Annotated in this window: 54 protein-coding genes, 1 tRNA gene, 1 other RNA gene, 1 pseudogene and 1 riboswitch (1 of these 58 cut by a window edge); of the genes and pseudogenes, 21 read left to right on the top strand and 36 right to left on the bottom strand. The window is 60.7% G+C overall.

The features are described from left to right. Positions 1-117: 117 nt before the first annotated feature. Complete coding sequence (gene chpT / locus ACXAH0_RS06090; protein WP_475173863.1) at positions 118-762, bottom strand: histidine phosphotransferase ChpT; 645 nt, start codon at positions 760-762, stop codon at positions 118-120. A gap of 182 nt (positions 763-944) precedes the next feature. Next, complete coding sequence (locus ACXAH0_RS06085; RefSeq protein ID WP_475173723.1) at positions 945-1,349, bottom strand: YHS domain-containing (seleno)protein; 405 nt, start codon at positions 1,347-1,349, stop codon at positions 945-947. A gap of 229 nt (positions 1,350-1,578) precedes the next feature. Here ACXAH0_RS06085 and ACXAH0_RS06080 point away from each other — a divergent pair, with 229 nt between their 5' ends. The 3 genes from ACXAH0_RS06080 (at position 1,579) to ACXAH0_RS06070 (ending at position 4,594) form a co-directional block, all read left to right on the top strand. After that, positions 1,579-2,184, top strand: coding sequence for a DUF1134 domain-containing protein (locus ACXAH0_RS06080; RefSeq protein ID WP_475173721.1), 606 nt, complete (start codon positions 1,579-1,581; stop codon positions 2,182-2,184). A 126-nt stretch (positions 2,185-2,310) separates the two neighbouring features. Beyond that, entirely contained in the window at positions 2,311-3,747 is a 1,437-nt protein-coding gene (locus ACXAH0_RS06075) for a hypothetical protein (RefSeq protein ID WP_475189721.1), read from the top strand. Between the two features lie 64 nt (positions 3,748-3,811). Continuing rightward, positions 3,812-4,594: a DeoR/GlpR family DNA-binding transcription regulator gene (locus ACXAH0_RS06070; RefSeq protein ID WP_475173715.1), complete on the top strand. Its 783-nt coding sequence runs from the start codon at positions 3,812-3,814 to the stop codon at positions 4,592-4,594. 64 nt (positions 4,595-4,658) lie between these two features. On the opposite strand, the gene ACXAH0_RS06065 is transcribed toward ACXAH0_RS06070, so the two are convergent. Beyond that, positions 4,659-4,734, bottom strand: a tRNA-Glu gene (locus ACXAH0_RS06065). Positions 4,735-4,990: 256 nt separating this feature from the next. Next, positions 4,991-5,347: a hypothetical protein gene (locus ACXAH0_RS06060; protein WP_475173713.1), complete on the bottom strand. Its 357-nt coding sequence runs from the start codon at positions 5,345-5,347 to the stop codon at positions 4,991-4,993. Here ACXAH0_RS06060 and ACXAH0_RS06055 point away from each other — a divergent pair. Both ACXAH0_RS06055 and rpoH read left to right on the top strand, forming a co-directional pair. After that, a complete protein-coding gene (locus tag ACXAH0_RS06055) occupies positions 5,346-6,371 on the top strand; it encodes an RluA family pseudouridine synthase (protein WP_475173711.1) in 1,026 nt (341 codons plus the stop codon). The two genes, ACXAH0_RS06060 and ACXAH0_RS06055, sit on opposite strands and share 2 nt — an antisense overlap. Positions 6,372-6,552: 181 nt before the next feature. Next, positions 6,553-7,443, top strand: coding sequence for an RNA polymerase sigma factor RpoH (rpoH, locus tag ACXAH0_RS06050; RefSeq protein WP_475173707.1), 891 nt, complete (start codon positions 6,553-6,555; stop codon positions 7,441-7,443). Between the two features lie 129 nt (positions 7,444-7,572). Here the strand turns inward: rpoH and ACXAH0_RS06045 are convergent, their stop codons facing one another. From ACXAH0_RS06045 to ACXAH0_RS06025, 5 genes are all read right to left on the bottom strand, one after another. Beyond that, the gene (locus ACXAH0_RS06045; protein ID WP_475189718.1) at positions 7,573-8,514 is read right to left on the bottom strand and encodes an ABC transporter substrate-binding protein; all 942 of its coding nucleotides are present in this window, start codon (positions 8,512-8,514) and stop codon (positions 7,573-7,575) included. Between the two features lie 23 nt (positions 8,515-8,537). Next, on the bottom strand, positions 8,538-9,293 hold the full coding sequence (locus ACXAH0_RS06040; RefSeq protein ID WP_475189716.1) for an ABC transporter permease: 756 nt from the start codon (positions 9,291-9,293) through the stop codon (positions 8,538-8,540). Positions 9,294-9,537: 244 nt separating this feature from the next. Next, a riboswitch (TPP riboswitch) is annotated at positions 9,538-9,644 on the bottom strand. A gap of 199 nt (positions 9,645-9,843) precedes the next feature. Continuing rightward, positions 9,844-11,838: a hypothetical protein gene (locus ACXAH0_RS06035; RefSeq protein WP_475189713.1), complete on the bottom strand. Its 1,995-nt coding sequence runs from the start codon at positions 11,836-11,838 to the stop codon at positions 9,844-9,846. 255 nt (positions 11,839-12,093) lie between these two features. After that, positions 12,094-13,386: an adenylosuccinate synthase gene (locus ACXAH0_RS06030; RefSeq protein ID WP_475189711.1), complete on the bottom strand. Its 1,293-nt coding sequence runs from the start codon at positions 13,384-13,386 to the stop codon at positions 12,094-12,096. A gap of 236 nt (positions 13,387-13,622) precedes the next feature. After that, the gene (locus ACXAH0_RS06025) at positions 13,623-14,894 is read right to left on the bottom strand and encodes an MFS transporter (RefSeq protein WP_475173697.1); all 1,272 of its coding nucleotides are present in this window, start codon (positions 14,892-14,894) and stop codon (positions 13,623-13,625) included. Positions 14,895-15,168: 274 nt separating this feature from the next. On the opposite strand from ACXAH0_RS06025, the gene ACXAH0_RS06020 reads away from it, so the two are divergent. Next, entirely contained in the window at positions 15,169-16,065 is an 897-nt protein-coding gene (locus ACXAH0_RS06020) for a DMT family transporter (RefSeq protein ID WP_475189710.1), read from the top strand. Positions 16,066-16,195: 130 nt separating this feature from the next. Continuing rightward, positions 16,196-16,696, top strand: coding sequence for a translation initiation factor 2 (locus ACXAH0_RS06015; protein ID WP_475189708.1), 501 nt, complete (start codon positions 16,196-16,198; stop codon positions 16,694-16,696). 101 nt (positions 16,697-16,797) lie between these two features. Here ACXAH0_RS06015 and serA read toward each other — a convergent pair whose 3' ends face one another. The 18 genes and pseudogenes from serA to ruvC all read right to left on the bottom strand — a co-directional run bounded on the left by serA (position 16,798) and on the right by ruvC (position 36,891). Continuing rightward, positions 16,798-18,384 (bottom strand): phosphoglycerate dehydrogenase, encoded by a 1,587-nt coding sequence (serA, locus tag ACXAH0_RS06010; RefSeq protein WP_475189707.1) that lies wholly within the window; start codon positions 18,382-18,384, stop codon positions 16,798-16,800. Between the two features lie 77 nt (positions 18,385-18,461). Then, entirely contained in the window at positions 18,462-19,640 is a 1,179-nt protein-coding gene (locus tag ACXAH0_RS06005) for a phosphoserine transaminase (protein WP_475189706.1), read from the bottom strand. Between the two features lie 174 nt (positions 19,641-19,814). Then, the gene (locus ACXAH0_RS06000; protein ID WP_475173689.1) at positions 19,815-20,630 is read right to left on the bottom strand and encodes an outer membrane protein; all 816 of its coding nucleotides are present in this window, start codon (positions 20,628-20,630) and stop codon (positions 19,815-19,817) included. A gap of 216 nt (positions 20,631-20,846) precedes the next feature. Continuing rightward, complete coding sequence (gene glmM / locus ACXAH0_RS05995; protein WP_475173686.1) at positions 20,847-22,190, bottom strand: phosphoglucosamine mutase; 1,344 nt, start codon at positions 22,188-22,190, stop codon at positions 20,847-20,849. Positions 22,191-22,360: 170 nt separating this feature from the next. Then, the gene (ftsH, locus tag ACXAH0_RS05990; protein ID WP_475189704.1) at positions 22,361-24,280 is read right to left on the bottom strand and encodes an ATP-dependent zinc metalloprotease FtsH; all 1,920 of its coding nucleotides are present in this window, start codon (positions 24,278-24,280) and stop codon (positions 22,361-22,363) included. Between the two features lie 199 nt (positions 24,281-24,479). Next, the gene (tilS, locus tag ACXAH0_RS05985; RefSeq protein WP_475189702.1) at positions 24,480-25,823 is read right to left on the bottom strand and encodes a tRNA lysidine(34) synthetase TilS; all 1,344 of its coding nucleotides are present in this window, start codon (positions 25,821-25,823) and stop codon (positions 24,480-24,482) included. Continuing rightward, a complete protein-coding gene (ybgF, locus tag ACXAH0_RS05980) occupies positions 25,807-26,829 on the bottom strand; it encodes a tol-pal system protein YbgF (protein WP_475173680.1) in 1,023 nt (340 codons plus the stop codon). Before ybgF ends, tilS begins: the two co-directional genes overlap by 17 nt. Positions 26,830-27,139: 310 nt before the next feature. Further along, entirely contained in the window at positions 27,140-27,628 is a 489-nt protein-coding gene (gene pal, locus ACXAH0_RS05975) for a peptidoglycan-associated lipoprotein Pal (protein ID WP_475173677.1), read from the bottom strand. A 155-nt stretch (positions 27,629-27,783) separates the two neighbouring features. Continuing rightward, on the bottom strand, positions 27,784-29,133 hold the full coding sequence (tolB, locus tag ACXAH0_RS05970) for a Tol-Pal system beta propeller repeat protein TolB (protein WP_475173674.1): 1,350 nt from the start codon (positions 29,131-29,133) through the stop codon (positions 27,784-27,786). A gap of 44 nt (positions 29,134-29,177) precedes the next feature. Continuing rightward, positions 29,178-30,170: a TonB C-terminal domain-containing protein gene (locus ACXAH0_RS05965; protein ID WP_475173673.1), complete on the bottom strand. Its 993-nt coding sequence runs from the start codon at positions 30,168-30,170 to the stop codon at positions 29,178-29,180. A 6-nt stretch (positions 30,171-30,176) separates the two neighbouring features. Next, the gene (locus ACXAH0_RS05960) at positions 30,177-30,629 is read right to left on the bottom strand and encodes an ExbD/TolR family protein (protein ID WP_475173670.1); all 453 of its coding nucleotides are present in this window, start codon (positions 30,627-30,629) and stop codon (positions 30,177-30,179) included. A gap of 3 nt (positions 30,630-30,632) precedes the next feature. Beyond that, a complete protein-coding gene (gene tolQ, locus ACXAH0_RS05955) occupies positions 30,633-31,340 on the bottom strand; it encodes a protein TolQ (protein WP_475173669.1) in 708 nt (235 codons plus the stop codon). Positions 31,341-31,606: 266 nt separating this feature from the next. After that, positions 31,607-32,108 (bottom strand): annotated as a pseudogene (ybgC, locus tag ACXAH0_RS05950) (tol-pal system-associated acyl-CoA thioesterase). Positions 32,109-32,258: 150 nt separating this feature from the next. Beyond that, positions 32,259-34,370, bottom strand: a complete 2,112-nt coding sequence (locus ACXAH0_RS05945) for a methyl-accepting chemotaxis protein (protein ID WP_475189700.1) — start codon at positions 34,368-34,370, stop codon at positions 32,259-32,261. Positions 34,371-34,489: 119 nt separating this feature from the next. Then, positions 34,490-35,530: a Holliday junction branch migration DNA helicase RuvB gene (gene ruvB, locus ACXAH0_RS05940; RefSeq protein ID WP_475173663.1), complete on the bottom strand. Its 1,041-nt coding sequence runs from the start codon at positions 35,528-35,530 to the stop codon at positions 34,490-34,492. Further along, complete coding sequence (locus tag ACXAH0_RS05935) at positions 35,520-35,765, bottom strand: endonuclease (RefSeq protein WP_475173661.1); 246 nt, start codon at positions 35,763-35,765, stop codon at positions 35,520-35,522. Before ACXAH0_RS05935 ends, ruvB begins: the two co-directional genes overlap by 11 nt. Next, positions 35,762-36,379 (bottom strand): Holliday junction branch migration protein RuvA, encoded by a 618-nt coding sequence (gene ruvA / locus ACXAH0_RS05930; RefSeq protein WP_475189698.1) that lies wholly within the window; start codon positions 36,377-36,379, stop codon positions 35,762-35,764. Before ruvA ends, ACXAH0_RS05935 begins: the two co-directional genes overlap by 4 nt. Further along, a complete protein-coding gene (gene ruvC, locus ACXAH0_RS05925; RefSeq protein ID WP_475173658.1) occupies positions 36,376-36,891 on the bottom strand; it encodes a crossover junction endodeoxyribonuclease RuvC in 516 nt (171 codons plus the stop codon). The genes ruvA and ruvC overlap by 4 nt, the downstream gene beginning before the upstream one ends. Positions 36,892-37,026: 135 nt before the next feature. On the opposite strand from ruvC, the gene ACXAH0_RS05920 reads away from it, so the two are divergent. Continuing rightward, entirely contained in the window at positions 37,027-37,788 is a 762-nt protein-coding gene (locus ACXAH0_RS05920; RefSeq protein ID WP_475173656.1) for a TSUP family transporter, read from the top strand. Positions 37,789-37,794: 6 nt separating this feature from the next. Here ACXAH0_RS05920 and ACXAH0_RS05915 read toward each other — a convergent pair whose 3' ends face one another. The 7 genes from ACXAH0_RS05915 to ACXAH0_RS05885 form a co-directional block, all read right to left on the bottom strand. Continuing rightward, on the bottom strand, positions 37,795-38,106 hold the full coding sequence (locus ACXAH0_RS05915; RefSeq protein ID WP_475189696.1) for a MazG-like family protein: 312 nt from the start codon (positions 38,104-38,106) through the stop codon (positions 37,795-37,797). Between the two features lie 88 nt (positions 38,107-38,194). Further along, the gene (locus ACXAH0_RS05910; RefSeq protein WP_475173652.1) at positions 38,195-38,941 is read right to left on the bottom strand and encodes a YebC/PmpR family DNA-binding transcriptional regulator; all 747 of its coding nucleotides are present in this window, start codon (positions 38,939-38,941) and stop codon (positions 38,195-38,197) included. A gap of 100 nt (positions 38,942-39,041) precedes the next feature. Then, complete coding sequence (locus ACXAH0_RS05905) at positions 39,042-39,872, bottom strand: TIGR00282 family metallophosphoesterase (RefSeq protein ID WP_475173650.1); 831 nt, start codon at positions 39,870-39,872, stop codon at positions 39,042-39,044. 14 nt (positions 39,873-39,886) lie between these two features. Next, positions 39,887-40,465, bottom strand: a complete 579-nt coding sequence (locus tag ACXAH0_RS05900) for a 5-formyltetrahydrofolate cyclo-ligase (RefSeq protein ID WP_475189694.1) — start codon at positions 40,463-40,465, stop codon at positions 39,887-39,889. A 102-nt stretch (positions 40,466-40,567) separates the two neighbouring features. Then, a non-coding RNA gene (ssrS, locus tag ACXAH0_RS05895) (6S RNA) lies at positions 40,568-40,722 on the bottom strand. Positions 40,723-40,794: 72 nt separating this feature from the next. Further along, complete coding sequence (locus tag ACXAH0_RS05890) at positions 40,795-41,175, bottom strand: cell division protein ZapA (protein ID WP_475173645.1); 381 nt, start codon at positions 41,173-41,175, stop codon at positions 40,795-40,797. A gap of 21 nt (positions 41,176-41,196) precedes the next feature. After that, entirely contained in the window at positions 41,197-41,493 is a 297-nt protein-coding gene (locus tag ACXAH0_RS05885; protein WP_475173643.1) for a DUF4164 domain-containing protein, read from the bottom strand. Between the two features lie 417 nt (positions 41,494-41,910). Between ACXAH0_RS05885 and tkt the strand changes: the two genes are divergently transcribed. The 13 genes from tkt (at position 41,911) to ACXAH0_RS05820 (ending at position 55,430) form a co-directional block, all read left to right on the top strand. Beyond that, positions 41,911-43,899, top strand: a complete 1,989-nt coding sequence (gene tkt, locus ACXAH0_RS05880; RefSeq protein WP_475189693.1) for a transketolase — start codon at positions 41,911-41,913, stop codon at positions 43,897-43,899. Between the two features lie 142 nt (positions 43,900-44,041). After that, complete coding sequence (gene gap / locus ACXAH0_RS05875) at positions 44,042-45,052, top strand: type I glyceraldehyde-3-phosphate dehydrogenase (RefSeq protein ID WP_475173639.1); 1,011 nt, start codon at positions 44,042-44,044, stop codon at positions 45,050-45,052. A 103-nt stretch (positions 45,053-45,155) separates the two neighbouring features. Then, positions 45,156-45,779 (top strand): LysE family translocator, encoded by a 624-nt coding sequence (locus ACXAH0_RS05870; protein WP_475189692.1) that lies wholly within the window; start codon positions 45,156-45,158, stop codon positions 45,777-45,779. Between the two features lie 13 nt (positions 45,780-45,792). After that, positions 45,793-46,986, top strand: coding sequence for a phosphoglycerate kinase (locus tag ACXAH0_RS05865; RefSeq protein ID WP_475173634.1), 1,194 nt, complete (start codon positions 45,793-45,795; stop codon positions 46,984-46,986). A 34-nt stretch (positions 46,987-47,020) separates the two neighbouring features. After that, on the top strand, positions 47,021-47,389 hold the full coding sequence (locus tag ACXAH0_RS05860) for a VOC family protein (protein WP_475173632.1): 369 nt from the start codon (positions 47,021-47,023) through the stop codon (positions 47,387-47,389). A gap of 241 nt (positions 47,390-47,630) precedes the next feature. Then, positions 47,631-48,698 carry a class II fructose-bisphosphate aldolase gene (fba, locus tag ACXAH0_RS05855; RefSeq protein ID WP_475173629.1) on the top strand — a complete coding sequence of 356 codons (1,068 nt, stop codon included), beginning with the start codon at positions 47,631-47,633 and terminating at the stop codon, positions 48,696-48,698. Positions 48,699-48,818: 120 nt separating this feature from the next. Further along, positions 48,819-49,460: a thiamine phosphate synthase gene (locus tag ACXAH0_RS05850; protein WP_475173626.1), complete on the top strand. Its 642-nt coding sequence runs from the start codon at positions 48,819-48,821 to the stop codon at positions 49,458-49,460. 41 nt (positions 49,461-49,501) lie between these two features. Then, positions 49,502-50,692 (top strand): tetratricopeptide repeat protein, encoded by a 1,191-nt coding sequence (locus ACXAH0_RS05845; protein WP_475189690.1) that lies wholly within the window; start codon positions 49,502-49,504, stop codon positions 50,690-50,692. 247 nt (positions 50,693-50,939) lie between these two features. Then, complete coding sequence (gene efp / locus ACXAH0_RS05840; RefSeq protein WP_094074798.1) at positions 50,940-51,503, top strand: elongation factor P; 564 nt, start codon at positions 50,940-50,942, stop codon at positions 51,501-51,503. A 69-nt stretch (positions 51,504-51,572) separates the two neighbouring features. Further along, on the top strand, positions 51,573-52,373 hold the full coding sequence (locus tag ACXAH0_RS05835) for an inositol monophosphatase family protein (protein ID WP_475173620.1): 801 nt from the start codon (positions 51,573-51,575) through the stop codon (positions 52,371-52,373). A 246-nt stretch (positions 52,374-52,619) separates the two neighbouring features. Continuing rightward, entirely contained in the window at positions 52,620-53,609 is a 990-nt protein-coding gene (locus ACXAH0_RS05830) for an OmpH family outer membrane protein (protein WP_475189688.1), read from the top strand. Between the two features lie 34 nt (positions 53,610-53,643). Continuing rightward, on the top strand, positions 53,644-54,678 hold the full coding sequence (locus tag ACXAH0_RS05825; RefSeq protein ID WP_475173615.1) for a peptidoglycan -binding protein: 1,035 nt from the start codon (positions 53,644-53,646) through the stop codon (positions 54,676-54,678). A 68-nt stretch (positions 54,679-54,746) separates the two neighbouring features. Next, complete coding sequence (locus tag ACXAH0_RS05820) at positions 54,747-55,430, top strand: M50 family metallopeptidase (RefSeq protein ID WP_475173613.1); 684 nt, start codon at positions 54,747-54,749, stop codon at positions 55,428-55,430. Between the two features lie 152 nt (positions 55,431-55,582). Here the strand turns inward: ACXAH0_RS05820 and ACXAH0_RS05815 are convergent, their stop codons facing one another. Next, positions 55,583-56,350 carry a DUF1013 domain-containing protein gene (locus tag ACXAH0_RS05815; RefSeq protein WP_475173612.1) on the bottom strand — a complete coding sequence of 256 codons (768 nt, stop codon included), beginning with the start codon at positions 56,348-56,350 and terminating at the stop codon, positions 55,583-55,585. Between the two features lie 186 nt (positions 56,351-56,536). Next, positions 56,537-56,696, bottom strand: the 3' portion of a protein-coding gene (locus tag ACXAH0_RS05810) for an NAD(P)H-quinone oxidoreductase (protein WP_475189686.1). The gene runs 845 nt beyond the window's last position; the window shows 160 of its 1,005 coding nt (coding positions 846-1,005); its start codon lies beyond the right edge, outside the window — the gene reads right to left on this strand; its stop codon occupies positions 56,537-56,539.

Genomic DNA, 56,696 nt, shown 5'->3' with positions numbered 1-56,696 from the left:
GACTTGTTACTGGTTCCGCATCCCGAAAGGGACGTCTGGACCGAAAGTCCATGAGAGTAGGTTGACCTCAAAGAGTTAAGATACGCTGAAACGTTTGCCGACTTTTGTTCCGGTCGACTAGTTCTTGGGCAGGGCCGTAATTTTTACGCAGTCTTCTTGCTTATCTATCGTTAATACCATGCCTGACTCACGGGCGAGAAGCAGTGTATAGATCGGCTGAACCGAGTGAGCATCCACCCGTTCAGGCTCCTGTCCGTCAAGGGTTTCCTTCATTCCGAGCGGAATACGCGGGTTAAGCCCGCTCGCCTGGAGGGTAAAGGACGGCGATTGCGGATCGCCCTCCATCTCGACCTTGATTTCGCCCCCCCGCGGTACGCACTGATTGGCGATAAGAATGAGATTTAAGAGAAGTTTGACATAATTTTTCGGCATTAAGTGCCGGGTTACTTGCCAAACTAGGTCGGATTTTTCGTTTTCCATAAACCCTGTGGCAACTACCTGCGCGTCACCGAGGTCAATCTCCGCACCGGCCGACCCCGCAGCCCCAAAGGCAAGACGGGCGAATTGCAGCTTTGCCGAGGCCTGGCGCGCGCTTTTGCGGATCAGGTCCATCGCAAAGTCGCGCATATCCTCCGAGCCCTCCTCATCGAGAACCTCAAGACCATTGGTAATGGCCCCGACCGGACTGATGATGTCATGGCAGACACGGCTGGCGACCAGAGCGGCGAGATCAAGTGAAGACAGCTCTTGAAGTGCGGACATGGCGTTGCGAGGCTCTTTTGCAGGGTCTAAGCAGAAAAACTGATTCGAGATCGTCTGACCAAGGGTTACACATCCACAAAGCGCCTGCCAAGGCAGCCCCGGACGGCAATTCGGGTCTTCCAGATGAAAGTTGCGGATTTCGCGAATTTCCGGCGATTTTCTGCCGTAGGGGAAGTTAAATTTCACTCCTCTGGAGTGCATCCTACCCTTGCAGCGTTGTCTTGCGCCTCTTTAAGAAGCTGGGTTCCGTTCACGATAAACAGGAACCGGTTCACGATTGAATAGAAGAACACCAGCCGCCCTTCGACCACCGCATAGATGAACGGGCTACCCGCAGCCGCATAGCCTTCTGACAATGCGTAGCCGCCGCACCCGGCAAAAAGCGGCGCATAGGTTTCCGGATTGCGCTTGAACGCCGCCATATTGCCCTGATTGACAAAGAGCCATTCGGCCCCGCCCCATTGCAGCTCAAAGCGCCGGTCTCCCTTGCGCGGCTTGCCGTCGACAAAATAGCTGACCGGATCGTGCCCGCCGATGGCATAGCCGGTGATGGAATCAGGAACAAAAAGCTGGGGACGTGCTGCCACAGTCCCTGCAAATCCCGCCAAAAGGACGGCCATTGCCAGGCAAAGACACATCCATGTCTTTTTTTCAGGCCAGCTTTTCATCGATTCGGCTTATGTAGGTGCAAAGTCATGGGCGAATCAGCATGATTCTGATTCAGTCTAGGCCACAGGGTCTCAAATGAGAACGCACGGCCTGGGGATATTGCGTGACCCGGCAAGGCTTCCGGCCGACAAAAGGAGTGTTTTTAAAATGGAACAAGGGTCCTGGCGCCTGGCGCCCTGGCTACACGCCGCCTTTTTCTGTCTGATCTTGATGGCCGCGCCCGCGCCGTCTCTTGCCCAAACCTCCGGATCTGAGCCGATCCCGTCCAACCAGACCTATGACGAGGACGAGATCCTGAAAACCGGCCATGAGTTTTTCGGCGCCGTCTCCGGCGGGCTGGCCTCGGTTTTCGAAAAGGCCTTTGCCCGGTTCGGTGAGCCCAACGGCTATATTCTCGGGGAAGAAGGCTCCGGCGCCTTTGTGGCAGGCGCCCGCTACGGCGAAGGCCATCTTTACACCCGCAACGCAGGCAACCACAAAATCTTCTGGCAAGGCCCTTCGGTTGGCTGGGATTTCGGCGCGGACGGCGCACGGGTGATGATGCTGGTCTATGGCCTGCCCAATGTGGATGCGATTTACGACCGGTTTACCGGTGTCAACGGTTCTGCCTATCTGGTGGGCGGTGCCGGCATGACGGTTCTTCTCAAGGATGAGGTCGTTCTTGTTCCCGTAAGGGCAGGAGTCGGGGCCCGCCTCGGTGTGAATATGGGCTATCTGAAAATCACACCGAAGCCGACATGGAACCCGTTCTGAGTTAAAAGATTAACGGTCTGCCGGTCTAATGTGCGGGAAGACTGTAGTTTCTAGCAGCCTTGGCGGCAGCACGGCTGTGGTCTAAAGGTAATAGAAGGGGCTTGGGAAAGCGACCGGGAGCCTGATGTGATCGAAGCGGCAATGTATGTGGCACTGGGATTTTGCACGGCCAGTCTGATCGGCCTTTCAATCCTGCCCGCCTTTTACCGCCGGGCGGCCCGCCTGACGGAGGAGGCTCTGCGCGCAGTCAATCCGACCAGCTATGCCGAAGTCCGAGCTGCCCAGGATCAGCAGCGCGCGCGCCACGCGGTCGACCTGCGCCGGGTGGAGCAGCAGCTGGAGGAAGAGCGGGCCAAGGCCGCGAAACACCATCTGGAAACCTCCCGTCTGCGCACCGAAATTGCAGCGCATACCAAGGCCCATGAAGCCGAGACCGCGGACCTGAAACAGCAGTTGGACCTTTTGAAGGGGGACGAAAAGGCGGTCGATCTTCTGACCGCCGAAATAAAGACCCTCAAGGACAAGCTTGCGGACTCGGAAAAAGCCCTCGCCGACAGCTGGAAGGCGGAACCGGAGAAGACAGACGCCCCGCAGCCGGACAAGCCCCGCGACAGCGGCCACGACTGGATGCCGGCCGTCGACACGATGGCGCTTGCCACCATTACCGGTCTGGAGGCAGAGGTTGCCACCTTGAAGGCAAAACTGGCGAAACTGGAGCCGACGGTCACCTCCGAAATCGAAGCGTCTCTGGCAGCCGACTCCAAGAGCCGGCTGGCGGAGCTTGAAACCCAGCTGATCGATACGGAAGCAAAATATGTCGCTGCGCAGGCGGAAGTCACCCGCCTGTCACTGCTGGTGGAGTCCGGCACAAGCGGAGAGACTGATGCCCGCAACGGTTTGACGGCCCAGATCGAGGACCTGACCCGGAAGAACATCCAGCAGCAGGCGGACCTGACCAGCAAGGAACGGGTGCTGGAGCGGATGAAAGGCCAGGTGGAAAAACTTCAGAACGACCTGACCGACAGCCCCGCCCTGAAAGATCTGCGGCGGGATTTCAAAGCTCTGGCCGCCCGGATTGCCGTGGCCGGGGACGCGCCGGTCACCATTGCCAAATCGACTGCCCCGGCAAGCGCTACAAGGGCGGAAGCCGCTGCGGACATTCCTGCCGCCAAACCTGCGGCTGCGGACAGCACCTCCAAGGCCGCGAAAGATCAGGAGCGTGCTCCCTCCTCTTCGCCCACCCTGTCGCCTTTTGAGGTGGCCGTGAAATCGAAACGCGCCGAAAGCCCGGCCCATGCGGCTTCCGGCGCAGGCGCGGCCATTGGTACAGCCTCATCCGCTCCGTCTGCGGACAGCCTGAACTCCGCCGAGATCGCCTCGGCCGCCGAGGCTCTGGTCAGCCGGATTGTGGCCTCGAACCGCCGAAAGGACGGCGCTGCGAAAGCCGACACGTCCAAGAGTGACAAGGCGGGGGGGCCTGTGGCCAAGGCCAAGAGCACAACCCGGGCAGGCAAAGGGGCGAAAAGCAAATCCATAAAACAAAAAAAGATGGATGTGGCTTGATCTTAACGCATGGGACCGGTCATTTAGAGGGTAACCTCAAAAGAGCCTGAAGAGCCTGCTGTCCATGCTGATTGAACGCCACAACGCCATTTTGGAACTTGCCCGGCAGGTGGGCCGTGTCAGCGTCGAGGATCTTGCCAAACGCTTTGAAGTCAGCCCCCAGACAATCCGCAAGGACCTGAACGAGCTGTGTGAACGGCGCCTGCTGGCCCGCACCCATGGCGGTGCCTTGCTCTCCTCAGGGATCGAGAATGTCGGTTATGAAGCCCGCCGGATCATTTCAAGCAAAGAGAAGGCCGATATAGGCGAAAGCGTCGCTGCACTCATTCCGGACAACACCTCCATCTTCATCAATATCGGCACCACCACGGAGGCCGTTGCCCAGGCGCTGCTCCAGCACCGGGGCCTGATGGTGATCACCAACAACATCAATGTCGCCAGCTTAATGCGCGGCTATTCCCAGATTGAAGTGGTGATTGCCGGCGGTGTACTGCGCCATGCCGATGGCGGTATTGTCGGCGAGGCGGCTGTCGATTTCATGCGCCAGTTCAAGGTGGATTTTGCCGTGATCGGCGCCTCCGCCATCGACCCGGACGGATCCCTGCTCGATTATGACTACCGGGAAGTCAAGGTGACCAAGACAATCATGGACAATGCCCGCCATGTCATTCTGGCCGCCGACAGCACGAAATTCGAACGCACCGCACCGGTGCGGGTCGGCCACCTGTCTCAGGTCACCACCTTTGTCACCGACCATTGCCCGGATCCCGGCTTTAAGCAGATCGCCGCCGATGCCGAGGTCAGGCTGATCGAAACCGGACCGGAGCCCTTGCCGGAAGACGGCTGACAACACGGCGGCCCCGAGCTGGGGAAGAGCTGTGGAGATCCTGTGACAAATTTTTGGAAAAGAATGGCACGCCCAACGGGACTCGAACCCGTGTTTCCGCCGTGAAAGGGCGGCGTCCTAGACCGCTAGACGATGGGCGCGCATGACTTGAAGCCATGTCGGTTTCAAGCCGAGGACCGAGCGTATAAGGTGGCTTGCGGATGGACGCAAGCCCCCTTTTCATTTTTTTGTCACATGGCTGTTCATAACCCGGCTCAGGACAGGTGCAACCCTGCCCTCGCCCCTTTTGTCTGCGGTTTGGCGGGCCGCATTTTGCGGTTTCAAACCGGCTTTCCTTTGCGGTGGCCTCTTTGATATCAGGCTGCGCAAGGCGAGTCCGGTGAAACGCAAAATGCGCTAGCGGGCGACAAAATCCGTCCGCCCGATCCGCTTGCCGGAGGCTGGATCAAAGCGCAGCAGGGCTGTCTTGCTGCCTTCCTTGACCAGAACCAGCATCACCCCGTCGGCAAAGCTGACCTGCTGCACCTCAGCCTCGGGGCCCACGGCCACGCTGGACGCAAAGGCGTCCCCGGAGATTTCACCTTCATTGGAGTTGATCTTGTACACAATTGCTGCAAAGACAGCGATCAAACCGGCAAACATGATCAGGGAAGACCCGAACAGAAGGCGCTTCAGCCGCGCCTGCATCCGTTCCGCCGCCGGATCCAGCGGCACCTCCTTCTGGTCTTCATCCCGAAAGTCAGGTTGTGACATGACAAACAATTCCCCCGAAAATCCGGCCGGAGACGGCTCGGACTTCAAATTAACGGTCGATGCAGCCGATGCCGGAAAACGGCTGGATGCAGTGTTGGCAGCGCATTTGGAAACGCTTAGCCGCAATAGGATCCAGTCCCTTGTCAGATCGGGAGATGTCACCGTCGGCGGCGCGAAAATAGTGGAACCGAAATTCCGGGTCAATGAAGGCGACGCCCTGGCCCTCACCCTGCCTGACGCGGAAGATCCCGAGCCAAAGGGCGAGGCTATTGCGATCAGCGTCGTCTATGAGGATGATCACTTGATTGTCGTCGACAAACCCGCCGGTTTGGTGGTGCATCCGGGGGCGGGCAACTGGACCGGCACCCTTGTCAATGCCCTGATCCATCACTGCGGCGACAGCCTGTCCGGGATCGGCGGCGTCAAACGGCCGGGCATTGTCCACCGGATTGACAAAGACACTTCCGGCCTTCTGGTGGTTGCCAAGACGGATCAGGCGCATCAGGGCCTGGCCGCCCAGTTTGCCGATCACGGCCGCACCGGCCCGCTGGAGCGCGCCTATTCCGCCCTTGTTTGGGGCGCTCCTCCAAGCCTGAAAGGCACCATTGACGCCAATCTCGCCCGGTCCCAGGCCAACCGCCAGAAAATGGCGGTGGTGAAAACCAGTGGCCGCCATGCGGTCACCCACTGGCAGGTGAAGGACCGGTTCGGGCCCGCAGACGCACCGGCCCTTGCCGCCTTGATGGAATGCCGGCTGGAAACGGGCCGGACCCATCAGATCCGCGTGCACATGACCCATATCGGCCATCCGCTGATCGGCGATGAAGACTATGGCTCCGGTTTCAAGACCAAGATCAACCGTCTGGAAGAGCCCCTCAAATCAGCCGTAATCGGCTTCAAACGGCAGGCTCTTCATGCAGGATTACTGGCATTCGAGCATCCGGCCAGCGGGGAAACCTTGCGTTTTGAAAGTCCTTACCCGTCTGATTTCGCAAATCTTTTGTCGATATTACAAAAATTTTAGGATCTAAATCCGCTCTTCTGCCATGCAATCGGCAATTTCGAACCTATATTGAGCTTGCGTGTGTGCCATTATGGACACGACAAAGCGTTTTCCGGTCTTCTGACATGGCTTGCTTGCGTATGGAGTGCGGGGCAGCAGGGAAGACAAAGGGGCGCGAACTTTGCGAAAGGGGGCGCATTCAATGGCCCAGAACGTACCTACTCTCACCGCCGGGGAAGGTGGCCTGAGCCGCTACCTGGATGAGATTCGTAAATTTCCGATGCTGCAGCCGCAGGAAGAATACATGCTCGCCAAGCGGTACAAGGAGCATGAAGATCCGCAGGCTGCCGAGCGTCTTGTGAATTCCCACCTGCGTCTTGTTGCGAAAATCGCCATGGGGTATCGCGGCTACGGTCTGCCGATCGGGGAAGTTGTGTCTGAAGGCAATGTCGGCCTCATGCAGGCGGTCAAACGGTTCGAGCCGGACAAGGGCTTCCGGCTGGCGACCTATGCAATGTGGTGGATCAAGGCGGCCATCCAGGAGTACATCCTGCGGTCCTGGTCGCTTGTCAAAATGGGCACCACGGCCAACCAGAAACGCCTCTTCTTCAACCTGCGGCGCCTGAAAGGCAAGATCCAGGCCCTGGACGAGGGCGATCTGAAGCCGCATCAGGTGAAAGAGATCGCGACCCGCCTGGGCGTTTCCGAAGACGAAGTGATTTCCATGAACCGGCGCCTGGGCGGCGATGCCAGCCTGAACGCACCTGTGCGGGCGGAAGCCGATGCCGGAGAATGGCAGGACTGGCTCGTGGATGAAAGCGACAGCCAGGAGACCCTTCTGGCCAATCAGGAAGAGCTGGACATGCGCCGCAAGCTCCTAAGCGATGCCATGGACGTGCTCAATGAGCGCGAGCGCCGCATCTTTGAGGCCCGCCGCCTGTCGGAAGATCCGATGACCCTGGAGGATCTCTCCGGTGAGTTCGGCGTCAGCCGGGAGCGTGTGCGCCAGATTGAGGTGCGGGCCTTTGAAAAGGTGCAAAAGGCGGTCCGCAGCACAGCCCGGGCCCGCGAACACCAGCAGCCCGCCGCATAACGGCATATACTGCCTGCATCATGGACGGACACAAAAACGCCGGAGACTTGCTCCGGCGTTTTGCTTTTCTTATCGTCTGATCGCAAAGAGGGGCTCGCTCCTTGAGATGTCCTTTTAGAGGGCATCAGATCAGCGAAGTTCCTTGGCATAGCTCTCCACCGGAACAACCTTGCTAATCAAACCGGCCTCGGCCATGAACTCCGCAAAGCGCATGTAGCGGCCTTCATCCAGCACGCCCGGCCGCTTGGCAAAGCGCGGCAGCGTGTCGGCCCAGGCCCGCTTGTTCAACTCATCGTTCAAATGCGGATAGGCCTCGATGAAGGCATCCCAAGCCTCATCCGGATGGTTTGTCAGATAGATGGTCGCAGCTTCCACCGCAGCCAGAAACTTGACATAACGCGGATCATCCACCGTATCCTTTCCGACCACATAGACCAGCTCATCAAAAATCGGCACGCCATTTTCTTCCGGGAAGAAGGCCCGCCCCTCCTTGCCCTCGATCTCGATCTGGGTCAGCTCGAAATTGCGGTAAGCCCCGATGACCGCGTCCACCTGACCTGCCATCAGCGCCGGAGACAGGGAGAAATTCACATTGATCAACTCCACATCATCGATGGTCAGTTCAACCGATTTGAGCATCTGCCCCAGCATGGCATCTTCAAAGCCGGACACGGAAAAGCCGATGGTCTTGCCCTTCAGGTCCTTCAAGGTCTTGATGGGCCCATCCTTGAGCACGATCAGCGAGTTAAGCGGCGTTTCCACAAGGGTTCCGATCCAGGACACCGGCAGGCCTTCCTCGATCAGCGCATGCAGGGTCGGCTGATAGGAAATGGCAATGTCGCCCTGCCCGGCCGCAACCAGCTTGGGCGGCATGGACGGGTCGGCCGGCTCGATCAGCTCCACCTCCAGCCCTTCCGCCGCGAAGAACCCCTTGGTCTTCGCAGTGATGACAGGAGCATGATCGGGGTTCGTGAACCAGTCCAGAAGCACGGTAAGCTTCTCAGCCGCCTGAACCGGACCGCTGGCCAGAAGTGCGGTGGCAAGAGACAGGGACAACAGGATTTTTTTCATGAAACTCCTCCGGAATGTGGCAGTCAGTCTTCGGCCTGCCAGGGAACAAGACGTTGGGTGAGGTGGTCGACTGCAGCGCGCATCGCCAGAACCATCAAGGCCAGCAAAATGACTGCAGCAAAAAGAAGATCTGCTTTTCCGCGGGCATTGGCCTGCAGCATGATGAAGGCAAGCCCGCCTTTGGCCCCCGCCCATTCACCAACCACCGCCCCTATGGGCGCAAAGACGGCGGCCACCCGCATCCCTGAGGCAAGCGCCGGAAGGGCCGCAGGCAGCCGGAACACCACAAGTTCCTGAACCCGGTTGACCCGGTAAAGGCGCGCAAGATCGGCAAGGCCGGGATCGAGCCGGCGCAACCCGTCATAGACCGTGGAGGTCACCGCGAAAAAGATGATCAGGATGGCCATGACGATCTTGGAGGTCATACCGAAGCCGAGCCAGAGAACAAGCACAGGGGCAATGGCAAAGACCGGCAAGGCCTGGGTCACCAGAACGGCCGGCATGACCAGGCGTCCGGCGAGCGGAAACAGCCAGACCAAGACGGCAAGCGCCGTTCCGCACAGCACCCCAAGAACAAACCCCAGCAGGGTCTCTGACGCGGTGATGCCCGCATGGTAGAATAAAAACCCTGCATTGGCGGGAAAGGCACGCAGAACATCGACCGGGCCGGGCAGCAGGAATGCAGGCGGCTGAAACACCGCCACAAGTAAGGCCCAGACCCCGAAGACCGCAAGGACAGAAACGGCAATGCGCCTCAGCACCAACAGCACGTCTCTCATGCGGCCTCTCCGGGCGCACGGCAGCTGTTTGGATCTTTCTTTCCAGCAGCCGGTCTTCGCTGGTGCGATGACGGCTGCCCTGGCAGACACGAACGCATAGGATCTCCCGTCCTCACCCCGGCCTCGCACACCCATTCAAAGGCATGCAAAAGAGACCGGCGCTCACGGCTGGCGCCCCCGCAGCTTCCAGAATCCGGTTACAGCAGGAAAATGACCAGCCAGTATGACACTGGAGATCCGGGATATAGGCTAAGGATTCCGTCCCTTCGCCGGTATGACCCGGATCAGGTTCTAAGGGTTCAGCTTAACGCCATCTCAGCTCCGGAAACCGGAACACCCCTCGGACCGAGGCGCGAACATGCCCCGCCTTGAGACAAAACGCAAGACCGGTCCGGAAACCTTTTCTCCGGCAAACCTTAAAGACACTGCCATTTCAGAGAGAAAACGGCTGAAGCAACCGCATTTCATGCGCTTTGACTTTCGCTTCCAGACATCAGAGATATCACAGCAAAGCGGTTTGAAACCGGATGACAGAGCGCTCTTTCAAGCCTTAGCCCGCTTGCCAGGAGGCAACCGCCTTGTTGACGACGTCATTGCCCGTTTCGCCCTTTTCGAGGGTCAGGATGCCGCGCTTGCCGTTTTCATACAGCATCGGAATATCGATCCAGCCACGCCCGCTCAAGAGTCCCATATTGCGCTCTTCCTTGTCGATGTCATTCGACAGGGCAATCCAGAAGATGCCGGGAGAGACTTTCACAGACGCGCCGATCAGGGCATCGCCCCGGGCTTCTTCCGTCGGCTTCATGACAAGACCTGGCACATTGACCACGTCCCCGGCCGCAAATCCGTCCGGAAAGTCATATTCGATTTCCACCAGATGGCTTGCAGGCAGTGACGTGTCGTCATTCGGCTTGATACGGATATCAACTTTCACCCCACGCTCGGGGATGTCGACTTGCGCGGTCAGAACAGACAGCTGGTTGCCGTTGAGATCCGTTTCTTGCCTCAGACCCCAGACAACCGCCCCTTGAGACGCCGTACCTGCTCCGGACGTATCTTCCCCTTCTTCATAGAGGATGGACCGCTGGGCCCCACTGGGTGCTGGCGCGCTTGCAGAGGCGCTTGCTCCCGGCTGGGTGATACTTGCCAGACCGCCCTGTGTCCCGCCAACAGACGGCTGGGCTGGTTCCACAAGCGGAATTGCAGAGGTTGAGCCGGTGCTGGCCGCTCCCGGCGAGGAGGGCGTGGAGGCAACCGGTGCGGACGGCTGCGGCGTGATCGTCGTTGTGGTAACCGTGCGGGCATCAGGCGCAACAACCTCGCCGCCGCTGTCATCCAGAAGCCTGTCGGTGTTCTTGGCACTTGCGCCCGTATCTGCCGGGTCCTCGGCCACCGAGGCCTGGGACGGCGCGGGCTCTGGCTGAAAAGTGGCAGGCTGCGTGTCCTCTGCCGGTGTCTCCTGACGGCTGACCGCCGCCTGGTCCTCCGACGGCAGGAAGAAATAAGCGGCGGCGCCCAGAACGATCAGAACCAGAACCCCAGCGAGCGCGACCGGAACCATGCGTCCGGCCCCTGACCCGCGCAACGCATCCGACGCGCTGGGCCGCTCCCGTTTGGACCGATCCTGAGGCACCGGCACCGGAACCGGCTCATGCCGGTCGGCAAAGAGCGAGGGCATCTCCTCGTCTGTACCATCTTCTTCGGCGTCATATCCTTCATCGCCAGCGCGGATCGAGCCCCGGAAAGCCGGTTCCTTACGGGCATCGATCACAACTCCAGAACGTTTTTCCGGGGCCGGGTCGACGGCCTCCTTGACGTTCTGAACCGCTTTGTTGGCCGCTGCGCCCAGTTGCTCGGCCTCAGACAAAGTGTCTTTCAAGGGCGAGGGAATATCCGTGTCCGCGTCTGCAGCTTTACCGTCAGAGGCCTCTGCAAATGAGGAGGCCCGAGACGGCTCCCTCTCAGGACCGTCAAGCGCGGGCAGTCCATCCTTTGGACCGGTCTCCGGCATCACAGGTGCAGCCGGTGGCGTCACGGGGGACGACACCGGCGCGGACACAGGCGGAGCTTCGGCCGCTTTGACCTCACTGCCGGGGACGTCCGGCGCCGGATCTTCGGGCCGCACATCCTCGGGCGCTTCAACCTCGGGTGCTGCGACAGAAAAGTCTGGCGCCGGGGATGTAGAAGGCGCAGCAGGTTCAGGGACTTTGGCCACCTCAGGGGGGACCTCAGCGTCTTGCGGTTCCGGCGCCGGCGGCGCGGCCGCAGAAGAAGAGGACGGCGGCGTTGGCGCGGATGTGGAGGTGCCGGGCGACGGGCTCAGCCCTAGGCTTTCCCGGGCAGCTTCCGCTTCCACTTTCCGGATCGCCTCTTCAAGGCGCAGCTGCTCGGCCGTGATTTCGGACGGGGAAAGCGGCGGCTCATAGGCTTTCAGCTGATTGACAATGGCGTTGCGTGCCCGGCTGTAAACGCTTCTGCGGGCAGCTCCGTTGCTTTCCGGCAAGGACGCGATTGTTTTCTTCAAAATCGAATAGTAATCAGCCATCTTCCTGCCTACAGGCCACGCGCGCGTTCAATTTCTGCCAGCCCGGGATATGGTTTCCCCAGAGGCTTATAGCAAGTTTTCGATGACCGGTGCCAACTCTTCCCGTATTCGCCCACACATCGTCCCTTACACAGCACATCCGTGGAACGGTTTGAAGGTCGCCTCTTGACGGCCTTCTGCCATTCCAAAGCGACGCAGAGTGATTCGCCCAGCGCCACTTTTTTTTTCAATATTGGGCCTTTTCAGCCAAAGATCTCAATCCTGGAAGGGATTCTGCACAAGAATTGTGTCATCACGCTCCGGGCTCGTCGATAGAAGCGCAACCGGTGCTCCGATCAATTCTTCGACGTGACGGACATATTTGATAGCCTGAGCCGGCAATTCTGCCCAGCTGCGGGCCCCTTCCGTGGATTCCTTCCAGCCCGGCAGGCTTTCATAGATCGGAACAACCCGCTCCTGCGCCCCTTGCGACGCCGGCAGATAGTCGATCCGCTCCCCGTCCAGCTCATACCCGATGCAGATCTTGATTTCGTCCATCCCGTCCAGAACATCGAGCTTGGTCAGGGCAATACCGTTGATGCCGGAGGTGCAGACGGTCTGGCGCACGAGCACCGCGTCGAACCAGCCACAGCGGCGGCGGCGGCCGGTCACGGTTCCAAATTCATGGCCGCGCATGCCCAGGAACTCCCCAACCTCGTTCTGCTGTTCCGTCGGAAACGGTCCTTCCCCGACCCGTGTCGTGTAAGCCTTGGTGATGCCAAGCACATAGTCGACCGAGCCCGGCCCGAGGCCACAGCCGGTTGCCGCCTGACCTGCAACCGTGTTGGAGGACGTTACAAACGGATAGGTGCCGTGGTCGATATCCAGCAGCGCCCCCTGGGCGCCTTCAAACAGAATACGCTTGCCCTGGCGGCGCAGGTCGTCCAGCAAATACCAGACCTTGTCCATATAGGGCAGAACCTTGTCGGCAACGCTGGCCAGTTCGTCATAGATGGCCTGCGCGGAGATCTCATCCTGCCCCAGACCGCGCCGCAAGGCATTGTGGTGGGTCAGAAGCCGGTCGATTTTCGCAGGCAGGGTCGTCAGGTTCTTAAGATCCATCAGCCGGATCGCCCGGCGGCCAACCTTATCTTCATAGGCCGGGCCGATGCCGCGTTTTGTGGTCCCGATGCGGGTGCCGGTGTTGGAATTCTCGCGCAGCGCGTCCAGCTCCCGGTGGAGCGACAGGATCAGCGTGGCATTTTCGGCAACACGCAGGGTTTCCGGCGTGACAACCACCCCCTGCTGACCGAGACGTTCCACTTCTTCAGCCAGGGCGTGCGGGTCGAGCACGACCCCGTTGCCGATGACGGACAGCTTGCCTTCGCGGGCAACGCCGGAGGGCAGCAGGGAGAGCTTGTAGCTGATACCGTCAATGACGAGCGTGTGTCCGGCATTGTGTCCGCCCTGGAACCTGACAATGACATCGGCTTGTTCCGACAGCCAGTCGACAATCTTGCCTTTGCCCTCGTCCCCCCATTGCGAACCGACAACCACCACATTCGCCATCTAGTCTTTGCTCTCCTGAAAGCAGCTTGGGCCTCTCCGGGCCTGCCGGAACGCCAACACGACAAGCCCCGGCAAGGCGGCCGGGGCAAACGGCGCGGACTATAGACAGGTTTCCCCCCGCAGGCGAGTCTCCAGAGACAAAATATCCGGGCTGCCCGGCCAGACAGGCGCAACACCGCTTCCCGCCCTCGTCAAAACACCCCGGCAAGGTAACCTTACCTTGCGATGCCAAAGACTTATTTCGGCGGATCAGACGGTTCCCCGCCCCTTTCACCTCCGGCCATCCTGTTGATCATCGGGGAGGTGCGCAGCAGCCAGACAAACCGCCGCCTCTGGCTGGCCGGCACAGCGTCCCGGCGGAACATCCGCATGATGATAAAGAGAACCAGCATCAGATGCAGCGTGGCCGTGTAGACAAAAAACGTGGCCGGCCCAAACATCCCCATCAAGAGAGAGGCGGCAAACGGGCCGATCATCGCCCCGCAGCCAAAGGCCAGCATGAGACCGGCCGCCATGTCGACAAACTGTCCCTCCAGGGCATGATCATTGCCATGGGCCACCGACAGGGAATAGAGCGGCAGCGCGAACCCGCCAAACAGAAACACGCCGATGAAAAGCTCAAGCTCCGTTTCGGAACGGGCAATATAGAGACAGGCCAGTGCGGCCCCAATGGTGAAGACGATCAGCACCAGGCGTCGGTCAATCCGGTCGGACACCCACCCCGCCGGATACTGGAACACCGCGCCCGCAAACACCCACAGTGCGATGAAGGCCGCCACAGTCTCCAACCCCAGCCCGATGCTTTCCGCATAGACCGGCCCGACCATCCGGAACGCCCCATTGGTCAGGCCAATGGTGAAGATCCCGACCATGGCCACCGGAGACACCTGCCACAGATTGAGCGGATTGACGATGCGGGCGGGCGGTGCCGGTGGATTGCCCTCGCGCGCCAGGGCAATCGGCACGATGGCAAAACAGAACAGCACCGCCAGCACCATGAGAATTTCAGACCCCGCAGCCCCGAAAACGGGCAGGATGAACTGCCCTCCCATCACCGCGCCCAGATCCACGATGCGGTAGACCGACAGGATGCGGCCCCGCGAAGCGTTGGTAGCAATGGAGTTCATCCAGCTTTCCAGCACCATGGCCGTGCCGCAAAACGCCGCACCGCTGACAAACCGGGCCAGCATCCAGGGCCAGCCCGCTGGAGCAAAGGCAATTGACAGCACCGCAATTGCGCTGATGGAGGCAAGCGCCGCAAAGACCCGGATATGCCCGGCCCGCGCGATCAGGAACGGTGCAAGCAGAACCCCGCAAATCATGCCGGCAAAATAGAGCGAGCCCAGCAGGCCGATACTCGCATCGGGCAGCGCCTCGGCACGGGCGCGCACCGCAATCATGGTCATGGACAGCCCATTGGCGCCAAGCAGGCAGGCCGCAGCAATCAGGAGCGGCGCAAGGCGTCCGGCAAGAGACACGCTTTGAGCTGGCGGGGCAATCTGTGGCATGGGCACCTGGGTCCTGGGGTCGCGGCGTAGGGACACTTTTTCTGAACGGACAGAGGTTCAGCACAACGCCTTTGACGAGATCAGCGGCACTTTGCCGAAGTGGCCCGCCAAGGCAAGTCCGGAAAGACAACTATCTCACCAAAGGATCGGTTTTCGGGTGTTTCGGCGGCGCGGGGCCTGTTACATCGACTTCAACCATAAGACTCTATTGGCTGCGGTTGGTATTCCACCAGACAGCACCGCTGACGAAACCCAACCCGATACCGGAACACTCATGTCCCTTCGCAACTGGATCCTTCTCCTTTGTCTTGGCGCGATCTGGGGCGGATCGTTCCTCTTCGCCAAGGTGGCGGTGGCCGAAATCCCGCCGTTCGTGCTGGTGTTTTTGCGGGTCTCCAGCGCCTGCCTTGTGCTCCTCGCGATCCTCTGGGCCCAGAGTCTGCTGCGGTCGTTTCCGCTCCATCTGGCTGGCGCCTTTCTGGTGATGGGGCTGTTGAACAACGCCATCCCCTTTTCGCTGCTCTTTTGGGGCCAGACGGAAATCGGGGCCGGGCTGGCCTCGATCCTCAACGCCACCACACCGGTTTTCACCGTGCTTGTGGCAGGTCTCCTGACTGGCCAGGAACCTTTGCCCTGGACCAAGATCGCGGGAGTTGCCCTTGGCGTTGCAGGTGTGACGGTGATGCTGTCCGGCAGCCTGTCCGGGCTTGTTCAGGAACCGCTATGGGCACAGCTTTGCTGCCTCGGCGCGGCGCTCTCTTATGCGTTTGCGGCAACCTACGCCCGGCGGTTCCGCTCCATCCCTCCGCAGATCGCAGCTGCGGGCCAGCTGATGGGCTCCAGCCTGATCATGCTGCCTGTGGCACTGGTGACTGGCTCCAGCTGGTCCCTTTCCGCCACCAGCCCGGCGGCCTGGGCCAATGTGGCCGCCCTTGGCGTTGCGGCAACCGCCTTTGCCTATCTGATCTATTTCAAACTGCTGGCCGATGCCGGGGCGACCAATGCGTCCCTGGTCACCCTGCTGGTTCCCGCCAGCGCGCTCTTTTTCGGCTGGCTGCTTCTGGATGAAACCTTAAGCGCCCTACAGCTTGGCGGGTTCAGCCTGCTTCTGAGCGGGCTGATTGTTCTGGATGGACGCCTGGTCCGCCGGTTTTCCCCTGGCAAGATCTAGAAACAACGTTTTGCACAAGACATATTGTGAAAAATACTAGGCATCCGGTGTCTGACTGGGCAAATTGGAGCTTTCTGCCGGGGCAGCTCCCACCAGCCCTGCCCAAGTCTGACCGAATGGAAATCCCTTCATGACCAAGTTTATTTCTGCAGGCGCTCTCGCCGCCACGTGCCTTGCCCTGTCGGCCTGCGCCAGCATCACACGCGGCACGCAGGAGACGGTCAAAGTCTATGTTTCCCCGGCGGATGCGCTGATTGCCAGCAATATCGGCCTGAGCTGCAACACCTCGCCCTGTTCCTTGAAGGTCTCCCGCAAGACGGAATTTGCGCTGACGGTCTCCAAGGAAGGCTACGAGAAACAGACGATTCTGGTGACAACCGGCGTTGCCCCCGGAGGTGTTGCCGGCATGGCCGGCAATGTTGTGTTTGGCGGTGTCATCGGCGTTGGCATCGATGCGGCCACAGGCGCCACGCTCGGCCACAAACCGAACCCGGTTCTTGTCGAGCTGGTTCCGCTCAACCCGAACAATCCGAAGACACCGAAAGGCGACCTGTCCGATGTGCGCGAACGCCTTGCGGCCCGCCAGCGGGAACAGGAAGAAGCCGCAAGGCGCAAATCCGGCGGCGTCTGAGACAGACGGACCGGATCAGACGCGGCGCGCGCCAGTCACCTGAAACTGAAATTCGCTCCGGCGCACGCTGCACAAATCAGGCGTATTTCAATTCCACCACACTAGAACTTGAGCGACTTGACCTGCTTGACGTGGGAGACCGCCTCCAGCCGGGCCATCACATCGGCAGAAACCTCCCCGTCCACCTCCACAAGGCAGATCGCATCGGAGCCCGGTGCAAGCCGGCCAAGATTGAAGGTGGCAATATTCACGCCGCTATTGCCGAGTTCCATGCCCAGCTGCCCAATGAAGCCGGGTTTGTCCTCGTTGGTGATATAGAGCATGTGCTCGCCCAGCTCGGCTTCCATGTTGATACCCTTGACCTGAATGATCCGGGGCTTGCCGTCGGCAAAGACGGTTCCTGCAACGGAGCGCTCCTGGCGTTCGGTCATCACCGTCAGGCGGATATAGGTCTCATAGGCGCCCTGCTTTTCCCGGCGGATTTCCTCCACCTTGATGCCACGGTCCTTCGCCAGCGCCGGAGCCGACACCATATTGACCGTCTGCAGCAGCGGTGTCAGCAAGCCGGTGAGTGCGGCCGCCGTCAGGGCCTGCAGGTTCATTTCCGCAACCGCCCCGGCATATTCCAGCCGGATACCTTCAATGGCTGATTCCGTCAGCTGACCTGCAAAAGACCCGAGCTGCTCGGCAAGGCGGACAAAGGGAGCCAGTTTCGGCGCCTCTTCGGCGGAGATGGACGGCATGTTGAGCGCATTGCGCACCGCCCCGTCGAGCAGATAGTCACACATCTGTTCGGCCACCTGCAGGGCGACATTCTCCTGGGCTTCGGACGTTGAAGCCCCCAGATGCGGAGTGGAGACGAAATTCGGTGCGCCGAAAAGACAGTTCTCCCTGGCCGGTTCTTCCACGAACACATCAAACGCGGCCCCGGCCAGTTTGCCCTCATCAAGGGCGGCGCGGACCGCCGCCTCGTCTGCCAGACCACCCCGGGCACAATTCACCAGATAGGCCCCGGTGCGCATTTTCGAGATCGCCGCCGCATCGATGATATTGCGGGTCTTGTCTGTAAGCGGCGTGTGCAGCGTGATCACATCGGAGCGGCTGAAGAGATCGTCCAGCTCCACTTTTTCCACGCCGAGTGCAACGGCCCGCTCCGGGGTCAGGAACGGATCAAAGGCGATCACTTTCATTTTCAGGCCGATGGCCCGGTCGGCCACGATGGAGCCGATATTGCCGCAGCCCACGAGACCCAGCGTCTTGCCGGTCAGCTCGCGGCCCATGAAACGGGACTTTTCCCATTTTCCCGCCTGCGTGGAGGCATCAGCCGCCGGGATCTGCCGGGCAACTGCCATCATCATGGAAATGGCGTGTTCAGCCGTTGTGATCGCATTGCCGAAAGGCGTGTTCATTACAATGATGCCGCGCGCCGTGGCCTTGGGAATGTCGACATTGTCGACCCCGATCCCGGCCCGGCCCACCACTTTCAGCTTGTCCGCGGCCGCGATGATCTTTTCGGTGACCTTGGTGGCCGAGCGGATCGCCAGACCGTCATACTGGCCGATGACCTCCAACAACTTGTCCTTGTCCTTGCCCAGCTCCGGCAAGAAGTCGGCTTCAACACCCCGGTCCTTGAAAATTTGCACTGCAGCGGGGGACAGCTTGTCTGAAATAAGCACTTTGGGAGCCATGTTCATTTCTCCTTGAATACGGGAACGAACCGGGCAGCAGGCCGCCCGGCAGAGTCGTCAGGGGGAGAAGAGCGGGGTCAGGCAGCCTGGGAGAAGGCCGCCTTTTCGCACGCAAAGGCCCAGTCAAGCCACAGTGTCAGCGCCTGAAGATCAGAAGCTTCCACCGTGGCGCCAGCCCAGATGCGCAGCCCCGACGGGGCATCCCGGTAGGCACCAATGTCATAAGCCACCCCTTCCCGGTCAAGCCGGGCCGCGAGAGCCTTGGCAAAGGCCGCCTGACGGTCGCCGTCAAGCGCCAGAATATCCGGATCGGTGACTTTCAGGCACACGGAGGTGTTGGAGCGCGTGGCCGGGTCAGCCGCCAGGAAACCAGCCCAGCGGCTGACCTCCACCCAATCGGCCAGAACCTTCAGATTGCCATCCGCACGGGCCTGCAGACCGGCAAGGCCGCCAATTCCGGCCGCCCATTTCAGCGCATCCAGATAATCTTCCACGCACAGCATCGACGGGGTGTTGATCGTCTCGCCCCGGAAGATGCCCTCAATCAGTTTGCCGCCCTTGGTCAGGCGGAAGATTTTCGGCAGCGGCCAGGCCGGCGTATAGGTTTCCAGACGCTCGACTGCGCGCGGGCTGAGGATCAGAACCCCGTGGGACGCCTCGCCGCCCAGCACCTTCTGCCAGGAGAAGGTGACAACGTCGAGCTTGTCAAAGGCAAGGTCCTGGGCAAAGGCGGCGGAGGTGGCATCGCAGATGGTAAGCCCGCCCCGGTCGGCCGGGATCCAGTCTCCATTGGGCACCCGCACACCAGAGGTGGTGCCATTCCAGGTGAAGACGACATCCCTGGAAAAATCGACCTGACCCAGGTCGGGCAAGACGCCATAGGGGGCTTCCAGGCAGCGCACAGTGTCCAGCTTGAGCTGCTTGACCACATCGGTCACCCAGCCCTTGCCGAAGCTTTCCCAGGCCAGCATGTCAACGCCGCGGGCGCCGAGCAGAGACCAGAGAGCCATCTCGACAGCGCCGGTGTCCGACGCCGGAACAATACCGATCCGGTAGTCTTCGGGAACCTGAAGGATGTCCCTGGTCAGATCGATGGCCTCGGCAAGTTTCGCCTTGCCCGGCTTGGCCCTGTGGGACCGGCCAAGCGGCGCATCGCTCAAGCCGTCCAGCGTCCAGCCGGGACGCTTGGAACAGGGACCAGATGAAAAATTGGGATTGGCCGGACGCACGTCCGGCTTCACGGTAAGCTCAGTCATATCTGTCTACCCTCGCAGATAGTTGCCCCTCGTTGGGGAGGGGTGGCCCACCTATGGGGATAGGACGTTCGCAGCAGCCCGTCAAATCAAATCCGGCTAACACGCAAAAAGACCGGTCTCCCGGACCGGCCTTTTCAGAATGCCCCTGCCCTTGCGGGGACAGAAATGTGGAGATCAGAAATTGCTGCTGATCGGTCCCTGCGGCTCGTAATAGACCGGACCGGCCGGTGCGCTCGAATTGAACGTGTAACGGGCGCCGAGCCGGAATTCATGGGCTGTCAGATCGTCCCAGACAACGCGGGAATCGGGGCTTGCCGTGTTATCCAGCTTGACCGTCTTGGCCTTGCCGAGATCCTTGTAGCGGTAGCCGGCATCCAGGCTCCAGTTCGGCGTGAATGCATATTCCGCACCAGCCATCAGGGCCCAGGCGAAGTTCCATTGGCCATTCGAACCGTTATAGTCGCTGCTGCCAACGCCCGGATTGATCGAGTAGGTGCTGTCGGTGCGCACATAGGCCGCACCAATACCGGCCCCGACATAAGGCGTGATGCGGTGCCAGGTGCCCAGATCCACATAGCCGTTCAGCATGAGGGTCCAAACGTCAATGTCCGTGCCTTCTTCGGAGTAACCACCGCCACAGCCGCCACAGACCGCGTAGCCTTTGGCGGTGGCAGGTGTTTCATAGTCAAACGTGATGTCGGAGCGGAAATAATCGTTGAACTGGTAACCGACACCTACGCCGATCATCCAGGCATTGTCCATGCTTTCCCGCTCGAACCGCAGCAGACCGGCATTGTTATAGTCATTGAAGCTGCCGCTGGGATCACCATAAACCTTGTAGCCGATGTCGCCGCGCAGATACCAGCCGCCAACAGCAGGCACTTCAGGAATATGTTCGATGACCGGCGCTGGAAGGTCCGCCGCGAAACTCGCGGAAGACAGAGCAACTGCAAGTCCGGTCAACGACAAGCGCTTGAGAAGTGGGAACATGTTTCCGTCCTTGTCCAGTGAGGGTCCGTGAAATATGTCCGGACACATCAAACTTGCGCCCACCGTGACGGAAATTCATTAAAACCTGCTTAACCCTGCCCTTTAACCGAACTTCTTTACCTTAACAAGAACTTAACGCCACTAGTATCAAACAAACAAAAGAGAGAAAACGCCCCTTTAAGAGCGATTTCTCCTTCATATTTAAATCAGATAACCTTAAGCAGCAACGGAAGCCACAACACCGGCAATATCATTGACGACCTGCTTGACCAGCTCCGCATCGTCTCCTTCAGCCATGACACGGATCAGCGGCTCGGTGCCGGAGGCCCGGATCACCAGACGGCCCGACGTGCCAAGACGCGCCTCTCCGTCTTGGATCGCAGACTTGACGGCGTCCTGTTCCAGCGGTTTGCCACTGCGGTAGCGGACGTTTTTCAGGATCTGCGGCACCGGGTCGAACCGGCGGCAGACTTCGGAGACCGGCCGGTTCTGATCCTTCACGCAGGCAAGCACCTGAAGCGCGGCAATGAGACCGTCGCCGGTGGTGGCAAAGTCCGACAATACGATATGGCCGGACTGTTCCCCGCCCACATTGAAGCCATTGGCGCGCATATGTTCGACCACATACCGGTCACCGACCTTGGTGCGGGCGAGATCGAGACCGAGGCCGTCCAGATACCGCTCCAACCCAAGATTGGACATGACCGTGGCCACAATCCCCGGGCCGGACAAACGGTCACTGGCCTGCCAGGACTGGGCGACAACCGCCATCAGCTGGTCGCCATCAACCACCTGGCCGTTTTCATCGACAATGATGACCCGGTCCGCATCCCCGTCCAGCGCAATCCCGATATCTGCGCGCACTTCATGCACCTTGCGGGACAACGCATCTGTCGAGGTGGATCCGCATTCCTTGTTGATGTTGTACCCGTCCGGGGAGACCCCCATGGAGATAACATCCGCCCCCAGTTCCCAGAGCGCTTCGGGGGCCACCTTGTAGGCGGCGCCATTGGCGCAGTCGATGACCACCCGCAGGCCTTCCAGGTTCATCTCCCGCGGCAGCGTGCGCTTGGCAAATTCGATATAGCGCTGCTGCGCACCATCGATCCGCCGGGCTCTGCCCAGCTCGCGCGGGCCTGACAGATTTCCGCTCAAATCCCCTTCAATCAGTGCCTCGATGCGGTGCTCGATCTCGTCGCTGAGCTTGAACCCGTCGGGCCCGAAAAACTTGATGCCATTGTCATGAAAAGGATTGTGCGAGGCGGAGATCATCACACCGAGATCGGTACGCAAGGACCGGGTCAGCATGGCCACGGCCGGGGTCGGCATCGGCCCTAACAGAAACACGTCCATCCCCACCGACGTAAATCCGGCCACCAGGGCATATTCAAGCATGTAGCCTGACAGGCGCGTGTCCTTGCCAATCACCACCCGGTGGCGATGGCCGCCATTCTTGAAAGCCTGGCCCGCTGCCATACCGACCTTGAGAGCCATGTCCGCAGTCATGGGATAGGAATTGGCCTCGCCGCGGATGCCGTCCGTACCGAAAAATTTACGCATCAATCATGCCTGTCTGAACTGGTTGTCTGCGTTCTTGTTTAACGCACTTGCTTCGAAATTGGCTTCAAAATATGTGAGCAAATATTACGATTCACTAACGTTGTGTCTGCTGTCCCTCAAAACGCAAGAAGCCCGGCAAGCCGGGCTTCTCAACGTCACAACCGGCCAAATCAAGCCTGAGGCTGGGGCTCCAGCCCACCCGACGGCTCGTCTCCGCCCCGTTTGGCGCCAGCGGTGGGCACAGCAGATGACCGTCCAATCGGCTGATCATCATCCGTATCCCGCACCGGCGGCTTGCCGTTCAAGAGATCCTTGATCTCGTCACCGGACAAGGTCTCATACTCCAAAAGACCCTTGGCGATGGTGTGCAGCTGATCTTCATGTTCAGTCAGGATCCTCTCGGCGGTGCCGTAACCCTGATCGACATAGGCCTTGATTTCCTCATCGATCATTTTCTGCGTTACGCCGGAAATATTCTGCTGGCGGGCCACGGAATGGCCCAGGAACACTTCTTCCTGGTTCTCGCCATAGGAAATCAGGCCGAGCTTGTCGGACATGCCCCACTGGGTGACCATGGCACGGGCCAGACGGGTGGCCATCTGGATGTCCCCGGACGCTCCTGAGGTGACTTTCTCGTAGCCGAAGATCTTTTCTTCTGCCACACGGCCGCCCATGGCCACCGCCAGATCCGCATAGCACTTTGCCCGCGTCAGCGACACCTGATCCTTTTCCGGCAGGCGCATGACCATACCAAGAGCCCGGCCGCGCGGAATAATCGTCGCCTTGTGGATCGGATCGGAGGCTTCCTGATGGAGCGCCACGAGAGCGTGTCCGGCTTCGTGATAGGCGGTGAGTTTCTTTTCTTCCTCGGACATGACGAGAGTGCGGCGTTCCGCGCCCATCATCACCTTGTCCTTGGCATCCTCGAACTCGGCCATCGTCACAAGACGCTTGGAGCGCCGCGCCGCCAGAAGGGCCGCCTCATTGACCAGGTTCATCAGATCCGCACCGGAAAAGCCGGGCGTTCCCCGTGCCAGGGTCTTCACATCCACATCCGGAGCCAACGGCACTTTGCGCATATGAACCTTCAGGATCTTCTCGCGGCCGGTGATGTCCGGGTTCGGAACCACGATCTGACGGTCAAACCGGCCCGGACGCAGCAACGCCGGGTCCAGAACGTCCGGGCGGTTGGTCGCCGCGATGATAATGATACCCTCATTGGGCTCAAAGCCATCCATTTCGACCAGAAGCTGGTTCAAGGTCTGCTCGCGCTCGTCATTGCCGCCGCCAAGTCCGGCCCCGCGGTGTCGTCCGACCGCATCAATCTCATCGATGAAGATGATGCAGGGCGCATTTTTCTTGGCCTGTTCGAACATGTCGCGCACACGGGACGCACCGACGCCGACAAACATTTCCACGAAGTCGGAGCCGGAAATGGTGAAGAACGGCACATTCGCCTCACCCGCCACGGCACGGGCGGTCAGGGTCTTACCGGTGCCCGGAGGACCGACCAGCAGCACACCGCGCGGAATACGGCCGCCCAAGCGCTGGAACTTCTGCGGGTCCCGCAGGAATTCAACGATTTCCTGAAGATCTTCCTTGGCCTCGTCAATGCCGGCAACATCTTCAAAGGTCACCCGGCCATGCGCTTCAGTCAAAAGCTTGGCCTTGGACTTACCGAAACCCATAGCCTTGCCGCCGGAGCCCTGCATCTGGCGCATCACGAAGATCCAGATACCCAGAATGATCAGCATCGGCAGCCAGGACACCAGGGCCCCGAGCAGAGGGGAGCTTTCCGACGGCGGGCTCGCCTTGATCATCACACCCTTGTTGCGCAGCTCATCCACATACTGGGCCCCTTCCGGCGCATAGGTATGGAAAGAGCCACCGCTGTTGTAGATGCCGGTGATTGTCTGTTCCTGAATGGTCACGGATCTGACGTCACCATTGTCCACCTGCCGCATGAACTCCGAATAGGCGACATCATTGGCGGCGCCTTGCTTTGCAGGATTTTGAAACAGCTGGAACAATGCGATCAGCAATACGGCGATGATCACCCAAAGAGCAAAATTGCGAAAATGTGCGTTCATTTCGTTCCCTTAACCGCCCGACGCGACATAGTGCACGCGGTTACATTTCTCTAGAGCGAAGATAGGTCGCCCAAGGCCCGCTGCCAAGGCGGTGCGCCATAATGCGCATATGCACTGACTAATTTATTAAGCCGGGACGTCTATCAGAAGTTTGATCCCAGGAAAACTCCAGAAATTCCGTTAACGTCCGATCCTCCCGTCAATTGCCCGCCAGTTTACCCCGGAACGGCAGCCTCGCCAATCTGAAGCTGCTGCCATGGTTATTTTCAGGAACGCGCAGATCCAGCATCTCCGGAAGCCGGACCACCTCCCGGTTTTGCGTCCAGAGCACCGGGGCACATTCAAAGGCCTCCTTGGGCCAGCCGCACGGCCAGACAACACTGCTGCTTTTCAAGGGAGAGGCGCCAAACGGCCCGAGAGACAATCCCTCCCCCTTGTCAATGCCAACAGCGTCCGGCAGCACCTGATATTTGAAGCGCCGGTCCCAGATCCCTTCGCCCGTCAGCCCGTGGACAGTCTCCGGAGGCTGCCGCCCAGCTTCCCGCCAGCACCACAGAAACACGCCATCCGCTTCAAAAACAGCGCCGGACAAACACTGGCGGGCAGGCTCACCGGCCCTCAAGGCCTCATCCAGAGCCCGCAGTCTGGAGAAGCGCGGCCTGGGGCGAAGACCCGTCACATCCTGGGTGATCCGGTTCAGAAACCGCAAACGCAGGTCGTCCGGCAGCCCGGCATAGGCCTGGCGCTCAACCCTGGCCGGTCCCGCCGGATGATGGGTCACGTGTTCGTCCGCAAAACCGTTGACCGTCACTTCCAGGGCCTGCCGGGCCCGCCGGAGGTGAGCGGCCGTTTCCACCAGCCGGTCCGGCGACAGGCCTTCATCTTCCAAAAGCCCCATGATCCGGCGCAGGCGGCTGCGCTTGTATTTTTCATCCCGGTTGGAGGGATCGGCACACCAGGAAAGCCCTCTGGCGCGCAAACTGGCCTCCAGCCGCGCCTTGCGCAGTCCCAGAAGGGGGCGCAGCAGATGGAGCCCCTCCGGCCCCTCGCGCTCATCAGCAGCCATGGCACTGAGGCCTGAGAGGCCACTGCCCCGCGTCAACCGGTCCAAAAACGTCTCGGCCTGATCGTCCAGATGGTGGCCAAGCAGAAGCGCCTGCGCGCCCGTTGCCCCCATCCTGGAGGCCATCAAGGCATACCGCGCCTGCCGGGCAGCCTCCTGAAGATTCTGATCGGGCTTGGGGCCCTGCCAGCGCAAAATTGCACCCCGCAACCCCAGCCGGGCCGCCTCGGCCATGACAAATTCGGCTTCCTGTCCGCTTTCCGCGCGCAATCCGTGATCCACCACCAGAACTTCGCATAGGCCGGTCCAGCCGGCACGGCGGCGCCAGTCGTCAAACAGAACCATCAGGGACAGGGAATCCGCGCCGCCGGACACAGCCAGCGCGAGATTGGAAAAAGAAAACAGGCCCGCGAACAGCGCGTCGGCCTCAGTCTGCGTCAGAGCCTCCGGCTCTTCTGCCCTATCAGGAACATTGCGCACGGCTGCGTTCGTCACGGGCCTGGGAAAGAACGGCAGGCGCTGCATTCGGGAATTTGGTCAGGAGTTCGGCCAAGGTGGCACAGGCGGCGTCGGCCTCGCCCATGCCGCGCAGGGAGACACCCAGTTTCAGTAGGCTGTCCGGGGTCTTGTCGCTGCCGGGATAGTCCGTATAGGTCTTAAGGAAAGCATCTGCCGCGCCCCGGTAATTCTGCTGAGCCAGCAGACTTTCGCCCAGCCAGTATTGGGCGTTGGCGGTCAGGTTGCTGTCCGGATAAGTTTCCAGAAAAGTGCGGAAGCCACGTTCAGCGCCCGCATAGTCCCCGTTGACCGCCAGCGAATAGGCGCTGTCATAGTCTGTGCGCGGATCGCCGGTGCCAATCACATCGGCAATGGCATCGTCTTCCGTCGCCAGTCCCGGTCCGGGCTGTTCTGCGTTACCGCCCCCCGGAAGGCTTTCCAGGCCATTGGCCAGCTTGGACAGGTCAATCGGCCCGTCGCTCGGCTGGTTGCTGCCATCCTCATAGCCACCGGTCTGACCCCAATTGCCATCCCCGGACCCTTCTGCGGGCAAGGTGGCAAAGCCACCACCCGGCGCGATCAGAGGCTGCGTCTTGGGGCTGCCGTCGGCAGCCAGGCCCGGCGCGGTGCTGCCGGGTGCCCCTGTCGGTGCAGATTGGCTCGGGGCAACCTGTGAGCGCTTGCCCGGTGTGCCGCCTTCCAGCTGCTGGAACCGGTATTCATTGTCCTCCTGCATGCGGCGCATCTGGTCCTGCATTTCCCGCATCTGGTGGGAAAGTTGTTCGATCTGCCCGGTCAAAGCCCGGATCCGCTCTTCCAACTGGGTGATCCTGACTGCGGAATCGTCCTTCTTGCGGCCAAAAAGCTGCGCCTCGGACGGGGTGGCCGCCACCACCAGCACCAAGGCCAGAACCATGCCGGAAATCTGTTTTCCCGAGAGCATATGCCGGGAAAGTGTCTGACCCAAAAGGGCTTTAAAAGTCTGCATTCGGTCCTCCGGTTCGCGGACTGGGAGCCAGGAGATCACGCAGGTCAGGCTGGGCGGCCAGGGATCTGCCCTGGTCAAAGGCCTGAAAACGGCGCGCGGCCACTCTGCTTTCCAGCAAGTGTCCGCCACTCCTTCCCTGCGAAGTCTTAACGCATGCCCGGCCCTGCACTCAAGGTCACAGAGCCTTGGGACTTCGGCTAAATTTTGACGGGGGGAGCTGGCCTGGCAAGAAAGACCGGATTTGCCCCCGCAAAAGCCGTCAGGCCGGGAAATACCCGGCCTGACGTATGGAAATCAGTCTCTTTGAAGATCAATTCGTGGCGTTGTTCAGCACCGTCACAGCCCGCCGGTTCTGGGACCAGCAGCTGTTGTCGTTACAGACCGCAACAGGCCGTTCCTTGCCATAGGAAATGGTCTTGATCCGGGACGCGCTGACGCCCTGGGAAATCAGATAATCCCGGGCGGCCTGAGCGCGCCGGGCCCCCAGCGCGATGTTGTACTGGCGGGTGCCGCGCTCATCTGCATGGCCTTCCACCGTGATGGTGTATTGCGAATAGCGGTTCAGCCACTTCGCCTGCCCGGCCAGCGTGGACTGGCCTTTGGCGTTCAGGACTGACTGGTCCTCTTCAAAAAAGACGCGGTCACCGACATTGACCACAAAGTCCTGTCCCGTGCCCGGTTTCACATTGCTGGTCAGGCCATCTGTGTCCGTGGTGCGCGCACAGGCGGCCAGAAACAGGAGAGCGAAGCAGACCGCAATCCATCGCGTTCCCCGAACAGCGTTTTCTTTCATCAACATTCCCGTCTCCTAACATCCCCGGCCCGCTCTCAGGGCCTCCGGCTCACCCCGGCCCAAGGTAAATGCTTTCTAGCCAAAGGTGGTTAAAAGCGCCTTGTCAAAGGTGGTTAACAGATTATGACCAATCCCTGGACTTAAAATAGAGGGGCTGGTGCCTAATTGATCAGCGGCGACCAGGATGGATCGGAGGCAAAGGCCGGTGTCTCCAGCCGCTGCTCGTTGTACCCAGTCAGGTCAACCGTCCAGATCTGAGGACCGCCATTTGCCCCTGGTGTATCTCGGAAGAACACCAGCACCCGGCCATTGGGCGACCAGGCCGGCCCCTCATTGTGATACCCCTCGGTCAGAACGCGCTCGCCTTTGCCGTCCGGCTTCATGACACCGATCATGAACCGGCCCTGATGCTGCTTGGTGAAGGCAATCAGATCCCCGCGCGGCGACCAGACCGGTGTCGAATACCGTCCGGGCCCGAAGGAAATGCGTCTGGCTTCGCCGCCATTGGCACTCATGACATAGAGCTGCTGGCTGCCACCCCTGTCCGATTCAAACACGACCTGCTGCCCGTCGGGCGAGAAGGAAGGGCTGGTGTCAATTGCAGCGGAATTTGTCAACCGTGTCGTGCGCCGCGACCTCAAGTCCATCTTGAAGATATTGGCATTGCCGCCCTGCTCCAGGCTCATAACAACGCTTTGCCCATCCGGTGAAAACCGCGGGGCAAAGGTCATGCCCGGGAAATTGCCGACAATCTCTCGCTGACCGGTTTCGATGTTCAGCAGATAAACGCTCGGGTCCGCACCACCATAGGACATATAGGTGATTTCCTGGCTGGTCGGCGAAAAGCGCGGGGTCAGCACAAGGTCGTCTCCCTTTGTCAGATAGCGCACATTGGCCCCATCCTGATCCATCAGCGCCAGGCGCTTGACCCGCTTGTCCTTGGGGCCGGTCTCATCGACAAACACGATGCGCGTGTCAAAATAGCCCTTTTCCCCGGTCAGCCGCTCATAGATGGCATCGGCAATGATATGGGCCAGACGGCGCCAGTTCTCTGGTGTGGTGTAGAATTGCTGTCCCAGCATCTGTTCCTGGGCGAAAACATCCCAGAGCCGGAACTCCGCCCGCAGGCGGCCGTCCGGCTGCTTGATCACCGTGCCGGTCACCAGCGCCTGAGCACTGATCTGGCGCCAGTCCCCGAAGCGCGGGGTCGAATTCACGCTCATATTCTTCTGGATGAAGCTCGCCGGATCCAGAGGATTGAACAGGCCGGAGCGTTTGAGATCTGCCGCAATAACCGACGTCATGTCGCTGGACAGGGTGCTGTCGCCGCCATCTGCGGAAAAGGAGGGCAAGGCAATCGGCAGCGGCTCGATATTGCCCTGGGTGATGTCGATCTCGACAAGCGCTGCGGCTGGCTGTGGCGACATGACAGCGGCAATGGCCAACACAACGGCAAGGCCGCAGGCTCTGTGGCCAGCCGGACCGAACAGCGTTTTCAAGATTCCCTGCATGAGCGCTGAGCTCCCTTTCCGACATTTTTCCCGGCGTTGCGGGACTATCCCCCCAGCATTTCTCTGGGGTCGAAATTGATGATCACTTCCTGCCAGGCATCATACTTGGCAACGGGGAGCGAATAAGGCTGGCACCGCATGATTGCGCGCACCGCGCTGCTGGAAGCAGCGCCGAAGGCGGGATTTCCGCTGGCATTGAGCACTTCCGGACTGCTGGACACCTGCCCGTCCTGGGACAGGGTAAAGCGCACGCGGACCGCCAGGTCTTCGGCACCGACTGCCCCGACCGGCGGGTTCCAGCACTGGGCCACCTGGCCGCGCAGGGCATCAAGCTCCGACTGGGTCATGCGCACATTCTGCGCGCCCTGGCGGGACCCCAGGGCGGCCGGCTCCTGCGAGGCATTGCCCTGTTGCCTTGCCGGTTCGACTTTGTTGAGAAGCGCCGCAATCTGCTGGGAATCAAAATCATCCTTGGGCGGCGCCGGACGCGGAGGGGCCGGTTTGGCCCGCGGCCGGGCGCTGGTCACGATCGGCTGCGGTTCGGGGGCAGCCTGTTGTTGCGGGGCCGGGTCCGGCGCGCTTTCAGGCTCCGGGGCTGGGGCCGGTTCCACAGCCTCGGCTGGCGCAGGAGCAGGCTCTGGCGCGGGTTCAGGCGCAGGTGTGGGTTCAGGCGTGGGCGTGGGCGCGGGTTCAGGCGCCGAAGCCTGTTCTGGCGCAGGTGTGGGGTCGGGCGCCGGAGTTGGGGCCGGTGCCGGGGTCGGAGGTGTTGGCTGTTGAACCTGGCTTTGCCCGGGCTTGTCAGCCGGCTGCGGCGGCTCTTCCACCTCTGCTTCGCTCGGCTGAAGGGCGGCAACATCGCGCACTTCAGCCGTTTTTTCACCCAGACGCAGCTGGGTGAATTCCTCAACCGGGACTAGGTCAACAGGCATCGAATCTACTTGCGGCACAGAAAAGCGCTCCGCGTCCGGAAAGGCGATCAGGCCCCAGACTAGAATAGCCGTATGACCGGCCAAAGACGCGATGAGACCTGCGCGCATGCGGCGTTACGAGTCCCGTTCTTCCAGTGTGACAAGTCCTAGTCGTTTGAAACCGGCCGCGTTGATGCGGCCCATCAGCTTCATCATCGTGCCGTAGTCGGCATCCTGGTCACCGCGCACATAGATGCGCTCGTCATAGCCGTTGGCGGCAATCGCCTCCAGTTTCGGCACAACTTCGTCCAGCCCGATCGGCGTATCCTGAATGAAGATCTCCCCGGCCGAATTCACCGACAGGGTGATTGGCTCCGTGTCCCCTTCCAACGCCTTGGCCTGGGTCTCGGGCAGATCAATCGGCACGCCGACCGTCAGAAGCGGCGCGGCCACCATGAAAATGATCAAGAGCACCAGCATGACATCCACAAAGGGCGTCACGTTGATTTCGGTCATCAGGGCCGCGCGGCGCCGCCGCCGTCCCCGGCGTCCTCCGCCGCCCGATCCTCCACCGGCCTGCATGCCCATGGCTCAGCCCCTCTCGTCGATCTGGCGGGACAGGATCGCCGAGAACTCGTCGGCAAAGCCTTCCATGCGTGCAACCGCCCGGCCCACATCGGAGGAGAACTTATTATAGGCAATCACGGCCGGGATCGCGGCCAGAAGGCCAAGCGCGGTCGCAAACAGCGCCTCGGCAATCCCAGGCGCGACAACGGCAAGGTTGGTGCTCTCGGACGCGGCGATGGCCTGGAAGGCCGTCATGATGCCCCAGACCGTACCGAACAGGCCGATAAAGGGCGCCGCAGAGCCGACCGTTGCCAGGATCAGCAGCCGGCTTTCCAGACGTTCCGCCTCCCGTTGGATGGTCACATCCATCACCCGGTCAATACGCTGTTGCAACGACCCGATAGCCGGGCGCGCGCCCTCATGAGAGCGTTTCCACTCACGCATGGCGGCCACGAACAGCGCCGCCATGGAATGGTTCACCCGGTTATGCAGCGTGCCATACAGTTCTTCGAGCGACTGGCCCGACCAGAACACGGTTTCAAAACGGCTCATCTGGCGCTTGGTGCGCCCCATCAGCAAGACCTTGTCAACGATGATCGCCCAGCACCACACGGACGCCCCGAGCAGTCCGAGCATGACGATCTTTACAACGATATGCGCTTGCCAGAACAACGCGAAGAAGGAGATGTCGCCATGTGGCGCTGCCAATGTCGATTGGACAAGTGTTTCCATAAATTCAATGACCCCTTGGCCGTCTGACGTGGTAGTGGTCCCGGACCCCCGGGCGCGGCAATGGCCGTCCGATATCAAAACGCCAGCTTCTCATAGCCAGCCGCCTCTCTGACGTTTGAATTTGTCAAAACTGGGACTTTGCCCAGCAAAGCAAGTCTCCTCTAAAAGGAGTCAATTAAGGTTACTGCAAGATTAACGGAGGAATCTGTTTTGCATTTTTTTGCCGGAACCTTGACTGTTCTAGCTCGGTCCCACCCGCAAATCCTTCATACGGCAGGCAAATCCCCCGGAACATAGCGCGCGAGCCGTTCTGCGAGTTTGACGGGCAGACGGGTTGGCCGCCCTTCCATCGTGATCACCGCAACATGCACGGCCGCAGACACCAAAAGGTCCTCGCCCTTGTAGACAAGCTGGTCCAGTTTGATTCTGGCCCCCCCGCATTTCCGACAGACTGGTGTGGATCTCAAGAACATCGTCGATTCTCGCCGGCTTATGGAAATCAATCGTCATGCCACGCACCGCAAACGCCATAGCTGTTCCGTGGATTCCAGAGGCCAGTTCCTTGTGGTGAATGCCAGTCAGGCGCAAAAAATCGGACCGGGCCCGCTCGATAAAGCGCACATAGGCGCCATGGTAGACAATTCCGCTGAAGTCCGTGTCTTCGTAATAAACACGCACGGGGAGTACATGGCCACCATCTTCCAAGCGGCCCGGGAGGTCCGGCCAATCCGTCACAAGGACATTCCTCTTCAGCACGTCACGATTCATCGGGTTTGCCTTGCGCGGCCTGAAATCACAGATTTCAACGCAAAAGACAAAGCTGCTTCAATCCATAGGAACGCGGCGCGCTCTAAGGTTCAACAGACAAAGGCCGTCCGGTCTTGCGACCAGACGGCCTTCTGATACCTAAGTCTGCGGTCAGGCGGCTGCAACCTCAGAAAGGAATTTCTCAACCGACGTCCGAAGATGCTCGGCCTGCTCTTTCATCTCCAGGGTTGCCGTCATCATGTCACTGACAGCACCGGAATTCTCCGCAACCCCGTCGTTCAGAGAGGCGACCGTGGTCGCGACACTGCGGGTTCCCTTGGCGGCTTCCGCAACATTGCGCGAGATCTCGCTGGTGGCCGATCCCTGCTGCTGAACCGCATCGGAAATGGTTGCGGTGTAGGAATTCACCTCCTCCACCGCTTCCGACACCCGCGCAATCTCGTCAACGGCTTCGGTTGTCGAGGCCTGGATCGCCGCAATCTGGGTGGAGATTTCTTCCGTCGCCTTGGCCGTCTGTCCGGCCAGCGACTTCACTTCAGAGGCCACGACCGCAAAGCCCTTGCCCGCATCCCCGGCGCGGGCGGCCTCAATGGTCGCGTTCAGGGCCAGAAGGTTGGTTTGCTCGGCAATCGCCTGGATTAGGGACACAACGTCGCCAATCTTGTTTGCGGCTTCCGCAAGACCGGAGATCTTGTTGTTGGAACTCTGAGCCGTCTCCGTGGTGTTTTCAACGATGGTTGCCGTTGTTTCCACCTGGCGGGAAATTTCAGAAATCGAGGCGTTCAGCTCTTCGGTCGCAGATGCCACCGCCTGCACATTGGAAGACGCGCTCTCAGAGGTGGACACAGCCGCCTGCCCCTGATCCGAGGCAGAAGCAGAGCGGGTGTTGAGCTCCGAGGCAACATCCTGCACCCGGGAAATATTGGCTTCGACCAGCTCCAGGACAGACTGGGATTCCGCCCGGAAGGATGCGATCAGCGTGTCGATAAGCTCTTCGCGCTTTGCCCGGGCCTCATGGCCAACCCGGCGTTCAGCTGCAAGCCGTTCCCGTTCAACCGCGTTGTCCTTGAAAACGGCGATGCACCGGGCCAGCCGGCCGATCTCATCCTGCCGGTCCGTTGCCTGAACGGCCACTTCCAAATCGCCATCGGCAATCTTGCGCGCGGTCACGGACAGGTCTTCCATGGGCGCAAACATCCGCCGGGTGACCCACCAGATCAGACCGACAATGGGCACCAGGCAGAGAAACCCGGACAGAATCGCGCCATAGGTGATCCGGTCCGCCGCAGCCGACAATTCCGTCTGCTTGACCGCTTCGATGATCCCGTAGGGCGTATCTTCGAACCTGTCCCTTGCCTCTGCATAGCGGAAGTCGCTGCCGTCCAGACGGATCAGGCGGTCGCCAGCCGAAATATCACTGAGTGCGTAAACGGCTGCAGCCCGGCCCTTGGCATCCAGCTTGACCAGTTTTCCGGCTGCATCCTCAAGCAGGTTTTGCTCGCTGTCGCCAAGCCCGGTCTTTTCATTCATCAGCCCGGCCAGGCGCTCCATGTCCGCCGTAAAGGCAATCGCACCGAAGAACTTGTCCAGATAGAAGACCGGAGCCGCCAGCACCAGGGCAACCTGACCGTCTTTGCCGACCTGGAAGCCGGAGGAAAAGATCTGCCCGGCCTCAAGGCTCTGGTTCTCTGCCGCTGCATAAAGGCCTGCCATGGCAACTTGCACCGGCGTTCCCCGGATCTCTGCATCCTTAACATTACGGGCAAATTCCGGCCCTTTGCGGTAGGAATAGGTGATGTCCCCTTCCGGGTTGGACAGGGCCACATCGGAGAACAGGCCCTGGGAGACAACCTCCTGATAGACCGGGTGCACAACCTTGTGATTGTTCACATAGTAGTTCGATTCATCCGGCTCCACCAGCAAGTGGCGCTCTTCAACGGGATGCGGATTGTCCGTCACGAAAATCTTGCGAAGGGTCTCGGTCTGACCTTCCTTGAGGTTCTTCCAGCCGACGAGCGTCTTCATCAGGCTGTCCTTGGCCTCCTTCAAGGACACGAAGAAGGTGGCGCTATAGGTCACTTGATCGAGCGCCAGTTCCAGAGCCTTCTGTTTGGCCTTGGTCGCGCTCTTCAGCCCGTTATCCGCCTGCCCGTTCGCCACATCCCGCGACAGGGTCGAGGTCACGGTGACGATGGCCACGCACATGGTCAGGGCACCAGCCAAGAACATGAGAACGAGCTTGGATGAAAGCCGCTTGCGCATAAAATCCCCCCGGAAACTTGTCGTTTGATCTAGGCAGACAATCTCCAACAAACCCTTAACCAACCGTAAGCGGATTAGGCATTTCTTACAATCATAAGTGGGGACGTGAGAAAAAAGGGCTATTCCGGCTCGGAGAACAGGCCCATCTGACCAGCCTCAAGCCGGTCGGGCACAGCCAGGCCCAAATGCGCAAATGCCATCTGGGTCAAGATGCGGCCCCTTGGGGTGCGCTGCAGGAATCCATTCTGGATCAGATAAGGTTCGACAATTTCTTCGATGGCGTCCCTGGGCTCGGACAACGCGGCCGCAATGGTCTCAATGCCGACGGGACCGCCGCCGAAGTTGACGGCAATCTGGTTGAGATAGCGCCGGTCGAGACTGTCCAGCCCGGCCCCGTCCACCTCAAGCTGCAGAAGGGCCCGGTCGGCAAGCGCCCGATCCACCTTCTCAATGCCTTCAACCACGGCAAAGTCCCGGACCCGCCGCAAAAGACGTCCGGCGATGCGCGGCGTGCCGCGCGAGCGTTTGGCGATCTCATGGGCACCGTCTCCGGCCATGCCGATGCCAAGCAAAGCAGCCCCGCGTTTGACGATATGTTCCAGTTCCCCGACCGTATAGAACTGGAGCCGCACCGGAATGCCAAACCGGTCCCGCAAGGGCGTCGTCAGCAGCCCCAGCCGGGTGGTGGCCGCCACAAGGGTGAATTTGGCCAGGTCAATCTTCACCGACCGCGCCGCCGGGCCTTCGCCGATGATCAGGTCGAGCTGATAATCCTCCATGGCCGGATAAAGCACTTCCTCAACCGCCGGGTTCAGCCGGTGGATCTCGTCGATAAACAAAACGTCCCGCTCTTCCAGATTGGTCAAAAGCGCCGCCAGATCTCCGGCCTTGGCGATAACCGGCCCGGAGGTGGCCCGGAAATTTACCCCCAGTTCCCGCGCCATGATCTGCGCCAGAGTGGTCTTGCCAAGGCCGGGTGGCCCGACAAACAAGACATGATCCAAAGCCTCGCCCCGCGCCTTGGCCGCCCCGATAAAGACCTTCAGATTGGCCCGCGCCTGGGCCTGACCGACGAAATCGTCCAGCGTTTGCGGACGCATGGTGCTGTCGATCTCATCGCCGCGGATTTCCGGCGTGACGATGCGGCTGTCATCCGACATGGCTTACCACCACCAGAAGCAAAACAATGAGCAGAAGCGACCAGCCCACCCTGAAAGCATAAAATTTGCGGAACTGATTGCGCACAAAGGGATCATCCGTGTCGATCCGGCGCCCTTTGATCGCGAAGGGGCGATCGCCGACGGACTTGGAAAACAGATGATCGAGATACATGATCCCGCCAATGCCGAGGGTCACGAACACAACCGCGATCACGGCGTAGGTGAAGGCAATCATCTTGCCAGTTCCTTCAAGCCGAGACGGATCAGCGTCTCGGTAGATGCGTCTTCTCCGGCCGATTGCACCGCTTTGGCGACGGCCGCACTTGCCTGCGCCTGTGCATAGCCCAAATTCGCAAGCGCGGAAACCGCTTCGGCCACCGGGCGCGCCGCGGCATTTGCCGCAACACTCTGGGACACGGCAATCGTGCCCTGATCGACCGTGGCAAGGGCGGGCGCCTTGTCCTTCAACTCGCTCAAGATACGCTCTGCCACCCGCTTGCCGACCCCCGGCGCCCGCGAAATCGTGGCTTTGTCGCCAAGCGCGATGGCGTTTGCCACCTCGCTGGCCTTTAAGATGCCCAAAATGCCGAGCGCCACTTTGGCGCCCACGCCCTGAACCGTCATCAGGATGCGGAACCATTCGCGCTCCGCTTCCTGACCGAAGCCGTAAAGGCGGATCATGTCTTCGCGCACGATGGTTTCAATGAACAGCACCGACGCCTCACCTGCACGCGGCAGCCCTTGCAGGATCCGCGACGGGCAATGCACTTGATAGCCAACCCCATGGACATCAAGGATCACATGGTCCTCGCCATAGCTGTCTATGGTTCCTTTGAGCTTGCCGATCATGCGCCCCCCTGTGCGGCCAGACGCGCCGCCGTGCTCGCCCGGTGCTGGGCATGGCAGATGGCGATGGCCAGCGCGTCGGCGGCATCGTCCGAATTGAATGTGGCTCTGGGCATCAGCACCTTCACCATGGCCCGGATCTGCTCCTTTTCCGCATGGCCCGTGCCGACAACGGTCTTCTTCACCAGGTTGGGCGCATATTCGGCCACCGGCAGCCCGGCCTGCGACGGCACCAGCAGAGCGATTCCCCGGGCCTGGCCGAGCTTCAGCGTGGCGCCCGCATCCTTGTTGACGAAGGTATGCTCGACCGCCGCTTCCATCGGTTCATGCCGGGCGACGACGGCGCGCAGGCCCTCATGCAGCTCGACCAGCCGTTCGGCGAGGCTCTTTTTGTTGTCCGACGTGACCGTTCCTGACGCGATGAAAGACAGCCGGTTTCCCGACGCTTCGATCATGCCCCAGCCGGTACGCCTCAGTCCCGGATCAATGCCGAGCAATCGAATCGCATGTACCATGGAACAAATCGGTAACAAAACTTCCCCGTTGACGCCAGACAAAGCGCATCCTACGGCTTGAAAGCCTGTCCAAAACCAGCATCGGACAGCTGATATCAAGACGCCGTGGCGCTGCCTTGATCAGGAAGGAAGAGCATGTTCAACCCGCTCGCTACATTCCCGCCCGGCCTTCTGGCTGTGCTCGCGGCTGTTCTATGCGTGGCAGGCACCGTGCGCGGCTTCACAGGCTTTGGCGGCGGCATGATTTTCATGCCGGTGGCCGCCAGCCTGCTGCCTCCGGCCGTGGCGGCGGCAACCTTTCTGGTAATCGACACAGTGGTCACCCTGCCCCTCGTATTTACAGTTCTGCGCCGCTGTGACTGGGCCACTGTTCTGCCCGCCTGCCTGGGCGCCATTGTGTTTGTTCATTTCGGCGCCTGGCTGCTGGCAACAGCGGACGTTCTTGTGCTGCGCTGGTGCATTTTTGCAATCGTTGCAGCCCTGTTGGCGCTGCTGTTGTCCGGCTGGCACTTGAGATCCCGCCCCGGCCCGGGGCTGTCATTTGCCACCGGCGCCCTGTCCGGTGTGCTGGGCGGAGTGTCCCAGATGTCGGCACCGCCTGTTGCAGCGGTCTGGCTGTCCAGCTCCAGCAATGCCCCGGTGGTCCGGGCCAACCTGATTGTCTTTTTTGTGCTGGCAGGCCTCGGCACCTACTTTGCCTATGCCAGAATCGGCTTCTTCACAGCCGAGGTGGCCGCCCTGCTGGTTCTGGCCGTCCCTGTCTATGGAGCTTCACTCCTTCTTGGCACTTACGGGTTCAAATCCTCCGGCGGGCGCCACTACCGCAAGGCGGCCTATCTCCTGATTGCCCTTGCAGCCCTCACCAGCATGCCCCTGCTGGATCCTTATTTGCGCTGAGTGGCCCTAGGCGGACCGTTTCTGGGCGTCGACCTTGTCCTGCCATTTGGCGCATTTTTCCGCCATAAGCCGGTTCAGTTCCGCCTCAAACTCTTCCTTGCTGTCCGACGCATGAGCCAGCAGGCTTAGCGCGACAATGGCAGCGTCCGCCGCTTCCTCGCGCACATCGGCAAGGGTGTGGTTCTTGTAGGCGCTTCCCGGCGCCTTGGTGACGGACAGAACCGCCTGGGCCAGCTCGCCCGCTTCTTCAGCCAGTTTCAGCGCCCGTTCCTGAAGGGATTTCGGGTCTGCCTGGGTCAGATCATAGATGCGGAACATGGTCTTTCCATTTGGTGTTGAGCGCCAGCCCCCCCCAAAGAAAAACCCCGGCAAGGCCGGGGTCTTCAAAGCGTTGGTCAATCGCGCCTCAAGAGGCCAGCGCAGCCATGGTTTCCTCGTCCACATCGAAATTCGAATAGACGTTCTGGACGTCATCATCGTCTTCCAGCATGTCGATGAGTTTCATGAGGGTCTGGGCCTTGTCTGCATCGACCGGTGTCAGGTTCTGCGGCTTCCAGATGATCTTGGTAGAATCGGCTTCCCCCAGCGCTTCTTCCAGAGCTTTGGCAACGTCGTTCAGGTCTTCAAAGGCCGTGTAGATGGTGTGCCCGCTCTCGTCGGACTGAACGTCTTCAGCACCTGCCTCAATGGCGGCTTCCAGGACAGCATCCGCTTCGCCCGCTTCCGGCTTGTAGACAATTTCGCCCACCCGGTCGAACATAAAGGACACGGATCCGGTTTCTCCCAAAGACCCGCCGCATTTGGTGAAATAGGAGCGGATGTTGGAAGCGGAGCGGTTGCGATTGTCGGTCAGAGCCTCAACCACCACAGCAACCCCTGCCGGGCCATAGCCCTCGTAGCGGATCTCTTCATAGTTCTCGCCGTCCCCGGTCTGGGACTTGTTGATGGCCCGCTGGATATTGTCCTTCGGCATGGACTGGGCCTTGGCGTTCTGCACGGCCAGACGCAAGCGCGGATTGGCATCCGGGTCCGGATCGCCCATCTTCGCGGCAACAGTGATTTCCTTGGACAATTTGGAGAACATCTTGGAGCGGGCCGCATCCTGACGGCCCTTGCGATGCATGATGTTCTTGAATTTTGAATGGCCTGCCATGGCTCTTCTCGGTTCTTTGCGGATGATCTTGATGAAAACTGCGCTGCTTATAGGCAAGTTAGCCGCGAAAATCCAGCTTGGTCACGCCGGCTGGCGCAGATCAACGGGCCGCCCCCCAAAAGGACGGCAGCACCGGCTCCAGCCGCCCGCCGATCCGGACCGGGGCGATCCGGGTTGCCAGACCCGTGCGCTCGTCCGTTTCAATCGCCACACCGCTGATGGTGGCAGCCCCTGACGCCGGGCTGAAGCGCCCGCCGGGGATCTTGCGCTGGAACCGGTTCACCGGCTCGTCCTTTTCCATGCCCAGAACACTGTCATAGGCCCCGCACATGCCCGCATCAGACATATAGCCGGTGCCGTGTTCCAGGATCTGGTGATCGGCGGTCGGCACATGGGTATGGGTGCCCACAACAAGGCTCACCCGGCCGTCCAGAAAGTGGCCCAAGGCCTGTTTCTCGCTGGTGGCTTCCGCATGCATGTCGACAATGATCGCATCGGCCACGTCACCGAGCGGGCACTCGTTCACAGCCGCATCAATCGCCGCAAACGGATCATCGAGCGCGTCCATGAACACGCGGCCCATCACATTGGCGACCATGACCCGGGCGCCATTGCGCGCCGTGAACAGATGCGCCCCGCGCCCCGGTGTTCCTTTGGGAAAATTCAGCGGACGCAGCAGCCGGTCCTGCCGTTCGATATAGACCAGCGTGTCGCGCTGGTCCCAGACATGGTTTCCGGTCGTCACCACATCGGCGCCCGCATCCAGCACGTCCTGAAGGATCGCTTCGGTAATGCCAAAACCGGAGGCCGCGTTCTCGCCATTCACAATCACGAAGTCGAGGCCGTTCGCCTCCACAAGAGCGGGCAGTTCCTCGGTCACTGCGGTGCGTCCTGTCCGGCCCACCAGATCGCCCAGAAACAAAATACGCATTCTTCCTCGCCCGGTCAGCCAAACGGCCGGTAGCCGTTTTCGGTCAAAATTCCGTCCAAAGGCCTGTCATGCGCTTCTGCAGGCACCTGGTCAACCTCCTGAATGGAAAAGGCAAGCCCGATGCACAGGAGAGGCCCCTCCCGCTCCAGCGCCGCAAGAGCCGTATCGTAATGCCCCTTGCCATAGCCGATCCGGTTGCCCGTCCCGTCAAATCCCGCCAGCGGCATGAGGACAACATCCGGCCGCACGGCCTCCGCCTCAGGCCCCGGGCCCATGGTGCCGAACCCGGCCTCTACCAGCTCCGCGCCGCGTTCCAGCGTTCTGAACAGAAGATGCGGCTCGGCAACAACCGGCAGGCACAGGCGATGCCCGGTCCGGCGCAGAAGATCAAGAAGCGGCCTGGGATCGATCTCGTCCCGGATCGGCCAGAACCCGGCAACACACGCCCCGTCCGGAAGCGGCAGGCTGTTGCCATGACCGGCAAGCTGCAAGCTCTTTTCAATACGCTCCACCTCCTCCATGGCCCTGCGGCGGGCCAGCACCTGCTTGCGCAGCCGGTCTTTGTGAAGGGCTTGGGCGGAACGGTCGCTCATGGGTCTTTTTAAAACAGAAGGTGAGTGTTCAAAGAGAGGTTTTTCAAGAGGCCGGGAACGGGCCGCCTATACGGGCCCGGCAAAATTGCCTGCCGGAAATGAAGCGCAGCCGTCCGACCGTTGGAAGTGCAATCCCGGGAAACCTACAATGTAGGTGGGCGCCGTATGCAACAGACCACGGTCCGAAGCAGGGACAGCTCCCGAAGGAATGCGTAAGGCCCCGGGGATAATGTTCCTGACGCACCGGGCAGCCGCCCTTCGCATATAAACCGGTGGACCGGCAATTACCAGAGCGGCGTCAAAAATGAGCCGGACTTTGGGCAGACCAATCAGGCCGTTTCGGACGGGCGCAGGCTCTTGGTCAGGCCGTCGGCGAGGCTTTCGATCCGGGTTGCTGCCGTGTTGACTGCCCGGGCCAGTTCCTCTTCGGTCTGGCTCATGTCGTCAAGGGCTGCAACCTGCTGTTGGCGGGCATCGGCCAGCTGGGCTTCCAGGGCCTGAACCTTGCGCTCCAGTTCCGACAACTGGTCGGTGGCCATGATACCGGCCATCACAGTCAACCTCTGATCGCCGATTTCGCCGAAAGCCCCTTTCAGTTCCGTGATCCAGCCGTCGAATCGGGAGGCCAATCCCTGCAGACGGTCTTCCTCCCCGTCGTCGCATGCCATGCGGAAGGATTTGCCATTGATCGTGACTGTTATCTGCGCCATTGCGGTCCCATTCTCCCGGCCTCAGCCTCCATGCGCATCCAGAACGCTGCGGATCGTTTCCATGGCTGTGACAAGTCTGCGGGACACATCCTTGTTGGCCTCTTCCAGGCGGTCTGCCCGTGCCTGGCTTTCATCAAGCGAAGCCGCCAGTTGCGACCGGTCTTCGCCAAGCCGCTGAAGATCATCTTGAAGGGAATTCAAGGACCTGTCCGCATCCATCCGCCGCTGAACCGCAGTTTCCAGATTTCCGACGGCAGCGTCCAACCGCTTTACGGCATCAGCAAGGCTGGTTTTTTCTATGCAGTCGATTTCCGCCATTATTTTAAGTCGTCCTGCCCATTTTTTGCGGCGGCCCGCTTATAAATTCCAAACTCCGAAACTGGTGGTCCGGCACCTGTGGCACAACACGCGCTGAAGTATCTTCCTGCCGCCCCGCCCGGCACGCATGTTTCAGCGAAAAAGCAAACCTCTATCAGTATTACGAGCTTAGGCATCGCACATTCTCCCCGTCAATGGCACCCTTGGCAGAATCCTCAACTCTATGCCTTGCGGCCGGTTGTTTTTCTTTCAGCCTCCGGCAGCCGCAGCTTTATTGACTTGGGGACCGTTCCTGATATTTGTCTGGCGCCTGAGCGTCACCGGCCCCGCCGGTCATGAGCCAAGACACCAGATTTTGCGCCTTGCCGGACGATTTGCCCCGGTAAAGATGCGTCCTATGCGAGCAACGGGAAGACGATGACCGATCTTGAAAAACACCAGCGCATGGCAAATGCGATCCGCTTTCTTGCCATTGATGCCGTGGAGAAGGCGAAATCCGGTCATCCCGGACTGCCCATGGGTGCAGCCGATATTGCGACGGTCCTATTCACCGAATTTCTGAAATTCGACCCGACCGCCCCGGCCTGGGCCGACCGGGACCGCTTTGTCCTGTCTGCGGGCCACGGCTCCATGCTGCTCTACAGCCTGTTGTATCTGCTGGGCTATGAAGATTTCACCCTGGACGAATTGAAGAATTTCCGCCAGCTCGGCGCGCGCACCGCCGGCCACCCGGAATTCGGCCATGGCGCAGGCATTGAAACCACAACCGGCCCGCTCGGCCAGGGCCTCGGCAACGCCGTCGGTATGGCCATTGCCGAGCGCCTGCAGGCGGACCGGTTCGGCGCGGATCTGGTCGATCACTACACTTACGTACTGGCCGGCGACGGCTGCCTGATGGAAGGCATCAGCCAGGAAGCCCTGACGCTGGCTGGCCACCTGAAACTGAACAAGCTGATCGTGATCTGGGACGACAACGGCATTTCCATTGATGGCCGGGTCGAGATCACCGACAGCACCAACCAGCAGGCCCGCTTCGCCGCGTCCGGCTGGCAGACCATCGACGTGGACGGCCATGATCCGGAAGCCATTGCCGCTGCGATCCGCCAGGCTCAGGCCAGCGACAGCCCGACGCTGATTGCGGCCAAGACCACCATCGGTTTCGGCGCCCCCAGCAAGGCTGGCACCGCCAAGGTCCACGGCGCCCCGCTGGGCGCAGACGAAATCACAGGCACCCGGGACGCTCTCAACTGGCCGCATGCGCCGTTTGAGGTTCCCAGCGACATTCTGGACGCCTGGCGCATTGCCGGGCTGCGCTCCGCCCAGGCTCACAAGGACTGGCAGAAGCGCTTTGCCGAGACGGAGGCCGAAACCCGGGCCGAATTCGAACGCCGCAACCGGGGCGACCTGCCTGCAGGCTTCACCCAGGCAGTGCTGGACTACAAGAAACAGCTTGCCGAAGACCAGCCCACCATGGCGACCCGCAAGGCCTCCGAAGCTGTGTTGACTGTGATCAACGGCGTTGTTCCGGAAACCATTGGCGGCTCGGCGGACCTGACCGGGTCCAACAACACCAAGACCCCGCAAACGGCGCCGGTCACCCCGGACGATTTCTCCGGCCGGTATATCCACTACGGCATTCGCGAACACGGCATGGCCGCCGCGATGAACGGCATGGCGCTTCACGGCGGCATGATCCCCTATTCTGGCGGTTTCCTGATCTTCTCCGACTATTGCCGCCCCTCCATCCGCCTGGCGGCGCTGATGAAACAGCGTGTCATCCATGTGATGACCCACGATTCCATCGGCCTTGGCGAAGATGGCCCGACCCACCAGCCGGTAGAGCATTTCGCCGCCCTGCGCGCGATCCCGGACCTGACCTTCTTCCGTCCAGCTGACGTTACCGAAACGCTGGAATGCTGGCAGCTGTCCCTGGAAAACCGTGACGGCCCATCCGTTCTGGCCCTCACCCGCCAGAACCTGCCGTCCGTGCGCCCGTCCTATGAGGAGCAGAACCAGTGCGCCAAGGGTGCCTATGTTCTGGTAGACAGCGACGAGGACGACGCCGTCACGCTGTTTGCCTCAGGCTCCGAAGTCGAGATCGCGCTGGAAGCCCACAAGGAACTGACGGAAGCCGGCACACCGGTCCGCGTCGTGTCCGTGCCCTCATTCGAACTCTTCGAAGCCCAGTCGGATGACTATAAGGAAGCCGTCATCGGCACCGGCCCGGTCAAGGTGGCCATCGAAGCAGGCATCCGCATGGGCTGGGACCGGTTCATCGGCAATGACGGCATCTTTGTCGGCATGACCGGGTTTGGCGCCAGCGCGCCCTACAAGGCTCTTTACGAACATTTCGGCATCACCAGCGGCGCGGTTGTCGCGGCTGTGAAAGCCAAACTGGACATTTAATCAAAATCAATTCCCGGCGGCTGCCTTTCCTCCATAAGCTGCCGGGGCCCGGGCACAGATGTGCTCTTTATCGCAGCCACCTTTCAGGTGGCCGACCAATGGGCGCCGGATTTCAGGCGGCGCCAGAGTGCGGGAGTGGAAAATGGTAACCAAGGTAGCAATCAACGGGTTTGGCCGCATCGGCCGGAATGTTCTGCGGGCAATCGTGGAGAGCGGCCGCACCGACATTGAAGTCGTTGCAATCAACGATCTCGGACCGGTTGAAACCAATGCGCATCTGCTTCGCTACGATTCCGTCCACGGCCGGTTCCCGGCAGAGGTTTCTGTTGACGGCGACACCATTTCCGTTGGCGGCGGCAAGCCCATTAAGGTGACCGCGATCCGCGACCCGAAGGATCTGCCCTGGGGCGAGCTGGGCGTTGAAGTCGCCCTGGAATGCACCGGCATCTTCACCGCCAAAGAGAAGGCGTCCCTTCATCTGGAAGCCGGCGCCAAGCGCGTTCTGGTCTCCGCTCCGGCCGCTGGCGCCGACAAAACCATTGTCTATGGCGTCAACCATGACAGCCTAACCGCCGAAGACCTGGTCGTCTCCAACGCTTCCTGCACCACCAACTGCCTGTCACCGGTTGCCTATGTGCTCAACGAAGCCGTCGGCATCGAAAAAGGCTTCATGACCACGATCCACTCCTATACGGGCGATCAGCCGACCCTGGACACCATGCACAAGGACCTCTACCGGGCCCGGGCCGCTGCCATGTCCATGATCCCGACCTCCACCGGCGCTGCAAAAGCCGTGGGCCTTGTACTGCCGGAGCTGAACGGCAAGCTGGATGGCGTTGCGATCCGCGTTCCGACCCCGAATGTGTCCGTTGTAGACCTCAACTTCATCGCCAAGCGCGACACGACGGCCGAGGAAATCAACGCTGCGATCCGCGAAGCTGCCGATGGCAAGCTGAAGGGCATTCTGGGCTACACCGACGACAAGCTGGTCTCCATGGACTTCAACCATGACAGCCACTCCTCCGTCTTCCACATGGACCAGACCAAGGTTCTGGACGGCACCTTTGTGCGCATCCTGTCCTGGTACGACAATGAATGGGGCTTCTCCAACCGCATGGCCGACACCGCCATTGCCATGGCAAAGCTGATCTGATCCATGACGCGGATGTGCGGACATCCCCGTTAAGACCCGACCTTGGGGCGGATGCGGAACCTGCGCATCCGCCTTTTCTGTGTGCCTGCCAGCGGAGCTTTCCTTGCTCGAACTTCTGACCGTTATCTCCCTCACTATTGTTGTTGCCATCGTGCCCGGCCCGGATTTTGCCGTCGTTTTGAGAAATGCCCTGATCGGTGGCCGTCTTGCCGGAATCATGACCGCCCTCGGCATTGCGCTGGCCCTCGGCGTTCACGTGACCTACGCTCTGGCAGGCATCGGCCTGATCGTCTCCCAGTCGATCTTTCTCTTCAATGCGCTGAAACTGATCGGCGCCGCCTATCTGATCTTTCTTGGCGTTACCATGTACCGCAGTGCCTCCAAAGAAATGCCGGCAGACACTAAGCTGGCAGGCATGCCGCCGCTGAAGGCCCTGCGCTGGGGCTTTTTCACGAATGTGACCAATCCCAAGGCCACCATGTTCGCGCTCAGCGTGTTTCTGCAGGTCACCTCCCATGAAACCCCGCTCTGGACCCAGATCGGCTACGGGGTGATCATGGCCAGCGGCGTCTTTTTGTGGTTTGTTCTGGTCACCCTGTTTTTCACGCTTCCGTCGGTCCGTCTTCAGTTCACCCGCGCCAAGATGTGGCTTGAACGGTCCTTCGGCATTTTGCTGACCCTGTTCGGCATCGGCATTGCCGTCACCACCAATTCGACCCGTCCCTGACACAGGTGCCCCCATGACTTTCAAAACTCTCGACGATCTTTCCGACCTCACCGGCAAGCGCGTTCTGGTGCGTGTCGACCTGAATGTGCCGATGGAAGACGGCAAGGTCAGCGACACGACCCGCATCGAGCGGGTTCTGCCGACCTTGAGCGAGCTGTCCGGCAAGGGCGCCAAGGTGGTTCTTCTGGCCCATTTCGGCCGTCCCAAGGGCGAGCGCGTGGCCGGCATGTCTCTGGCTCCGGTCGCGCCCGCCGTAGCCCAGTTGCTCGGCAAACCGGTCGCCTTTGCCAATGACTGCATCGGCCAGCCTGCCGCAGACGCCGTTGCAGCGATGGCGGACGGGGACGTGCTGCTGCTGGAAAACAGCCGCTACCACAAGGGCGAGGAACAGAACGATCCGGAGTTCGCCAAGGCCTTGGCCGCAAATGGCGACCTTTATGTGAACGATGCCTTTTCCGCAGCTCACCGGGCGCACGGCTCGACCGAAGGCCTGGCGCGGCTTTTGCCCGCCTATGCCGGGCGCACCATGCAGGCGGAACTGGAGGCCCTGAGCTCCGCCCTCGGAGCGCCGGTCCGGCCCGTCGTGGCCGTGGTCGGCGGTGCGAAAGTGTCTTCCAAGATCGATCTTCTGGAAAATCTGGTGTCCAAGGTCGACATGCTGGTGATTGGCGGCGGCATGGCCAACACCTTCCTGGCGGCCGAAGGCATTGACGTGGGCAAATCCCTTTGCGAACACGATCTTGCCGATACGGCCAAGCGGATCATGGCAGCCGCCAAGGCTGCGAACTGCAAGATCCTGCTGCCGGAAGACTGTGTTGTGGCCAAGGAATTCAAGGCCGACCCGGACACCAGCGTGACACCGCACACCGGCATTCCTGCCGACGGTATGGTGCTGGATGCGGGCCCGGTTGCCATTGACGCCATCAAGGCCGCCTTTGCCGATGCCAAGACCCTGGTCTGGAACGGCCCGCTCGGGGCATTCGAGCTGACCCCGTTCGACAAGGCCACGGTTGAAACCGCCCGATATGCGGCGGAACTGACCAAGGCCGGCAAGCTGAACTCCGTGGCTGGCGGCGGCGATACGGTCGCGGCCCTCAATCATGCCGGTGCAGCCGCCAGCTTCTCCTACGTGTCCACCGCAGGCGGGGCTTTCCTGGAATGGCTGGAGGGCAAGGACCTGCCCGGCGTGAAAGCCCTTGAGGCCTGACCCCGCCACAAAAGACCCCAAAAAGGAGGAGATCATGCAGCGCTGCTTTGCCAACATCCTGACCGAAGAGGTGGCTGTCACTGCCGCCTTTTACGAAGAGCTTCTGGGATTGCAGCCCGCCTTCTCCTCAGACTGGTTCGTCAATCTGGTGGATCCCGAAACACCCGGACTGGAACTGGGAATCCTGCGCCAGTCCGCCGACAGTGTGCCCGCGAGGGCACAGCGGGCCCCTGCCGGGGTCATCCTGACCTTTGTGGTCGACAATTGCGATGCGGTTTATGAGCGCGCTCTGGCCGCCAAGGCCAATATCGTGGAAGCGCCGCGCGAAATGCCCTATGGCCAGAGGCGAATGGTGCTGCGCGATCCGGCGGGAACCTTTATCGACATCAGTTCGCCCGTTTGAGACACCTGGCGCCGCCACAGGGTCCGGCCTGTGCCCTTGTGGCGGATTAATTTGCGAACCAAATTAATTCTCTTCGGAAAATTTCCCGCAGGTGCTTGTAGTTTAATTGATTTAAGCGCTCGCCACGCTCTTTCCATCACCGAAAATCTTGTTAGAACGACGGAGCTTGACGCATCGTTCGTCCCGTTTGCACTTTTTCACCAACGAGCGGCGCACGGAACCGGACTCAGGGAGTTAATTGATGGCTCGTATTACCCTTCGCCAGTTGCTTGATCACGCCGCCGAGAATGACTACGGCGTCCCGGCCTTCAATATCAACAATATGGAACAGGCCCTTGCGATCATGGCGGCGGCGGATCAGACCGACAGCCCGGTGATCATCCAGGCCTCCCGCGGGGCCCGCGCCTATGCCCATGACGTGATGCTGAAACACATGATGGACGCGGTGGTGGAGATCTACCCCCATATTCCGGTCTGCGTGCATCTGGACCACGGCAATGCACCCCAGACCTGCATGACCGCAATCCAGGCCGGGTTCACCTCGGTCATGATGGACGGATCCCTGGAAGCGGACGGCAAGACCCCGGCGGATTGGGTCTATAATGTAGACGTCACCAAGACCGTGACCGACATGGCCCATCTCGGCGGCATTTCCGTAGAAGGGGAACTCGGCGTGCTCGGCTCCCTTGAAACCGGCATGGGCGACAAGGAAGACGGCCATGGCGCGGAGGGCAAGCTGAGCCACGACCAGCTTCTGACCGACCCGGAAGAAGCCGTCAAATTCGTTCAGGAAACCAAGGTCGACGCGCTTGCCATTGCCATGGGCACCAGTCACGGCGCCTACAAGTTTACCCGCAAGCCGGACGGCGAGATCCTGGCGATGCACGTGATTGAGGAAATCCACCGCCGCCTGCCGGACACCCATCTGGTGATGCACGGCTCGTCCTCCGTACCGCAGGACCTTCAGGACATCATCAACCAATATGGCGGCGAGATGCCCCAGACCTGGGGCGTGCCGGTGGAGGAAATCCAGCGCGGCATCAAGAACGGCGTGCGCAAGATCAATATCGACACAGACAACCGCATGGCCCTGACCGGCCAGATCCGCAAGGTTCTGAGCGAAAATCCGGGCGAATTCGATCCGCGCAAATACCTGAAACCGGCCCGCGAAGCCATGCAGAAACTGTGTGTTGAACGGCTGGAAGCCTTCAACACCGCCGGACAAGCCTCCAAGATCGCGAAGATCGCCACCCTGTCCGACATGGCGGCGCGCTATCAAAATGGCAGCCTCGACCCGAAAATCGGCTGACCGCCCGGGCAAAACACGAAATCGCGCATTTTGTTGAAAGAGGGGCCTTGCGTCCCTCTTTTGCCGTCTTTAGGGACAAGAACCCGTAACTGGAACTTTGCCTGTCAGGACCGTGACCCCGTGAACCGCCCGCGCCTCTTTCTTGTGACCCCGCCCCAATTCGACGCTGCGGAGCTTGCCGTCCGGCTTGAAAACGCCTTTTCGGGCGGCGATATCGCCTGCGTGATGATCTATATGCCCGGGGCGGCCACCAAGGATGTTCAACAGGCGGCGGACATCCTCGTGCCCATCATTCAAAAAGGCGGGGCTGCGGCCATCGTCTACCGGGACACCCAGGCAGCAGGCCGCAGCGGCGCCGACGGCGTTCATGTGGACACCTCCCTGGACGACCTGAAACTGGCCGTGGACAGCTTTCAGCCAGAGCGGATTGTGGGCACCGGCGGCACCAAGCTCAAACATGATGCCATGGAATGGGCCGAGACTGGGGTCGACTATATTTTCTTCGGCAAACTGGACCTTGCCGAAAAGGAAACGGCCCACGACAAGACCCTGACCAGCGCCGCCTGGTGGGCAGAGCTGTTTGAGACCCCCTGTGTGGCGCTGGCCGGCAACACGCTGGACACCCTGGCCGATGTCGCCGCCACCGGCGCTGACTTTGTTGCGCTGAAAGAGGCCGTCTGGCAAGCGGGCGCCGACAGCCGCGCCATTGTTGAACAGGCCAACACCATTTTGGATGCCCACCCTTTCCCTGACGTGGATTGAACACAGGAGACGGCGCCTTGAAGACTGCGGGAGACGCACTGATGCAGACCGGGAGCAGCCGGTCCTGCCAGGACCAAAGCGCCGCTGCCAACGGATCCAAGGCCGCCTTTGCGGCCGCAGTCCTGCTTGCGCTGACCTCCCTGCCCGTCCAGGCAGAAGACCCGGCCCCCAAGGCCGCCCAGCCTGCAGACGCTGCGGCCGAAAGCGGAGTGGCAGCCGAGGCTGACACCGGATCTGCAGCAGCCCCGCCGCAAGAGGGCGAGGACCGCCCGAAACACGCGCTGATCGATGTCACCACCAAGGACAGAACCCTTTACAGCATTGTCGATGCCGGGCCGCCGGATCTGGAAAAAGGCGAGACCGCCAATGCCGCAACCGCCTATAGCGCGTTCCAGCGGGGCTGGTATCTGACCGCCGTTGGCATTGCCACTCCGCTGGCGGAAAAAGGCGACATGGCCGCCCAGGCCCTGCTCGGCGTGATGCATGAGGAAGGGCTTGGCATCCGCAAGGATATGGCCAAGGCGGCGGACTGGTACAGTCTGGCCGCAGCGGCCGGGGACACGGGCTCCGCCCTGCAGCTGGCCCAGCTTTATCTGCTGGGGGCCGGGGTCAAGGAAGACAAGGCCAAGGCGGCAGACCTCTTCGAACAGGCTGCCAAGGCGGGCAATGCCTCTGCACTTTACAATCTGGCCCTGCTTTATCAGGAAGGCGCCGGACGCCCGTTTGACGAGAAGAAAGCCCGGGAACTGCTGGAAGAGGCAGCCCAGAAAAACGACCCGGAAGCACAATATGCGCTGGGCCTGTCCTATCTGGAATCCCAGACCGGCCTCAACGATCCCAGCAAGGGCGCCTTCTGGCTCGGACGCGCCGCCCGGCGCGGCAATGTGTCCGCGCAAGTTTATTACGCGATCCTGCGGTTCCAGGGCAAAGGCGTGGAACCGAATGAACAGGAAGCCGCCGACTGGTTCGAGCGGGCGGCCATGGCGGGCAATCCGGTGGCCATGAACCGGCTGGCCAGGATCTATGCCTATGGCCGGGGCCGCGAACAGAATTTTGCCGCCGCTGCGGCCTGGCACCTGACGGCCCGCGCCCTCGGCGTTCCCGATTTCAAGCTCGACCGGATCGTGGAAACCCTGGATGACACCACCTTGTCAATCGCCCGCCAGCAGGCGGAGCGGTATTCGGCAACCCTGATGCCGCCCACTGAGGACCCGGCGAAGTCCTCCCCTTAAGGCTCTGTTTGTGGGCCGCCCGAAGAGCTCCGGTGCCTCCGTAGTTTCCGCAAAGGCGCTGGTGCCGCTGCGAGGCAAAGGCGGCGCAAACGCCCCTGCCCCGGCCGAACATGAAGAGAACATGCCTTTTTTCCTTGAAACCGCCCCGCTTTTGTGGTGGACAGGCGCGAGCAAATTCTGGCGCCCTTGCCGAAGGCCGGGGACCGCGCTGCTTCAGATCCTAACAATTGATAAAGTCGGTCGTTCCATGAAAATCAACGGTAACGAAATCAAGCCCGGTAACGTGCTTCAGCATCAGGACACCCTCTGGGCCGTGGTCAAGGTCCAGCACGTGAAACCGGGCAAAGGCGGCGCCTTCGCGCAGGTCGAAATGAAAAACCTGCTGGATGGCCGCAAGCTCAACGAGCGCTTCCGCTCTGAAGACAAGGTCGAGCGCGTCCGGCTGGAACAGAAGGACTTCCAATATCTTTACACCCAGGACGACATGCTGATTTTCATGGACACGGAAACCTATGAGCAGCTGGAACTTCAGTCCGATTTCGTTGGCGACCGCGCGGCCTTCCTGCAGGATGGCATGATGGTGACGGTGGAGCTCCATGAAGAGCGCCCGATCGGCATCACCCTGCCACAGCATGTTACGCTGGAAATCAGCGAGGCGGATGCGGTGGTGAAGGGGCAGACCCAGTCGTCCTCCTACAAACCCGCCCTGATGGAAAACGGTGTCCGCGTGATGGTGCCGCCGTTCATCACCGCCGGTGAAAAGATCATCGTCGACACCGGCACCCTGGAATATGTCCGCCGCGCGGACTGATTTTCCGGCACGATCCCTATCAAATGGCGCGCCCGCAAGCGGGCAGCGCCCAAAAACAAGTGACACGCAATGGCCCGCACAGCACTCCTCAACGTTATGGTTCAAGCCGCCATCAAGGCCGGGCGCAGCCTGGTCCGCGATTTCGGCGAAGTGGAAAATCTCCAGGTGTCCCGCAAGGGGCCGGGGGATTTTGTGTCCGCCGCCGACCGCAAGGCGGAGGAGATCCTGCGCGCTGAGCTGAGCAAGGCCCGCCCGACATATGGTCTGGTGATGGAAGAAAGCGGCGAAGTGGACGGGACGGACGGCCAGCACCGCTGGCACATCGACCCCCTCGACGGCACCACCAACTTTCTGCACGGCATTCCGATATTCGCCACCTCCATTGCACTGGAACGGGCGGGCGAGATCGTGGCCGGGGTGATCTTCAATCCCGTGATGGACGAGCTTTACACCGCCGAGCGTGGCCGGGGCGCCTTCCTCAATGACCGCCGCCTGCGAGTGGCGGGCCGTATGGAACTGCCGGAAATGCTGTTCGGAACCGGCCTGCCCTTCATCGGCCGGGGCGACCATGGCAGGGCCCTGCGCGAACTGCGCTATATCATGCCGGAAGTCTCCGGCATCCGCCGCAACGGCGCTGCTTCCCTGGATCTCGCCTGGACCGCCTCCGGGCGTCTCGACGCCTATTGGGAGCACAATCTGAATTCCTGGGACATCGCTGCGGGGCTTTTGATGGTACGCGAGGCCGGCGGCTTCGTCAGTGACCTTCAGGGCAAGAACAAGATGCTGGAGAGCGGCGATGTGGTTGTCGGCAACGAATTCGCCCACAAACACCTGCTGCGCCTTTTGAAACAGGCTGAAGCCGCGTCTTGAGCCCCCTCTCGACCCGGGGACACACTACCGGGCCCTCTGAAAACGGCACGTCCCTTCCATGAGGCCGCCGTTTTTGGAGCAACAACCGCGCCTCACCCGTTGCCTTGCAACAGGTCAGCCGTTATCGGGCCTTCTTTTCCCGCTTTTCAGATTTAATTGCCTTTCCGCCTTAATTCGAGGTTTTCAAGGTATTAAAAATCACGCTATCAAGGAATTACCTCTTTAAAAGGTGATTGATAGCGCAATATGGCCCGTGAATTTGATCCTTACAGTTTGTCCAGCCCGAAGGCCTACCTGACGTTCATGATCATCTTTCTGGTGATCGTTGCCTTCATCGCTTTCATCCTGTTTCCGCAAATCTCCACTGCCTTCATGAGCAATCCAGGCCTGAACGGCCTGATTGTGTTTGTCGGCGGCTTCGGAATTCTGCTCCTGTTCGGCAGGGTGATCCGCCTGTTTCCGGAAATCTCCTGGGTGAACAGTTTCCGGATCGGCGACCCCGCCCTCGACACACGCTCGCCGGTGCTGCTCGCACCGATGGCCGCATTGTTGGGCAACAAGTCCGGAAATATGGCGCTGACGCCGACAACGGCACGCTCCATCCTTGATTCCATCGGCATGCGCCTGGAGGAATCGCGGGAAATGTCCCGCTATCTCACCGGTCTGCTGGTGTTTCTGGGCCTTCTCGGCACATTTTGGGGCCTGTTGCAGACCGTCAGCTCCGTCGGGGCGACCATCCAGTCCCTTGATGTGGGCTCGGGCGATGCCAATGTGATTTTCGAAGATCTGAAAGCCGGGCTTGAAGCGCCCCTGTCCGGCATGGGCACCGCCTTTTCGTCCTCCCTATTCGGCCTGACCGGATCCCTGGTGCTCGGTTTTCTCGACCTTCAGGCGGGCCAGGCCCAGAACCGGTTCTACAATGAGCTGGAAGACTGGCTGTCCACCGTCACCGATATTGACCCGGAAGACGGGGTGTTCAGTTCGCCCGATTCTCCTGGCGTTGAACAGATCCAGGCCTCCATTCAGGCCCTCCAGCAAAGCCTTGAGGACAGTGGCAGCAAAAACGCCACCCAGGCCATGGCCAATCTGGCCGAAGGCATTCAGGGACTTGTCAAACATGTGCGCTCCGAACAGCAGATGATGCGCGACTGGGCGGAAGCCCAGGGCGAACAGCAAAAGCGGATCGAGGGTCTTTTGAGCTCTATTGCCGCCGCCTTTGACCGCGCCAAGGAGTGACACCGTGACACCAGCAAAGCCGGGAGCACAGTAAATGGCCGCAGGACTGCGGGGCCGCCGCCGCGCCCAGCAAACGGATTACTGGCCCGGCTTCGTGGACGCGATGGCAACGCTGCTGCTCGTCATCATCTTTCTGCTGTCGATCTTCATGATCGCCCAGTTCTTCCTGTCCCAGCAGTTGTCCGGGCGGGACACGGTGCTGAACCGCCTGAACGCCCAGATCAGTGAACTGACCGAACTTCTGGCCCTGGAACGGGCCAGTTCCGGGGAGCTGGAAGACACGATCCTCGGGCTGCAGGCCAGCCTGTCGGATGCCCAGGCGGAGCAGACGCGCCTGCAGGGGCTTCTGGACAGCAGCTCCGGTGAGGCGGATGCCGCCGGCGGCCGGGCGGCCCGGCTGGAGAACCTTCTGGACGACGAAAAACAGGTCAGTCAGGAAGCCCTTGCCCAGGTGGAGCTGCTCAACCAGCAGATCTCCGCCCTGCGCCGCCAGATCGCCGCTGCCAATGCGGCCCTGGAAGCCTCCGAAGCCAAGGAGGCGGAAAGCCAGGCCAAGATCGCCAGCCTCGGCAAACGGCTCAATGCGGCCCTGGTCCAGCGGGTTCAGGAACTCTCCCGTTACCGGTCGGACTTTTTCGGGCGCCTGCGCGAAATCCTGTCCCAACGCTCCGATATTTCAGTGGTGGGCGACCGCTTTGTGTTCCAGTCCGAAGTCCTGTTTGATTCCGGTTCGGAAGACATCAACCCGGCCGGACGCCAGGAGCTGGACAAGCTGGCCGACGCCATTCAGGAGCTGAGCGGCCAAATCCCGGATGAAATCAACTGGGTCCTGCGGGTGGACGGCCACACCGATGCCCGGCCCCTGTCCGGCACCGGGCGCTTGCGCAACAACTGGGAACTGTCGGCGGCCCGGGCCATTTCCGTCGTGCGCTACCTGATTGAACGGGGTGTTGACCCCAAACGCCTGGTCGCAGCCGGGTTCGGCGAGTTCCAGCCGCTGGAGGCGGGCGATAGTCCGGAAGCACTTGCCAAGAACCGGCGCATCGAATTGAAGCTCACGGAACGCTGAGGGCGTCCGGAAAAACCTCCCGGGCCCTGGTCAGCAGCGCCGAATAAACAGGAGCGAAAGCGGTTCCCGTGCCCTTTCTAAAAGGCCATTGGCAGCTGATTGCGGTCACTTTGCTGCTGTTTGTGCTGTGGCCAACACCGGTCGCCCTGCCGCTCAAGATTCTCATCGTCTTTCTGCACGAACTGGCCCACGCCCTTGTTACCCTTTTGACCGGTGGATCGGTCGTGGATCTGTCCCTGACAATCCATGAGGGCGGGCATGTGCTCTCGCGCGGCGGCAACCGTTTTCTGATCCTTTCGGCCGGCTATCTCGGATCGCTGGTCATCGGTCTCGCCCTTCTTGTGATTGCCCTGCGCACGGAGGCCGACCGCTCTGCGCTGGCAGCCCTTGGCGGCCTGACCCTTGTGGTGACCGTGCTGTATGTCCGTGACCTCTTTGCCCTGATCTTTTGCGCCGCCACGGGGCTTGCCATGCTGGCCACGGCCCGCTACCTGAGCCGCCCTATCAATGACATGGTGCTGCGGGTCATCGGCCTCTCGAGCGTTCTCTACGTCCCCTATGACATCTTCGATGACACCATCCGCCGGTCCGGTGCGCGTTCCGACGCGGCCATGCTGGCGGAGGAATTCGGCGGCCCCACCCTGTTCTGGGGCGGCCTCTGGCTGATCTTGAGCCTTGTGGCTATTGCCGCCTGCCTGCGCTTCGGGCTCGGGCCCAGCAGCAATCTGAACATCAAGACAAAACGCAGGTAATTCCCCGCGTCCAGACAGCAAAGCGCCGCCCTCTGGAACCAGACGACGGCGCTTCTGTTGCTTTAAATTCAAGAGCCTCGGACGATAAGTCTGCACGATGCTCAAATGTAAATCACGCTTCGATGGATTTGTCTTTTGCAGGCAAAAGACGCTTATTTGAACGCCGCGTCCGGGTCCTCGCTCACCACATCTTCGGGTTCTTCGGCATCATCCGCTGCGTCCTCTTTCAGCGAATTAAGCTTGGCAAACACGGCGTCGGCGTCGATTTCCTCTTCCTCCTCACGCTGGACCGGCTGAGTCGGGTCGAGCGAGAAGGCAGCCGCAATGGCGTCTTCGCTGGTGCTGTCTTCCACCGGCATCAGGGTCTGCACCGGTTCGCCTGCTATCGGCTGCGGAGCGTTCTTCGCCGCCTTTTCCACTTCCATGTCCAGCTCAAGCTGGCTGCACAGGCCGAGCGTGACCGGATCGGACGGGGTCAGGTTGGCCGAATTCCAGTGGGTGCGGTCACGGATGGCGGCAATGGTCGGCTTGGTGGTGCCGACAAGGCGCATGATCTGCGCGTCTTTCATTTCCGGGTGGTTGCGCACCAGCCACAGGATCGCGTTCGGGCGGTCCTGACGGCGGGACACCGGCGTATAGCGCGGCCCCTTGCGCTTGGCTTCCGGTACCACCACCTTGGAGCCCTGCAGTTTGAGCTGGTAATTCGGATCGTTCTGAGCCTTTTCGACTTCTTCGCGCGTCAGCTGGCCGGTCAGGATCGGGTCGAGACCCTTGATGCCCTGGGCTGCTTCCCCATCCGCAATCGCCTTGACCTCCAGCGGGTGCAATTTGCAGAAGGATGCGATCTGAGTGAAGCTCAGAGCCGTGTTGTCCACGAGCCAGACGGCGGTGGCCTTCGGCATAAGCGGCGTGTTCGCCATCAGATAAATTCCTCTCGTGTGCTCCCCCGCCCGTCAGGGCGAAAAAGCGGTGTTCCATTTCTATTTCATGGGAAGTGGCGCGAATATAGGCCGAAACCTGCGGAAAGGCAAATCCGCTTCGCGCCCCCGCCCGGGCCCGCACAGCGCGGTGAAAGCGCCCGCCCCCGCCCCGCCGGTCATCCGGACTTAATCCCCGGTTGTCAAAACGATTTTTCCAATGTGGCCGGAGCTTTCCATGCGCCGGTGCGCTTCGGCTGCCTGCTCCAGCGGAAAGGTGGAGTCCAGGACCGGCTTCACCTTGCCCGATTCGATCAGCGGCCAGACCTTGGCTTCAAGGCTTTCCGCA

Source organism: Roseibium sp. AWQ4_290, assembly GCF_056160985.1.
Note: the sequence above shows the minus strand (reverse complement) of the source record. Positions and strands in the feature narration are given on the sequence as shown.

Coding starts and splice junctions, on each gene's coding strand:
- chpT (WP_475173863.1), bottom strand. CDS start 762: ATGTCCGCACTTCAAGAGCTGTCTTCACTTGATCTCGCCGCTCTGGTC.
- ACXAH0_RS06080 (WP_475173721.1), top strand. CDS start 1,579: ATGGAACAAGGGTCCTGGCGCCTGGCGCCCTGGCTACACGCCGCCTTT.
- ACXAH0_RS06070 (WP_475173715.1), top strand. CDS start 3,812: ATGCTGATTGAACGCCACAACGCCATTTTGGAACTTGCCCGGCAGGTG.
- ACXAH0_RS06055 (WP_475173711.1), top strand. CDS start 5,346: ATGACAAACAATTCCCCCGAAAATCCGGCCGGAGACGGCTCGGACTTC.
- ACXAH0_RS06060 (WP_475173713.1), bottom strand. CDS start 5,347: ATGTCACAACCTGACTTTCGGGATGAAGACCAGAAGGAGGTGCCGCTG.
- rpoH (WP_475173707.1), top strand. CDS start 6,553: ATGGCCCAGAACGTACCTACTCTCACCGCCGGGGAAGGTGGCCTGAGC.
- ACXAH0_RS06045 (WP_475189718.1), bottom strand. CDS start 8,514: ATGAAAAAAATCCTGTTGTCCCTGTCTCTTGCCACCGCACTTCTGGCC.
- ACXAH0_RS06040 (WP_475189716.1), bottom strand. CDS start 9,293: ATGAGAGACGTGCTGTTGGTGCTGAGGCGCATTGCCGTTTCTGTCCTT.
- ACXAH0_RS06035 (WP_475189713.1), bottom strand. CDS start 11,838: ATGGCTGATTACTATTCGATTTTGAAGAAAACAATCGCGTCCTTGCCG.
- ACXAH0_RS06030 (WP_475189711.1), bottom strand. CDS start 13,386: ATGGCGAATGTGGTGGTTGTCGGTTCGCAATGGGGGGACGAGGGCAAA.
- ACXAH0_RS06025 (WP_475173697.1), bottom strand. CDS start 14,894: ATGCCACAGATTGCCCCGCCAGCTCAAAGCGTGTCTCTTGCCGGACGC.
- ACXAH0_RS06020 (WP_475189710.1), top strand. CDS start 15,169: ATGTCCCTTCGCAACTGGATCCTTCTCCTTTGTCTTGGCGCGATCTGG.
- ACXAH0_RS06015 (WP_475189708.1), top strand. CDS start 16,196: ATGACCAAGTTTATTTCTGCAGGCGCTCTCGCCGCCACGTGCCTTGCC.
- serA (WP_475189707.1), bottom strand. CDS start 18,384: ATGGCTCCCAAAGTGCTTATTTCAGACAAGCTGTCCCCCGCTGCAGTG.
- ACXAH0_RS06005 (WP_475189706.1), bottom strand. CDS start 19,640: ATGACTGAGCTTACCGTGAAGCCGGACGTGCGTCCGGCCAATCCCAAT.
- ACXAH0_RS06000 (WP_475173689.1), bottom strand. CDS start 20,630: ATGTTCCCACTTCTCAAGCGCTTGTCGTTGACCGGACTTGCAGTTGCT.
- glmM (WP_475173686.1), bottom strand. CDS start 22,190: ATGCGTAAATTTTTCGGTACGGACGGCATCCGCGGCGAGGCCAATTCC.
- ftsH (WP_475189704.1), bottom strand. CDS start 24,280: ATGAACGCACATTTTCGCAATTTTGCTCTTTGGGTGATCATCGCCGTA.
- ybgF (WP_475173680.1), bottom strand. CDS start 26,829: ATGCAGACTTTTAAAGCCCTTTTGGGTCAGACACTTTCCCGGCATATG.
- pal (WP_475173677.1), bottom strand. CDS start 27,628: ATGTTGATGAAAGAAAACGCTGTTCGGGGAACGCGATGGATTGCGGTC.
- tolB (WP_475173674.1), bottom strand. CDS start 29,133: ATGCAGGGAATCTTGAAAACGCTGTTCGGTCCGGCTGGCCACAGAGCC.
- ACXAH0_RS05965 (WP_475173673.1), bottom strand. CDS start 30,170: ATGCGCGCAGGTCTCATCGCGTCTTTGGCCGGTCATACGGCTATTCTA.
- ACXAH0_RS05960 (WP_475173670.1), bottom strand. CDS start 30,629: ATGGGCATGCAGGCCGGTGGAGGATCGGGCGGCGGAGGACGCCGGGGA.
- tolQ (WP_475173669.1), bottom strand. CDS start 31,340: ATGGAAACACTTGTCCAATCGACATTGGCAGCGCCACATGGCGACATC.
- ACXAH0_RS05945 (WP_475189700.1), bottom strand. CDS start 34,370: ATGCGCAAGCGGCTTTCATCCAAGCTCGTTCTCATGTTCTTGGCTGGT.
- ruvB (WP_475173663.1), bottom strand. CDS start 35,530: ATGTCGGATGACAGCCGCATCGTCACGCCGGAAATCCGCGGCGATGAG.
- ACXAH0_RS05935 (WP_475173661.1), bottom strand. CDS start 35,765: ATGATTGCCTTCACCTACGCCGTGATCGCGGTTGTGTTCGTGACCCTC.
- ruvA (WP_475189698.1), bottom strand. CDS start 36,379: ATGATCGGCAAGCTCAAAGGAACCATAGACAGCTATGGCGAGGACCAT.
- ruvC (WP_475173658.1), bottom strand. CDS start 36,891: ATGGTACATGCGATTCGATTGCTCGGCATTGATCCGGGACTGAGGCGT.
- ACXAH0_RS05920 (WP_475173656.1), top strand. CDS start 37,027: ATGTTCAACCCGCTCGCTACATTCCCGCCCGGCCTTCTGGCTGTGCTC.
- ACXAH0_RS05915 (WP_475189696.1), bottom strand. CDS start 38,106: ATGTTCCGCATCTATGATCTGACCCAGGCAGACCCGAAATCCCTTCAG.
- ACXAH0_RS05910 (WP_475173652.1), bottom strand. CDS start 38,941: ATGGCAGGCCATTCAAAATTCAAGAACATCATGCATCGCAAGGGCCGT.
- ACXAH0_RS05905 (WP_475173650.1), bottom strand. CDS start 39,872: ATGCGTATTTTGTTTCTGGGCGATCTGGTGGGCCGGACAGGACGCACC.
- ACXAH0_RS05900 (WP_475189694.1), bottom strand. CDS start 40,465: ATGAGCGACCGTTCCGCCCAAGCCCTTCACAAAGACCGGCTGCGCAAG.
- ACXAH0_RS05890 (WP_475173645.1), bottom strand. CDS start 41,175: ATGGCGCAGATAACAGTCACGATCAATGGCAAATCCTTCCGCATGGCA.
- ACXAH0_RS05885 (WP_475173643.1), bottom strand. CDS start 41,493: ATGGCGGAAATCGACTGCATAGAAAAAACCAGCCTTGCTGATGCCGTA.
- tkt (WP_475189693.1), top strand. CDS start 41,911: ATGACCGATCTTGAAAAACACCAGCGCATGGCAAATGCGATCCGCTTT.
- gap (WP_475173639.1), top strand. CDS start 44,042: ATGGTAACCAAGGTAGCAATCAACGGGTTTGGCCGCATCGGCCGGAAT.
- ACXAH0_RS05865 (WP_475173634.1), top strand. CDS start 45,793: ATGACTTTCAAAACTCTCGACGATCTTTCCGACCTCACCGGCAAGCGC.
- ACXAH0_RS05860 (WP_475173632.1), top strand. CDS start 47,021: ATGCAGCGCTGCTTTGCCAACATCCTGACCGAAGAGGTGGCTGTCACT.
- fba (WP_475173629.1), top strand. CDS start 47,631: ATGGCTCGTATTACCCTTCGCCAGTTGCTTGATCACGCCGCCGAGAAT.
- ACXAH0_RS05845 (WP_475189690.1), top strand. CDS start 49,502: ATGCAGACCGGGAGCAGCCGGTCCTGCCAGGACCAAAGCGCCGCTGCC.
- efp (WP_094074798.1), top strand. CDS start 50,940: ATGAAAATCAACGGTAACGAAATCAAGCCCGGTAACGTGCTTCAGCAT.
- ACXAH0_RS05835 (WP_475173620.1), top strand. CDS start 51,573: ATGGCCCGCACAGCACTCCTCAACGTTATGGTTCAAGCCGCCATCAAG.
- ACXAH0_RS05830 (WP_475189688.1), top strand. CDS start 52,620: ATGGCCCGTGAATTTGATCCTTACAGTTTGTCCAGCCCGAAGGCCTAC.
- ACXAH0_RS05825 (WP_475173615.1), top strand. CDS start 53,644: ATGGCCGCAGGACTGCGGGGCCGCCGCCGCGCCCAGCAAACGGATTAC.
- ACXAH0_RS05815 (WP_475173612.1), bottom strand. CDS start 56,350: ATGGCGAACACGCCGCTTATGCCGAAGGCCACCGCCGTCTGGCTCGTG.